This is a genomic window from Haloferax gibbonsii (genome assembly GCF_001190965.1).
GTDB lineage: Archaea > Halobacteriota > Halobacteria > Halobacteriales > Haloferacaceae > Haloferax > Haloferax gibbonsii.
In genome coordinates, this window is the sequence record NZ_CP011947.1 from 111,656 (window position 1) to 163,414 (window position 51,759).

General features: G+C 68.2%; 68 protein-coding genes and 2 tRNA genes (2 of these 70 only partly in view). 40 read left to right on the forward strand and 30 right to left on the reverse strand.

Features of this window, described 5'->3' with window-relative positions; translation table 11 throughout:
* Positions 1–648: the 5' portion of a tetratricopeptide repeat protein gene (locus ABY42_RS00535; RefSeq protein ID WP_004973935.1), read on the reverse strand. 93 nt of this gene lie to the left of the window's left edge; the window shows 648 of its 741 coding nt (coding positions 1–648); its start codon is at positions 646–648; its stop codon lies beyond the left edge, outside the window.
* Positions 649–739: 91 nt separating this feature from the next.
* Between ABY42_RS00535 and ABY42_RS00540 the strand changes: the two genes are divergently transcribed.
* The gene (locus tag ABY42_RS00540; RefSeq protein WP_004973934.1) at positions 740–1,357 is read left to right on the forward strand and encodes a histidine phosphatase family protein; all 618 of its coding nucleotides are present in this window, start codon (positions 740–742) and stop codon (positions 1,355–1,357) included.
* 26 nt (positions 1,358–1,383) lie between these two features.
* Positions 1,384–1,938, forward strand: a complete 555-nt coding sequence (thpR, locus tag ABY42_RS00545; RefSeq protein WP_004973933.1) for an RNA 2',3'-cyclic phosphodiesterase — start codon at positions 1,384–1,386, stop codon at positions 1,936–1,938.
* A gap of 6 nt (positions 1,939–1,944) precedes the next feature.
* On the opposite strand, the gene ABY42_RS00550 is transcribed toward thpR, so the two are convergent.
* Positions 1,945–2,886: a DMT family transporter gene (locus ABY42_RS00550; RefSeq protein ID WP_050458447.1), complete on the reverse strand. Its 942-nt coding sequence runs from the start codon at positions 2,884–2,886 to the stop codon at positions 1,945–1,947.
* Between the two features lie 172 nt (positions 2,887–3,058).
* Between ABY42_RS00550 and ABY42_RS00555 the strand changes: the two genes are divergently transcribed.
* The 6 genes from ABY42_RS00555 (at position 3,059) to ftsY (ending at position 6,272) form a co-directional block, all read left to right on the forward strand.
* Positions 3,059–3,211, forward strand: coding sequence for a 50S ribosomal protein L39e (locus tag ABY42_RS00555; RefSeq protein ID WP_004045214.1), 153 nt, complete (start codon positions 3,059–3,061; stop codon positions 3,209–3,211).
* A gap of 3 nt (positions 3,212–3,214) precedes the next feature.
* On the forward strand, positions 3,215–3,493 hold the full coding sequence (locus ABY42_RS00560) for a 50S ribosomal protein L31e (protein ID WP_004973931.1): 279 nt from the start codon (positions 3,215–3,217) through the stop codon (positions 3,491–3,493).
* A 3-nt stretch (positions 3,494–3,496) separates the two neighbouring features.
* The gene (locus ABY42_RS00565; RefSeq protein ID WP_004973930.1) at positions 3,497–4,162 is read left to right on the forward strand and encodes a translation initiation factor IF-6; all 666 of its coding nucleotides are present in this window, start codon (positions 3,497–3,499) and stop codon (positions 4,160–4,162) included.
* An 81-nt stretch (positions 4,163–4,243) separates the two neighbouring features.
* Positions 4,244–4,420: a 50S ribosomal protein L18Ae gene (gene rpl18a, locus ABY42_RS00570; protein ID WP_004973929.1), complete on the forward strand. Its 177-nt coding sequence runs from the start codon at positions 4,244–4,246 to the stop codon at positions 4,418–4,420.
* Complete coding sequence (gene pfdA, locus ABY42_RS00575; RefSeq protein WP_008091152.1) at positions 4,420–4,890, forward strand: prefoldin subunit alpha; 471 nt, start codon at positions 4,420–4,422, stop codon at positions 4,888–4,890. Before rpl18a ends, pfdA begins: the two co-directional genes overlap by 1 nt.
* Before the next feature lie 26 nt (positions 4,891–4,916).
* Positions 4,917–6,272 (forward strand): signal recognition particle-docking protein FtsY, encoded by a 1,356-nt coding sequence (ftsY, locus tag ABY42_RS00580; protein WP_050458448.1) that lies wholly within the window; start codon positions 4,917–4,919, stop codon positions 6,270–6,272.
* 21 nt (positions 6,273–6,293) lie between these two features.
* Here the strand turns inward: ftsY and ABY42_RS00585 are convergent, their stop codons facing one another.
* On the reverse strand, positions 6,294–6,911 hold the full coding sequence (locus ABY42_RS00585; RefSeq protein WP_004973925.1) for a LysE family translocator: 618 nt from the start codon (positions 6,909–6,911) through the stop codon (positions 6,294–6,296).
* A gap of 33 nt (positions 6,912–6,944) precedes the next feature.
* Positions 6,945–7,961 carry a D-2-hydroxyacid dehydrogenase gene (locus ABY42_RS00590; protein WP_050458449.1) on the reverse strand — a complete coding sequence of 339 codons (1,017 nt, stop codon included), beginning with the start codon at positions 7,959–7,961 and terminating at the stop codon, positions 6,945–6,947.
* A gap of 99 nt (positions 7,962–8,060) precedes the next feature.
* Here ABY42_RS00590 and ABY42_RS00595 point away from each other — a divergent pair, with 99 nt between their 5' ends.
* From ABY42_RS00595 to ABY42_RS00610, 4 genes are all read left to right on the forward strand, one after another.
* Complete coding sequence (locus ABY42_RS00595) at positions 8,061–9,452, forward strand: signal recognition particle protein Srp54 (protein ID WP_004973923.1); 1,392 nt, start codon at positions 8,061–8,063, stop codon at positions 9,450–9,452.
* 124 nt (positions 9,453–9,576) lie between these two features.
* Entirely contained in the window at positions 9,577–10,158 is a 582-nt protein-coding gene (locus ABY42_RS00600; RefSeq protein WP_004973922.1) for a magnesium transporter, read from the forward strand.
* Positions 10,159–10,719 (forward strand): magnesium transporter, encoded by a 561-nt coding sequence (locus tag ABY42_RS00605; RefSeq protein ID WP_004973921.1) that lies wholly within the window; start codon positions 10,159–10,161, stop codon positions 10,717–10,719.
* A 66-nt stretch (positions 10,720–10,785) separates the two neighbouring features.
* Positions 10,786–11,832 carry a nucleoside recognition protein gene (locus tag ABY42_RS00610; RefSeq protein WP_050458450.1) on the forward strand — a complete coding sequence of 349 codons (1,047 nt, stop codon included), beginning with the start codon at positions 10,786–10,788 and terminating at the stop codon, positions 11,830–11,832.
* A gap of 26 nt (positions 11,833–11,858) precedes the next feature.
* Here the strand turns inward: ABY42_RS00610 and ABY42_RS00615 are convergent, their stop codons facing one another.
* Together ABY42_RS00615 and ABY42_RS00620 are read right to left on the reverse strand one after the other, a co-directional pair.
* Positions 11,859–12,275, reverse strand: coding sequence for an RNA-binding domain-containing protein (locus ABY42_RS00615; RefSeq protein ID WP_004973919.1), 417 nt, complete (start codon positions 12,273–12,275; stop codon positions 11,859–11,861).
* A gap of 2 nt (positions 12,276–12,277) precedes the next feature.
* On the reverse strand, positions 12,278–12,847 hold the full coding sequence (locus ABY42_RS00620) for an AAA family ATPase (RefSeq protein WP_050458451.1): 570 nt from the start codon (positions 12,845–12,847) through the stop codon (positions 12,278–12,280).
* Positions 12,848–12,984: 137 nt separating this feature from the next.
* Here ABY42_RS00620 and ABY42_RS00625 point away from each other — a divergent pair, with 137 nt between their 5' ends.
* The 6 genes from ABY42_RS00625 (at position 12,985) to ABY42_RS00645 (ending at position 14,809) form a co-directional block, all read left to right on the forward strand.
* Positions 12,985–13,362: a YccF domain-containing protein gene (locus tag ABY42_RS00625; RefSeq protein ID WP_004973917.1), complete on the forward strand. Its 378-nt coding sequence runs from the start codon at positions 12,985–12,987 to the stop codon at positions 13,360–13,362.
* 57 nt (positions 13,363–13,419) lie between these two features.
* Positions 13,420–13,493: transfer RNA gene (locus ABY42_RS00630), tRNA-Arg, on the forward strand.
* A complete protein-coding gene (locus tag ABY42_RS19310) occupies positions 13,463–13,612 on the forward strand; it encodes a hypothetical protein (protein ID WP_394325138.1) in 150 nt (49 codons plus the stop codon). Before ABY42_RS00630 ends, ABY42_RS19310 begins: the two co-directional genes overlap by 31 nt.
* 57 nt (positions 13,613–13,669) lie before the next feature.
* Positions 13,670–13,743, forward strand: a tRNA-Arg gene (locus ABY42_RS00635).
* A 535-nt stretch (positions 13,744–14,278) separates the two neighbouring features.
* Positions 14,279–14,554: a hypothetical protein gene (locus tag ABY42_RS00640; RefSeq protein WP_050458452.1), complete on the forward strand. Its 276-nt coding sequence runs from the start codon at positions 14,279–14,281 to the stop codon at positions 14,552–14,554.
* 51 nt (positions 14,555–14,605) lie between these two features.
* Positions 14,606–14,809, forward strand: coding sequence for a hypothetical protein (locus ABY42_RS00645; protein ID WP_004973915.1), 204 nt, complete (start codon positions 14,606–14,608; stop codon positions 14,807–14,809).
* A 192-nt stretch (positions 14,810–15,001) separates the two neighbouring features.
* On the opposite strand, the gene ABY42_RS00650 is transcribed toward ABY42_RS00645, so the two are convergent.
* From ABY42_RS00650 to eif1A, 5 genes are all read right to left on the reverse strand, one after another.
* A complete protein-coding gene (locus ABY42_RS00650) occupies positions 15,002–15,415 on the reverse strand; it encodes an ABC transporter ATP-binding protein/permease (protein ID WP_004973914.1) in 414 nt (137 codons plus the stop codon).
* 306 nt (positions 15,416–15,721) lie between these two features.
* The gene (gene thsA, locus ABY42_RS00655; RefSeq protein WP_004973912.1) at positions 15,722–17,374 is read right to left on the reverse strand and encodes a thermosome subunit alpha; all 1,653 of its coding nucleotides are present in this window, start codon (positions 17,372–17,374) and stop codon (positions 15,722–15,724) included.
* Between the two features lie 248 nt (positions 17,375–17,622).
* Entirely contained in the window at positions 17,623–18,165 is a 543-nt protein-coding gene (locus tag ABY42_RS00660; protein ID WP_004973911.1) for a KH domain-containing protein, read from the reverse strand.
* Positions 18,166–18,259: 94 nt separating this feature from the next.
* The gene (rio1, locus tag ABY42_RS00665) at positions 18,260–19,120 is read right to left on the reverse strand and encodes a serine/threonine-protein kinase Rio1 (protein WP_004973909.1); all 861 of its coding nucleotides are present in this window, start codon (positions 19,118–19,120) and stop codon (positions 18,260–18,262) included.
* An 89-nt stretch (positions 19,121–19,209) separates the two neighbouring features.
* Positions 19,210–19,500, reverse strand: a complete 291-nt coding sequence (gene eif1A / locus ABY42_RS00670; RefSeq protein WP_004045248.1) for a translation initiation factor eIF-1A — start codon at positions 19,498–19,500, stop codon at positions 19,210–19,212.
* A gap of 105 nt (positions 19,501–19,605) precedes the next feature.
* Here eif1A and ABY42_RS00675 point away from each other — a divergent pair, with 105 nt between their 5' ends.
* The gene (locus ABY42_RS00675) at positions 19,606–19,785 is read left to right on the forward strand and encodes a DUF7470 family protein (RefSeq protein ID WP_004973908.1); all 180 of its coding nucleotides are present in this window, start codon (positions 19,606–19,608) and stop codon (positions 19,783–19,785) included.
* 22 nt (positions 19,786–19,807) lie between these two features.
* Here the strand turns inward: ABY42_RS00675 and ABY42_RS00680 are convergent, their stop codons facing one another.
* On the reverse strand, positions 19,808–20,656 hold the full coding sequence (locus tag ABY42_RS00680) for an alpha/beta hydrolase (protein WP_050458453.1): 849 nt from the start codon (positions 20,654–20,656) through the stop codon (positions 19,808–19,810).
* Between the two features lie 91 nt (positions 20,657–20,747).
* Entirely contained in the window at positions 20,748–21,734 is a 987-nt protein-coding gene (locus ABY42_RS00685) for a tyrosine--tRNA ligase (protein WP_004973906.1), read from the reverse strand.
* Between the two features lie 162 nt (positions 21,735–21,896).
* Between ABY42_RS00685 and ABY42_RS00690 the strand changes: the two genes are divergently transcribed.
* On the forward strand, positions 21,897–22,205 hold the full coding sequence (locus tag ABY42_RS00690; protein ID WP_050458454.1) for a hypothetical protein: 309 nt from the start codon (positions 21,897–21,899) through the stop codon (positions 22,203–22,205).
* Positions 22,206–22,220: 15 nt separating this feature from the next.
* Here the strand turns inward: ABY42_RS00690 and ABY42_RS00695 are convergent, their stop codons facing one another.
* Entirely contained in the window at positions 22,221–24,224 is a 2,004-nt protein-coding gene (locus ABY42_RS00695; protein ID WP_050459871.1) for a DUF460 domain-containing protein, read from the reverse strand.
* Positions 24,225–24,416: 192 nt separating this feature from the next.
* Here ABY42_RS00695 and ABY42_RS00700 point away from each other — a divergent pair, with 192 nt between their 5' ends.
* Both ABY42_RS00700 and ABY42_RS00705 read left to right on the forward strand, forming a co-directional pair.
* On the forward strand, positions 24,417–25,406 hold the full coding sequence (locus tag ABY42_RS00700; RefSeq protein ID WP_004973902.1) for a prohibitin family protein: 990 nt from the start codon (positions 24,417–24,419) through the stop codon (positions 25,404–25,406).
* 8 nt (positions 25,407–25,414) lie between these two features.
* Positions 25,415–25,759 (forward strand): hypothetical protein, encoded by a 345-nt coding sequence (locus tag ABY42_RS00705; protein WP_050458455.1) that lies wholly within the window; start codon positions 25,415–25,417, stop codon positions 25,757–25,759.
* A gap of 41 nt (positions 25,760–25,800) precedes the next feature.
* Here the strand turns inward: ABY42_RS00705 and ABY42_RS00710 are convergent, their stop codons facing one another.
* Positions 25,801–26,679 (reverse strand): PhzF family phenazine biosynthesis protein, encoded by an 879-nt coding sequence (locus ABY42_RS00710; RefSeq protein WP_050458456.1) that lies wholly within the window; start codon positions 26,677–26,679, stop codon positions 25,801–25,803.
* 48 nt (positions 26,680–26,727) lie between these two features.
* A complete protein-coding gene (gene rnz, locus ABY42_RS00715; protein WP_193363454.1) occupies positions 26,728–27,675 on the reverse strand; it encodes a ribonuclease Z in 948 nt (315 codons plus the stop codon).
* A 141-nt stretch (positions 27,676–27,816) separates the two neighbouring features.
* Here rnz and ABY42_RS00720 point away from each other — a divergent pair, with 141 nt between their 5' ends.
* The 3 genes from ABY42_RS00720 to ABY42_RS00730 all read left to right on the forward strand — a co-directional run bounded on the left by ABY42_RS00720 (position 27,817) and on the right by ABY42_RS00730 (position 29,963).
* Entirely contained in the window at positions 27,817–28,842 is a 1,026-nt protein-coding gene (locus ABY42_RS00720; RefSeq protein WP_050458457.1) for an AAA family ATPase, read from the forward strand.
* Complete coding sequence (locus tag ABY42_RS00725) at positions 28,842–29,444, forward strand: protein sorting system archaetidylserine decarboxylase (protein ID WP_050458458.1); 603 nt, start codon at positions 28,842–28,844, stop codon at positions 29,442–29,444. Before ABY42_RS00720 ends, ABY42_RS00725 begins: the two co-directional genes overlap by 1 nt.
* A 66-nt stretch (positions 29,445–29,510) precedes the next feature.
* Positions 29,511–29,963, forward strand: coding sequence for a hypothetical protein (locus ABY42_RS00730; RefSeq protein WP_050458459.1), 453 nt, complete (start codon positions 29,511–29,513; stop codon positions 29,961–29,963).
* Between the two features lie 18 nt (positions 29,964–29,981).
* On the opposite strand, the gene ABY42_RS00735 is transcribed toward ABY42_RS00730, so the two are convergent.
* On the reverse strand, positions 29,982–30,191 hold the full coding sequence (locus tag ABY42_RS00735) for a hypothetical protein (RefSeq protein WP_050458460.1): 210 nt from the start codon (positions 30,189–30,191) through the stop codon (positions 29,982–29,984).
* A 94-nt stretch (positions 30,192–30,285) separates the two neighbouring features.
* Positions 30,286–31,242 (reverse strand): methyltransferase domain-containing protein, encoded by a 957-nt coding sequence (locus tag ABY42_RS00740; protein ID WP_050458461.1) that lies wholly within the window; start codon positions 31,240–31,242, stop codon positions 30,286–30,288.
* 158 nt (positions 31,243–31,400) lie between these two features.
* Between ABY42_RS00740 and ABY42_RS00745 the strand changes: the two genes are divergently transcribed.
* The 4 genes from ABY42_RS00745 to ABY42_RS00760 all read left to right on the forward strand — a co-directional run bounded on the left by ABY42_RS00745 (position 31,401) and on the right by ABY42_RS00760 (position 33,801).
* Positions 31,401–31,712 (forward strand): DUF5658 family protein, encoded by a 312-nt coding sequence (locus tag ABY42_RS00745; RefSeq protein WP_004973892.1) that lies wholly within the window; start codon positions 31,401–31,403, stop codon positions 31,710–31,712.
* Between the two features lie 58 nt (positions 31,713–31,770).
* Positions 31,771–32,340 (forward strand): TATA-box-binding protein, encoded by a 570-nt coding sequence (locus ABY42_RS00750; RefSeq protein ID WP_004973891.1) that lies wholly within the window; start codon positions 31,771–31,773, stop codon positions 32,338–32,340.
* Between the two features lie 81 nt (positions 32,341–32,421).
* Entirely contained in the window at positions 32,422–32,799 is a 378-nt protein-coding gene (locus ABY42_RS00755) for a DUF7473 family protein (protein WP_004973890.1), read from the forward strand.
* 33 nt (positions 32,800–32,832) lie between these two features.
* A complete protein-coding gene (locus ABY42_RS00760; RefSeq protein WP_050458462.1) occupies positions 32,833–33,801 on the forward strand; it encodes a CPBP family intramembrane glutamic endopeptidase in 969 nt (322 codons plus the stop codon).
* Between the two features lie 29 nt (positions 33,802–33,830).
* Here the strand turns inward: ABY42_RS00760 and hisG are convergent, their stop codons facing one another.
* The 3 genes from hisG to ABY42_RS00775 form a co-directional block, all read right to left on the reverse strand.
* Positions 33,831–34,676: an ATP phosphoribosyltransferase gene (gene hisG, locus ABY42_RS00765; RefSeq protein ID WP_004045274.1), complete on the reverse strand. Its 846-nt coding sequence runs from the start codon at positions 34,674–34,676 to the stop codon at positions 33,831–33,833.
* A 180-nt stretch (positions 34,677–34,856) separates the two neighbouring features.
* Entirely contained in the window at positions 34,857–35,369 is a 513-nt protein-coding gene (locus ABY42_RS00770) for a winged helix-turn-helix transcriptional regulator (protein ID WP_004045277.1), read from the reverse strand.
* Positions 35,366–35,710, reverse strand: a complete 345-nt coding sequence (locus tag ABY42_RS00775) for a DUF7471 family protein (protein ID WP_004973888.1) — start codon at positions 35,708–35,710, stop codon at positions 35,366–35,368. The genes ABY42_RS00770 and ABY42_RS00775 overlap by 4 nt, the downstream gene beginning before the upstream one ends.
* 163 nt (positions 35,711–35,873) lie before the next feature.
* On the opposite strand from ABY42_RS00775, the gene ABY42_RS00780 reads away from it, so the two are divergent.
* Positions 35,874–37,166, forward strand: a complete 1,293-nt coding sequence (locus ABY42_RS00780; protein WP_050458463.1) for an amidohydrolase — start codon at positions 35,874–35,876, stop codon at positions 37,164–37,166.
* Positions 37,167–37,206: 40 nt separating this feature from the next.
* On the opposite strand, the gene ABY42_RS00785 is transcribed toward ABY42_RS00780, so the two are convergent.
* A complete protein-coding gene (locus ABY42_RS00785) occupies positions 37,207–37,518 on the reverse strand; it encodes a helix-turn-helix domain-containing protein (protein WP_004973886.1) in 312 nt (103 codons plus the stop codon).
* A gap of 98 nt (positions 37,519–37,616) precedes the next feature.
* Between ABY42_RS00785 and ABY42_RS00790 the strand changes: the two genes are divergently transcribed.
* Positions 37,617–38,903, forward strand: coding sequence for an adenosylhomocysteinase (locus tag ABY42_RS00790; protein WP_050458464.1), 1,287 nt, complete (start codon positions 37,617–37,619; stop codon positions 38,901–38,903).
* Between the two features lie 39 nt (positions 38,904–38,942).
* On the opposite strand, the gene ABY42_RS00795 is transcribed toward ABY42_RS00790, so the two are convergent.
* Complete coding sequence (locus tag ABY42_RS00795) at positions 38,943–39,632, reverse strand: hypothetical protein (RefSeq protein WP_050458465.1); 690 nt, start codon at positions 39,630–39,632, stop codon at positions 38,943–38,945.
* Positions 39,633–39,693: 61 nt separating this feature from the next.
* Complete coding sequence (locus tag ABY42_RS00800) at positions 39,694–40,026, reverse strand: DMT family transporter (RefSeq protein ID WP_004973876.1); 333 nt, start codon at positions 40,024–40,026, stop codon at positions 39,694–39,696.
* Between the two features lie 121 nt (positions 40,027–40,147).
* On the opposite strand from ABY42_RS00800, the gene ABY42_RS00805 reads away from it, so the two are divergent.
* Both ABY42_RS00805 and hjc read left to right on the forward strand, forming a co-directional pair.
* Entirely contained in the window at positions 40,148–40,936 is a 789-nt protein-coding gene (locus ABY42_RS00805) for a TrmB family transcriptional regulator (protein ID WP_050458466.1), read from the forward strand.
* A gap of 71 nt (positions 40,937–41,007) precedes the next feature.
* Complete coding sequence (hjc, locus tag ABY42_RS00810) at positions 41,008–41,430, forward strand: Holliday junction resolvase Hjc (protein WP_004973874.1); 423 nt, start codon at positions 41,008–41,010, stop codon at positions 41,428–41,430.
* 34 nt (positions 41,431–41,464) lie between these two features.
* Here the strand turns inward: hjc and ABY42_RS00815 are convergent, their stop codons facing one another.
* Entirely contained in the window at positions 41,465–42,112 is a 648-nt protein-coding gene (locus tag ABY42_RS00815; RefSeq protein ID WP_050459872.1) for an SWIM zinc finger family protein, read from the reverse strand.
* 219 nt (positions 42,113–42,331) lie between these two features.
* On the opposite strand from ABY42_RS00815, the gene ABY42_RS00820 reads away from it, so the two are divergent.
* Positions 42,332–42,535: a DUF7472 family protein gene (locus tag ABY42_RS00820; RefSeq protein ID WP_004973872.1), complete on the forward strand. Its 204-nt coding sequence runs from the start codon at positions 42,332–42,334 to the stop codon at positions 42,533–42,535.
* A 99-nt stretch (positions 42,536–42,634) separates the two neighbouring features.
* Here ABY42_RS00820 and ABY42_RS00825 read toward each other — a convergent pair whose 3' ends face one another.
* Complete coding sequence (locus ABY42_RS00825; protein ID WP_050459873.1) at positions 42,635–43,735, reverse strand: DNA primase; 1,101 nt, start codon at positions 43,733–43,735, stop codon at positions 42,635–42,637.
* Positions 43,736–43,885: 150 nt separating this feature from the next.
* On the opposite strand from ABY42_RS00825, the gene ABY42_RS00830 reads away from it, so the two are divergent.
* The 3 genes from ABY42_RS00830 (at position 43,886) to ABY42_RS00840 (ending at position 47,794) form a co-directional block, all read left to right on the forward strand.
* Positions 43,886–44,479, forward strand: a complete 594-nt coding sequence (locus ABY42_RS00830) for a DUF7474 family protein (protein WP_004973869.1) — start codon at positions 43,886–43,888, stop codon at positions 44,477–44,479.
* Between the two features lie 95 nt (positions 44,480–44,574).
* The gene (locus ABY42_RS00835) at positions 44,575–45,933 is read left to right on the forward strand and encodes an MFS transporter (RefSeq protein WP_050458467.1); all 1,359 of its coding nucleotides are present in this window, start codon (positions 44,575–44,577) and stop codon (positions 45,931–45,933) included.
* 94 nt (positions 45,934–46,027) lie between these two features.
* Positions 46,028–47,794, forward strand: coding sequence for a sensor histidine kinase (locus ABY42_RS00840; RefSeq protein ID WP_050458468.1), 1,767 nt, complete (start codon positions 46,028–46,030; stop codon positions 47,792–47,794).
* A 65-nt stretch (positions 47,795–47,859) separates the two neighbouring features.
* Here ABY42_RS00840 and ABY42_RS00845 read toward each other — a convergent pair whose 3' ends face one another.
* Entirely contained in the window at positions 47,860–48,603 is a 744-nt protein-coding gene (locus tag ABY42_RS00845; RefSeq protein ID WP_004065599.1) for a DNA polymerase sliding clamp, read from the reverse strand.
* 273 nt (positions 48,604–48,876) lie between these two features.
* Here ABY42_RS00845 and ABY42_RS00850 point away from each other — a divergent pair, with 273 nt between their 5' ends.
* From ABY42_RS00850 to ABY42_RS00860, 3 genes are all read left to right on the forward strand, one after another.
* Positions 48,877–49,326, forward strand: a complete 450-nt coding sequence (locus tag ABY42_RS00850) for an arsenate-mycothiol transferase ArsC (RefSeq protein WP_004973866.1) — start codon at positions 48,877–48,879, stop codon at positions 49,324–49,326.
* A 107-nt stretch (positions 49,327–49,433) separates the two neighbouring features.
* Positions 49,434–50,207 carry a 23S rRNA (uridine(2552)-2'-O)-methyltransferase gene (locus ABY42_RS00855; protein WP_004973864.1) on the forward strand — a complete coding sequence of 258 codons (774 nt, stop codon included), beginning with the start codon at positions 49,434–49,436 and terminating at the stop codon, positions 50,205–50,207.
* A 128-nt stretch (positions 50,208–50,335) separates the two neighbouring features.
* Positions 50,336–50,737 carry a DUF7475 family protein gene (locus ABY42_RS00860; RefSeq protein ID WP_004973859.1) on the forward strand — a complete coding sequence of 134 codons (402 nt, stop codon included), beginning with the start codon at positions 50,336–50,338 and terminating at the stop codon, positions 50,735–50,737.
* Positions 50,738–50,797: 60 nt separating this feature from the next.
* On the opposite strand, the gene ABY42_RS19660 is transcribed toward ABY42_RS00860, so the two are convergent.
* The 3 genes in view from ABY42_RS19660 to ABY42_RS00870 are tightly spaced (at most 55 nt apart) and all read right to left on the reverse strand, a layout consistent with a single transcriptional unit that may run on beyond the window.
* Entirely contained in the window at positions 50,798–50,974 is a 177-nt protein-coding gene (locus ABY42_RS19660) for a hypothetical protein (protein ID WP_004968931.1), read from the reverse strand.
* Between the two features lie 55 nt (positions 50,975–51,029).
* A complete protein-coding gene (locus ABY42_RS00865; protein ID WP_004973857.1) occupies positions 51,030–51,749 on the reverse strand; it encodes a queuosine precursor transporter in 720 nt (239 codons plus the stop codon).
* Positions 51,742–51,759 carry the final stretch of a ribbon-helix-helix domain-containing protein gene (locus ABY42_RS00870; RefSeq protein WP_004045298.1) on the reverse strand. It continues 159 nt past the right edge of the window, so 18 of the gene's 177 nt are visible here — the last part of the coding sequence; the start codon falls outside the window, past its right edge; its stop codon occupies positions 51,742–51,744. The genes ABY42_RS00865 and ABY42_RS00870 overlap by 8 nt, the downstream gene beginning before the upstream one ends.

Genomic DNA, 51,759 nt, shown 5'->3' on the forward strand with positions numbered 1-51,759 from the left:
TTCGAGCGCGCGCGCCTTCTCCTCGTGGACGCCCGGAGTGCGCATCCCGAGGCGGATGGCGTTGTCGAAGGCGTTGACGGCGTCCTCGTTGAGGCCGCGCTCGTGGAGGAAGAAGCCGCGGTTGTACCACGCCTGCGGGAAGCGCGGGTCGAGTTCGACGGCGCGCTCCGCGTGGTCGAGCGCGTCGGCCGTCTGGCCGGCCTCCCAGAGCGCGTACGCGAGGTTGGTGTGAGCCGTCGCGGCGTGCTCGCTGTCGTCGTCGAGTTTGAGCGCCTCTCGGTAGGAGCCGATTGCCTCGTCCCACTCTTCGAGTTGGCCGTGCGCCGCGCCCTTGTTGACCCACGCCTCCTGGGCGATGTTGTCGTCGTCGCCGGCGAACCGGGCGACGCGCTCGAACGCCTCCGTGGCCTCCTCGAAGCGGTTTATCTGCATGTACGAGAGCGCCACGTCGAGCAGTTTCTCGATGTCGACGTCCTCGGGGTCGATGTTCCGCTGGTCGAGGATGTCGGTCAGGACGCGCGAGTCGACCGGGTCGACCTTCGTCGGGTCCACCGAGAGTTCGGGCGGGTCGAGCGAGAAGTCGGAGTAGTCCTCGTCGAACCCCTGCCCTTCCGAGAAGCGGTGGGGTCGCTTGCCGTCGTCGGTCATATAGCCGCGCTTGGGCGTCACGGCGGTTAAACGCTGCGTCAGCGGGACGACACCGACCGCTTTTTAGCCTCCCGCGGGCGAGCGTCTCCGAATGTCCGCGCCCCCGACGACGGTCGTGTCGTTCGTCCGGCACGCCCACGCACCGTACGTCCCCGACGCCGAGCGCACCCGCGGCCTCTCGCGTCGCGGCCGCCGCGACGCCGCTCGCGTCACGGCCCGCCTCGCCGACCTCGCGGACGTGGTCGCGACCAGCCCGTACGAGCGCGCCCGCGCCACGGTCGAGGGCGTCGCCGACGCGGCGGACGCCCCGCTCATCGTCGACGAGGACCTCAGAGAGCGCGAACTCGCGGGGTCGCACGTCGACGACTTCGAACAGGCGGTCGAACACCTCTGGGCGAACCCGAACGCGTCGCATCCCGGCGGCGAGTCCCACGCCGAGGCGCAGGCGCGGGGCGTCGCCGCCGTGGACCGACTCGTCGAGGCCTACCCCGACCGCCACGTCGTCGTCGGCACCCACGGGACGCTCATGGCGCTCGTGTTCAACGCCTACGACCCGCGCTACGGGCGCGAGTTCTGGTCGGGCCTGACGATGCCCGACGTGTACGAGGTGACGTTCGTCGACGGCGAGGCGTTCAGCATCGCCCGGACGTGGACGCCCGAGGAGGACGACCGCGCGGGCGACGCCGACCGCGACCCGGCGGAACGTTAACGTCCGACTCGGGTCAACTATCTGCCATGCGTTGTTTTCTCGCGGTCGACCTCCCGGACTCGCTCGCGGCGGGCGTCGCCGCGGTGCAGGACCGGCTTTCGGACGCGGACGGGCTTCGATTCACCGACCCCGCGGGGGCGCACGTCACCCTGAAGTTCCTCGGAGAGCTGCCGCCGGACCGCGTCGACGAGGTGGGAGACGCGGTCGAATCGGCCGTCGACGCCGCCGGGGTCGCCCCCTTCGACGCCTCGGTCGGCGGACTCGGCGTCTTTCCCTCGCTGGACTACATTCGGGTCGTCTGGGTCGGCGTCGACGACGGCGCGGCCGAGCTGACGCGACTGCACGAGGCTATCGAGCGCGAGACGACGGCAATCGGCTTCGACCCCGAAGGCCACGACTTCACGCCGCACGTCACGCTCGCCCGCATGGACGACGCCCGCGGGAAGGACCTCGTCCGGCGCGTCGTCGAGGACGAGTCGCCGACGGTCGGAACGTTTCGGGTGCGCGAGGTGCGACTGAAGAAGAGCGAACGCGGCCCCGACGGTCCCGAGTACGAGACGGTGACGCGGTTCTCGCTGTGAGGCGCGTCAGTCGTCGGTCGACCGCCGCCCGCGACGGCGGTCCACGATACGCCGGAGTTCGCCCCGAATCACCTCGCGTTTGAACAGCAGGAAGCCGGCGAAGATGAGCGCGAAGCCGGCGACGGTGGCGCGCGTCGGCACGCGCCCGAGGACGGTCCAGTCGGCGAGGGCGGCGAAAATCGGGATGACGTATTCGAGGAGGCTCACCTCGATTGGGCCGACCCGGTCGAGGAGCCAGAAGTACAGCAGGAAGCCGCCCGCGCCGGCGACGACCGCGAGGTAGCCGGTGGCGACGAGCGTCGTCTGGGTCCACGCCGCGTCGGCGGCGGACTCCCACGGGAGGGCGACGCTCGTGACGTGCAGCGTGACCGCGCCGACGAGCATCATCCACGCCTGCACGGAGAGCAGCGACATCTCCGTCTCGCTGTCGTGGGTCAGCACCGCGCCGAGGGCGAAGGCGACGGCCGACCCGAACACGAGCGCCGCGCCGACGAGATTCGACGACAGCAGGTTCTCCGGGTCCGGGTTGGCGATGACGACGAGTCCCAGAAAGCCGAGGACGAGCCCGACGATTCGGTGCGCCGAGAGCCGCTCGCGGGCGGCCGTCAGGCGGGTGAGCGTCGGCGTCGCGAGCGGGATGATGCCGAGGAGGACCGACGCGACCGACCCGGGGACGTACACCTGCCCCGAAAACAGGAGGGCGTGGTGCGCGCCGATGCTGAACGCGCCGCCGGCGAGAATCGGTCGCCACTCGTCGCAGGCGGCGGGGAGGACCCGGTCGCCGCGGGCGACGGCGACGACGAACAACAGGAGCGCGGCCACGTCGAAGCGGACCGCGCCGAGGAACGCCGGCGGGACCGTCCGGAGGGCGATGTCGGTGGCGAGGAAGGCGCTCCCCCAGACGGCGGAGAGCGCGAGGAAGGCGACGGCGGTTCTGGCCCGACTCATTCGATTCGGATTTCGCGCCGCCGGTACTGAATGAGTCGGTTCGGTCGCCCGCCCGCGTCGTCGCCCCGGGAGAACGCCGGGTTATCGCCGATTCGGGCGTGCGGACGCCCCTCACACGCCTGAAACGCGAAGGAACAAGATTTTATGCGGAGGATGGAAAGTGTAGCCCACTATGGGTAAGAAGTCGAAGTCTAAGAAGAAGCGTCTGGCGAAGCTCGAACGCCAGAACAGTCGCGTCCCCGCGTGGGTCATGCTCAAGACGGACATGGAAGTCACGCGAAACCCCAAGCGTCGCAACTGGCGGCGAAGCAACACGGACGAGTAAGCAATGAGCGCAAACGACTTCGAGGAGCGCGTCGTCACCGTCCCGCTCCGAGACGTGAAGGCGGTCCCGGCACACGAACGCGCGGGCCGCTCGATGACGCTCATCCGCGAGCACCTCGCGAAGCACTTCAAGGTCGACGCCGAGAACGTGCGTCTCGACACGCAGATCAACGAGGACATCTGGGCGCACGGTCGGCAGAGCCCGCCGAGCAAGTTCCGCGTCCGCGCCGCGCGTTTCGACGAGGACGGCGAGTCAGTCGTCGAAGCCGAACCGGCCGAGTAAACGGTGCTTCGCGCCTCCTTCGCCGGTTCGTCCTACATCGGCGTCTTCGCTCGCGCGACCGACGACGCGCTGTTGGTCCGCCCGGACGCCGACGACTCGCTCGCCGAGCAGATGGCCGAAGAACTCGACGTGCCGCTGGTCAAGACGACCGTCGGCGGGTCGGGCACGGTCGGTGCGTTAGCGACGGGTAACGAGAACGGACTTCTCGTGTCGAGCCGCGCGACGTCCCGTGAGAAGGAGGCCCTCACCGACGCCGTGGACCTCCCGGTCTACGAGCTTCCCGGTCGCATCAACGCCGCCGGCAACGTCGTTCTCGCGAACGACTACGGCGCGTACGTCCACGCGGACCTCTCCGACGAGGCCGTCTCGGCCGTCGAGGAGGCCCTCGAGGTCCCCGTCGAACGCGGCGACCTCGCGGACGTTCGAACCGTCGGCATGGCGGCCGTCGCCAACAACCGCGGCGTCCTCTGCCACCCGAAGTCGCGCGAACCCGAACTCGAAGCGCTCGAAGCGCTCCTCGACGTTCGCGCCGACATCGGGACGATAAACTACGGTGGACCGCTCGTCGGCTCCGGTCTCGTCGCCAACGAGGAAGGATACATCGTCGGCGAGGACACGACCGGCCCCGAACTGGGTCGCATCGAAGACGCCCTCGACTACATCGACTGAGGGCCTCGCGTCCCCCCGTTTCTCGCTTCAGTTTCGCTCCGAGTAGGAAGACCTTTCCCGCTCGCCACCCGACCGACGTGCATGAGCCAGTTCATTATCGCGGGCAGCTTCACGAGCCGTGGCGTCGTCCACGAGTTCACGAAGACTGTGGAAGCACCGAACGAGAACGTCGCACAGGAACGCGCCTTTTCGCTCATCGGGAGCGAGCACGGAATCAAGCGTACGAAGGTCGAACTCAACGAGGTGTCCGCGGCATGATGGGTGGCGGTCAGCAGCAACTTCAGCAGCTCTCCCAGGAACTGCAGGCCCTCGACGAGGAAATCGAATCCCTCGAAGGCGAGGTCTCGGACCTGAACGACGAGAAGGACGAGATCGACGAGGCCGTCGAGGCCATCGAGACGCTCGAGACGGGTTCGACGGTGCAGGTCCCCCTCGGCGGCGACGCGTATCTCCGCGCCGAAGTCCAGGACATCGACGAAATCGTCGTCTCCCTCGGCGCGAGCTACGCCGCCGAACAGGAACAGGGCACGGCCATCGAGACCCTGCGACGCAAGCAGGACGCGCTCGACGAGGAAATCGCGAGCATCCGCGGCCAGATCGAAGAGCTCGAAGAGGAGAGCGACGAGATCGAAGAGCAGGCGATGCAGGCCCAACAGCAGATGCAGCAACAGCAGATGCAGCAGATGCAGCAGATGCAGGGCGAGGGCGGCGACGGCGACGACGAGTAAGGTAACCCCCACCTCCTACTATTCAGATGTTCGACGGACTGAAGAAGAAACTCAACCGCTTCCGTAACGACGTTGAAGAGACCGCCGAAGAGAAGGCCGAAGCGGCGGCCGACGAGGCCGAGACCGAGGCCGACGCGGAAGCGGAATCAGCACCAGCAGACGCGGCGGTCGAACCCGAGGCGTCCGAACCCGCTGACACCGACTCCGTCGGCGACGCGGACGTCGATTCCGAAGCCGACGCGGTCGACGACGCTCCCGCGGACGCCGAGTCGGTGACCGACGCGGACTCCGCGCCCGAACAGGCCGCGGCGACCGCGGAGGGAGAACCCGAGCCCGAACCGGCGACGGCGGCGGCCGACGAGCAGATGGCCGACGAACCTGCGGCCGACGTGGACGAACCCGCGCCCGACGAGGCCGGGCCGCGCGAGTCGCTCGCCTCCGACGCCGCGAAAGCCGCGCTGGCGGAGGAAGACGAAGACGGGTCGTCCGGTCCGGGTCGGCTCCGACGCGCCGCCGCGTTCGCCACGGGGAAGGTCGTCATCGAGGAAGAAGACCTCGAAGACCCCCTCTGGGAACTCGAGATGGCGCTCCTCCAGAGCGACGTCGAGATGCAGGTCGCAGAGGAGATTCTCGAAACTATCCGCGAGAAGCTCATCGGCGAGACGCGAAAGCAGGTCCAGAGCACGGGGCAACTCGTCTCCGAGGCGCTCCACGACGCGCTCTACGAGGTCATCAGCGTCGGGCAGTTCGACTTCGACCAGCGCATCGCCGAGGCGGACAAGCCGGTCACGCTCATCTTCACCGGCATCAACGGCGTCGGGAAGACGACGACCATCGCCAAACTCGCCCGCTACTTCGAAAAGCAGGGCTACTCGACGGTGCTCGCCAACGGCGACACCTACCGCGCCGGCGCGAACGAGCAAATCCGCGAGCACGCGGAGGCGCTCGGTAAGAAGCTCATCGCCCACGAGCAGGGCGGCGACCCGGCGGCGGTCATCTACGACGGCGTCGAGTACGCCGAGGCTCACGACATCGACATCGTCCTCGGCGACACGGCGGGTCGGCTCCACACCTCGAACGACCTGATGGCGCAGTTGGAGAAGATAGACCGCGTCGTCGGCCCCGACCTCACCCTCTTCGTGGACGAGGCCGTCGCCGGGCAGGACGCGGTCGAACGCGCCCGGCAGTTCAACGACGCGGCCGCCATCGACGGCGCGATTCTGACGAAGGCCGACGCCGACTCCAACGGCGGCGCGGCCATCTCCATCGCGTACGTGACGGGCAAGCCCATCCTGTTCCTCGGTGTGGGACAGGGCTACGACCACATCGAGAAGTTCGACCCCGAACGGATGGTCGAGCGCCTGCTCGGCGAAGACGAGTAATCGGTCCGTCGTTCTTTTCCGTCACTCCAGTACGAGGACGACCCCGAGCAGCAGCATCGTCCCCGCGCCGACGTAGTTCAGCGCGCTCGCGACCCGCGTCTCCGCGAGCCTCGACCCGAGTCGGTTCGCGCCGAGCGCGACGACCGAGAGGTACAGCGCCGTGAGGACGGCGTAGGTCGCGCCCAGACTCGCCATCCGTATCCCGGTTCCCGCGCCGCGTCCGGCGAAGCCGGGGAGGAACGCGAGGAAGAACAGCGCGACTTTCGGATTGAGCGCGTTGACGAGGACGCCCCGCCGAAAGCTCGCCCCGGCGTCGGTCTCGACCGAGGGGTCGAACTCGTCGTTCCGGAGGGCGGTGACGCCGAGGTACACGAGGTACGCCGCGCCGACGTACTTGAGCGCCGCGGCGGCCTCGGGGACGGTTCGAAAGAGCGCCGCCGCGCCGACCGTCGCGAGGAGCGTGTGAAAGAGGACGCCCGTGGCGATGCCGAACGCCGACCGGACGCCCGGCCCGCGCCCGTCGAGTCCGCGAGCGAGGACGTACATCGTGTCGGGTCCGGGCGCGAGGATGAGCGCGACCGCCGCGCCGCAGAAGGCGAGATAGGTCGCGGCGTCGAGGCCGAACGCGAGCGTCGTCATCGCCCGGGCCTACGGTTCGTCGCGGGAAGTAGCTCAGGGGTTCGCGTCGGGGTTCGACGGCGAGTCCGGTCCGGGGCCCGATTCCGGACTCGGAAGCACCTGATTGCGGAGCGTTGGCGTTTCGCCTTCCGACGCCGACGCCAGTCGCTCGACGTTCTCGGCGAGGATGTCGGCGACCCGCGTCCAGTAGTGCGGCGTGTGGCCGGAGACGTGCGGGGTGATGTAGACGTTCTCGAAGCCCCAAAGCGGGTGGTCTTCGGGCAACGGCTCCGGGTCGGTCACGTCGAGGGCGGCGGCGCGGAGCCGGTTGCTTCGGAGGTGCGAGACGAGGGCGTCGGTGTCGACGATACCGCCGCGCGCGACGTTGACGAGGACGGCGTGTTCGGGGAGCGCGCTCAGCGCCCGTCGGTCGATGAGGTCGCGCGTCTCGTCGGTCAGCGGGCACGCGACCACGAGGAAGTCGGTGCGGACGAGCGCCGATTCGAGGTCGTCGAACCCGAGTACCTCGTCGGCCGGGCCGCCCTTCTCCGGCGTGTAGCGGACGCCGACGGTCTCGACGCCGAACGCGTCGAGTCGCTCGACGACCGCCTGTCCGATGGCACCGAGGCCGACCACGGTGGCCGTCGAGCCGTGCAATTCGCCATACGACTGGAAGTGTCGCCACTCGCGGCGTCGCTGGCGGCGGCGCCCCTCGTCGAGTCGGCGGGTAATCATGAGCAGGGAGCCGAGGACGTGTTCGGCGATGTTGGGGCCGTGGACGCCGGAGGCGTTGGTGACGAGGACGCCGCGCTCGCGGAGTGTCTCCAGCGGGAGGTGGTCGTAGCCGGCGGCCGCGCCGGCGAACAGTCGGAGTTCGTCGGCGGCGGCGAGCACGTCGTCGGGGAGCGACGTGCTGGTGATAACGGTCGCGTCGCGCGCGGCGTCGAGCGTCTCCGCGGTCGTCTTCGGATGGCGGACGGTCGCGTCGGGCAGGCGCTCGCGGAGGGCCGCGGCGTACTCCGACGCCGGGATTCCGTGCGTGGGGCGGTCGAGGACGAGAATCGTGGTCATCGAGTGCGTTGTCGGTGCCTCGCGCGAAAGGTCTTCGGCCCGCTCGCGCTCAACGCGACGGATAAAGCCTTTACCGACGCGACGGCGTAGGAAGGGACAATGGTACTCGACAATCTCGGGAGTTCCCTCCGCGGCAGTCTCGATAAACTGCGAGGGAAGTCCCGCCTCGACGAGGACGACGTTCAGGAGATCGTCAAGGAGATACAGCGCTCCTTGCTCTCCGCCGACGTCGACGTCAGCCTCGTCATGGACCTCTCGGACTCTATCAAGACCCGCGCGCTGGAAGAAGAGCCGCCGGGCGGCACGAGCGCGCGCGACCACGTCCTGAAAATCGTCTACGAGGAGCTCGTCGGCCTCATCGGCGAATCGACGGAGATTCCGCTCGAATCGCAGACCATCATGCTCGCCGGTCTCCAGGGGTCGGGGAAGACGACCACCTCAGCCAAGATGGCGTGGTGGTTCTCGAAGAAGGGGCTTCGCCCCGCGGTCATCCAGACCGACACCTTCCGCCCCGGCGCGTACGACCAGGCCAAGCAGATGTGCGAGCGCGCCGAGGTCGACTTCTACGGCGACCCCGACTGCGACGACCCGGTCCAAATCGCCCGCGACGGTCTCGAAGCGACCGAGGACGCCGACGTGCACATCGTCGACACGGCCGGTCGCCACGCGCTCGAAGACGACCTCATCGCCGAAATCGAGGAGATAGAGGGCGTCGTTCAGCCCGACCTGAACCTGCTCGTCCTCGACGCGGCAATCGGGCAGGGCGCGAAAGAACAGGCCCAGCAGTTCGACGAGTCCATCGGCATCGGTGGCGTCGTCATCACCAAACTCGACGGGACGGCGAAGGGCGGCGGCGCGCTGACCGCCGTCAACGAGACCGACTCGTCTATCGCCTTCCTCGGCATGGGCGAGACGGTTCAGGACATCGAGCGCTTCGAGCCGAACGGCTTCATCTCCCGCCTGCTCGGCATGGGTGACCTGAAACAGCTCTCCGAGCGCGTCGAACGCGCCATGTCCGAGACCCAGGCCGAAGACGAGGACTGGGACCCCGAGGAGATGATGAAGGGGAACTTCACCCTCAAGGACATGCAAAAGCAGATGGAGGCGATGAACAAGATGGGGCCGCTCGACCAGGTGCTCGACATGATTCCGGGCTTCGGCGGCGGCATCAAAGACCAGCTACCGGACGACGCGATGGACGTGACGAAAGACCGGATGCGCGCGTTCGAGGTCGTCATGGACTCGATGACCGAAGAGGAACTGGAGAACCCGCGTAAGGTCGGTGCCTCCCGCGTCAAGCGCATCGCGCAGGGGTCGGGACAGGACGAGGAGACGATTCAGGAGCTCCTCGAACAGCACCGCATGATGGAACAGACCATCAAGCAGTTCCAGAACATGGGCGACGGCGACATGCAGCGCATGATGAAGAAGCTCCAGAATCAGGACGGCGGCGGCGGCATGGGCGGCCTCGGCGGCATGGGTCCGTTCTAACTTCGCAGTTCCCGTTCTATTCCTCGTTTTCTGCGCTTCTACTTCCACGACGCCACAGCCCGCAGTTCTCGCGGTTCGCCGGGATACCGCCGACTTTTAACGCTCGGGGCCGTCGCACCCCACAATGACCGTGCGAGACGTGGCGGTCGAGGCCTACAAGGAAGCCTTGCCCGCGCTCGCGGCCAGCCTCGTCGGCGGCCTCATCGCCGGTGTCGTCCTCGGCGGGATGCGGGCCGAACTCCGGGCCGTGCCGGGGCTTCTCGTGCTCGTCCCCGCGCTCTTGGCGACCCGCGGGAACGTCTACGGCTCGCTCGGCGCTCGCATCGCCACCGCGCTCCACCAGGGGCTCATCGAACCCCGCGTCACCGGCGGCGACGAGCGCCTCCGGGCGGCCGCGACGGCCGCGCTCGCCAACGGCGTGCTCACGAGCACGTTCGCCGCCGTCGTGGCGTACTTCCTCCTCACGTTTCTCGGCAGTCGGGTCGCGCCCCTCCCGATTCTCGTCGGCGTCGCCATCGTCGCCGGGTTGCTCTCCGGCATCGTCCTGACCGTCGTCGTCGTCAGCGTCGTCTTCGCGGGTTATCGCCGCGGGCGCAACCCCGACACCATCGTCGGCCCGGTCGTGACGACCACTGGCGACGTGTTCGGCATCCTCTTTTTGCTCATCGCCGTCAGAACCGTCCTCGCCGTCGCGGGGGTGTTCTGAGTGCCGACGGAGTGGACCGTTCGCGCCATCACGCGGGCGATGCTCCCGGTGCTCCTCGTGCTCACGCTCGTCGAACTCGGCAGCGGTCTCGTCCTCGGGAGCTTCGAGGCGCAGCTACTCCGCTACCCGTCGCTTCTCGTGCTCGTCCCCGTCACCATCGGGACCGCGGGCAACCTCGGGAGCGTCCTCGCGGCGCGACTCTCCACGTCGTTCCACCTCGGGACGCTCTCGTTTTCGCCCCGCGACGACGAACTCGCGGGGAACGCCGTCGCCACGCTCGCCCTCGCGGTGACGGTCTTCCCCGTCATCGGCGCGGGCGCGTGGGTCGCCACGTTCCTCGTCTCCGGCGACACGTCGCTGGCCCTGCGGACGGTCGTCATCGTCGCCCTGTCGAGCGGGATTTCGCTCGCGGTCCTCGCGGTTCTGGTGACGTTTTCGGCGACCTACGTCGCCTACCGGTTCGGCCTCGACCCCGACGACGTGGTCATCCCCGTCGTCACCAACGTCTGCGACGTGCTGGGCGTCGTCGTCCTGTTCGGGGTTGCGCAGGTGCTCGTCTGACCCCGACGCTCGAACCGCCTCCCGCCGACCGACGCCGATTAGTTCGCTCGGAACCGACCCTCGCTCGTGCAGTCGTCGGCCGTCCTCCCGGTGCTGTTCGAGGTGCTCCCGCGAGTCGCGCGCATCGCCGCCTACATCGCCGTGGGCGTCTTCGCCGCGAACCTCGTCGTCGCCTTCGGCCTCGTCGAGCGCATCGCCGGGCTCTCGCGGTATCTGACGAGCCCCGCGAACCTCCCGGACGAGGTCGGGACGGCCATCGTCACCACCGCCGCCTCGACGACGGCGGGCTACGGCATGCTCGCGGAGTTCCGCGAGTCGGGCGTCCTCGACGACCGGGCGACCCTCGTCGCCGTCACCATCAACACGTTCTTCGGCTTCGTCCAGCACATCTTCACCTTCTACTGGCCGGTGCTCATCCCCATTCTCGGCCGCGAGGTCGGCTTCATGTACGTCGGCGCGCGGGCGGCCATCGCGCTCGCCATCACCGCGACCGGCGTCGTCGCCGGCGCGGTGCTCCTTTCTGACCGCAACACGACTCCGGTCGCCGTCGCCGAGACCGATGGCTCGGGCGGCGCGGTCGACGCGGCCGACGCGGCGGCCACTTCGGACGGCGAGACGACCGACTCAGTCGACGCGGACGCCGCAGACGCGGACGACACCGACGACTCCCTCCGAGAGATGCTCGAAGACGCCGCTCGGAGCACGTGGAAGAAACTGCGGCGCATCGTCCCGCGACTCGCGGTCGTCTACGTGGCCGTCACGCTCCTCCTGCGGACGACCGACCTCGAATCGTTCGCGGCGCTCGCCAGCCCGCTGACGAACCTCGTCGGCCTGCCGGGCGCGGCGGTTCCCGTCGTCGTCGCCTTCGCGTTCGACACGACGACGGGCGCGGCGACCATCGCGCCGGCCATCGGCGAGACGTTCACGCCGAAGCAGGCCGTGGCGACGATGCTCATCGGCGGCATCATCTCCTTCGCCGTCTCGACGTTCAAGCGGTCGATTCCCTTCCAGTACGGCATCTGGGGTCCCGAGTTCGGGTCGAAGGTCATCGCCGTCAACACGGGGCTGAAAATCGTCTTCATCGCCGTCGCGGTGGCGCTGCTGGTCGCCTGAGCGGCCGAGAAGACGTCGTCTGCGACTCAGCGGTCGTTCGGGTCGACCGGCCGTCCGTCTTCGGTCGGCGGCGCGATGTAGTCGATGACCTCGTCGACGGAGGGGTCGCGGACGGTCACGTGGACCTCGATGTCGCCGAGTTCGTCGGGGTTGCCGACGGAGAAGTTGACGACGCCCTTGAACGCGGCCTGCTTTTTCAGCGCGAACGAAAAGCCGTCGTCGTCGCGGCGCTTCGCGAACTCGCGGCGGGCGGTGTCGAGGATGGCCTGCTCGTGGAGGCGCTCCGAGAAGCGCTCCAGTTCGTGGGTCTCTCCGACGAGCGTTCCGGGTTCGTGTTCGAGTTCGACGCCGGGGAAGATGTTCTCGACGGCGTCGCCGACGCGGTCGGTGACCTCGGTGTCGCGGACGGGCACCTCGATGCGAACGTCGACGCTGTAAATCATGCTCACGCGTCGGCCTCCGCGACCGCCTCGGGCCCCTCTTCGAACAGTTTCGCGATGGTCTCGCGGTATTCCGCCAGCGTGCCGGTGTTCTGAATGACCACGTCGGCGCGGTCCATCGCGTCGCCCATGCCGAAGTCGAGTTCGCGGCGCTCGCGCTGTTTCAGCGCCTCCACGTCGGTGTCGCTGTCGTCGCGGTCGCGGTCGAGCAGGCGCGCGGCGCGCGTCTCGAACGGCGCTTCGACGCTCACGAGGACGAACTCGTCGCCGAACGCTTCCCGGAAGCGGTCGAGTTCGACGCCCGACCGGAGCCCGTCGACGAGCACCACGTCGTTCGATTCGAGGTGCTCTTCGACCATCGGCAGGGACCGCGCGGCGATGGCGTCGTCGCCCTCTTCCTCGCGGAGCGCGGTCGCTATCTTCCCGTGGTCCGTCGCGGGGTCGAGCCCGCGGCGGCGACACTCCTCGCGGATGACGTCGCCCATCGTCACCACGGGCACGCCCGCTTCGCGGGCCACCTCGGCGAGTTCGCCCTTGCCGCTTCCCGGCAGGCCGACCGTCCCGATGACTCTCATAGCCGGTGTTACCGCGTTGGCGCTGTTAAAGCCTCCCTTCACGTCGCTCCGGGTGGCGGGTTTCGCCGCTCTCTCGTCGCCGGCCCGGCGGACTCCGCCACCCCGTCGCTTTTCGCCTCGGCCCGCGTACTACGCGTATGTCTCAGCGCTCGTTCGTCGTCCGCGCCATCTGGTTCGTCTTCGTCGGCTGGTGGGCGACGCCCGCCGTCGTCAACGTCGCGTGGTTCCTGAACGCGACCGTCATCGGTATCCCGCTCGGCGTCGCGCTCATCAACCTCGTGCCGACGGTGCTGTCGTTGAAAGAGCCGAAAACCCGACTCGACCCCGACTCGGGCCGTGGCCAGCGGTCGGTCGTCGTTCGAGCCGTCTACTTCGTCTTCGTCGGCTGGTGGCTGAGTTGGGTCTGGGCGAACGTGGCGGTGCTGTTCACGCTCACCATCATCGGCCTCCCGGTCGGCATCTGGATGCTCAACCGGCTCCCTGCGGTCACGTCGCTGTACCGGTTCGACGGGTAGGTCGGGACGGGTAGAACCCGATTCGTTTTTCTTGCAGGGCCGGTTTGTGGGCATCGAGGGCGCGTAGCTCAGTCGGACAGAGCGTCGGACTTCTAATCCGATGGTCGCGGGTTCGAATCCCGTCGCGCTCTGTTGGGTCTGGGCGAACGTGGCGGTGCTGTTCACGCTCACCATCATCGGCCTCCCGGTCGGCATCTGGATGCTCAACCGGCTCCCTGCGGTCACGTCGCTGTACCGGTTCGACGGGTAGGTCGGGACGGGTAGAACCCGATTCGTTTTTCTTGCAGGGCCGGTTTGTGGGCATCGAGGGCGCGTAGCTCAGTCGGACAGAGCGTCGGACTTCTAATCCGATGGTCGCGGGTTCGAATCCCGTCGCGCTCGCTCGTCGCCTTCGGCTCCTCGCTCGCGCGACGGACATCGCAAACGCTTCGCGTTTGCTCAATCCCGTCGCGCTCTTTTGGTTGGTCGTCGCGCTCTTTTGCTGTCTGCTCCGTCGCGCTCTGTTGCTGTGACTGTCTGCCGAGCGACAGCGTCGGCAGTCTCGCCTTCTCCAGCCCTAAACTGTCTCTGTTCTCGACGACTATCGGAGCCTGCTCCCGGGTAGTCGTTAGCCAGTCGAGTTAGAAAGACAACACTTTCTTGGTCGGGAGGTACGATACACTTCCCATGGACGTTCTCGGCATCGTCGCGAATCCCGTCGCGCTCTTTTGGTTGGTCGTCGCGCTCTTTTGCTGTCTGCTCCGTCGCGCTCTGTTGCTGTGACTGTCTGCCGAGCGACAGCGTCGGCAGTCTCGCCTTCTCCAGCCCTAAACTGTCTCTGTTCTCGACGACTATCGGAGCCTGCTCCCGGGTAGTCGTTAGCCAGTCGAGTTAGAAAGACAACACTTTCTTGGTCGGGAGGTACGATACACTTCCCATGGACGTTCTCGGCATCGTCGCCGCGGCGGTCGTCTTCGGCGTCGCCGCCTACAATTTCGCGACGAGCCTCGACGGCCGATTCGCGAGACCCCTGTTCGGTAGTCTGGGACTCGTCGCCGCGACGCTCTACGTCATCGACAGATTCGGCATCGCGGCGTCGCTCGGACTGGACGTCTCCCGCGGCCTCCAACTCGTCGCGGCCCTGCTCGTGGTGTCGGCGCTAGTCGATTTCCTCGCTCGTCGCGCGGGTGCAGACGCTTCCGAATCGTCGTGAACGCCGCGATTCGCCGTTATTCTCAATACGTGACGGCGAGTTGTCTCTTGTATGGTTTTCGCGTCCGACTCCCCGTTCGGAGGTCGGTTCGAACAGACGATAGACGACGCGGTCGTCTACGGCGACGCCGAGATGGAGTCCGTGCTGCACGAAGGGCCGGTTCGCGTGCTCGTCAACGGCTGGGTCGAGGTCCCGGGCGGCCGGTATCTCTCTCCGCACGCGGTCCACCACATCGACGCGCGAGTGTCCGAGTGACGCCGCCGCCGTCTCTCAGACGAGCGCCAGTTCCCGCCCGCACTCGGGACACTCGTCGTCGACGATAGTCACCGGCGCGTCGCAGTCCGGACAGAACTCGCGGTAACACGCCCTGTCTCCCATACGTACCGCTACCACGGGAACGGTGGTGAACGTTGGGGCGAACCGGCGGAACGAGCGTCGGCCCGACGGTCACTCGTCGTCGACGTCTTTTCCCGGTCCGGCGAAGTTCGCGCCGAGTTCGGTACCGTAGCGCCGGGCGTAGACGCCGGGGACCGCGAGGAGGTCGTCCGGCGCGCCAGACTCCACGACGACGCCGCCGTCGGCGACGTGGACGCGGTCGGCGTCGCGGACGGCGGCCGCGCTGTCTGTCGCCACGACGAGCGGGGCGTCGGCCCGCCGCATCGCGGCGAGGGTAGCGCGGAGGTTCGACGGGGAGGCACTACGGGGCGCGCGGACTACGAGGCCGACACCGGGCAGGAGCGTCGTCGCGAGCGCCGTCGCCTCGGAGATGCGGGGCGCGACGACGGCCAGAAACGGCGGTCGACTCGCGGGCGTGGTCGCGTCCGAGGCGGCGGCGTCCGCCGAGGGCTCGGGAGGGGACATACATCCTGACAGATGCTGCCACGGGAGATAAGTATAGAGACGAACACCGACGGTTCACGAATCGTACCGGACGTTTTATAGGGATTTGTCAACTTCCGCAACGGATCAGTTGCCGATACACCGACCGTTTCGTGGTGTCGGATGACGATGCGATGCGGGCGCTCGATTAACGGCGTCCCAACCGACGCGCGAGCGGACAAAGCAGACGCTAACGGGCGTGAATCCGCAAAAAACGGGATGAATTCGGCCGACGATTCGAGTCGATGCGAGGTCAGGGGGTGGGTGTGTGGTGGCCTACTGGGGCGCTCACATTGCGCCGCCCATGCCGCCCATGCCGCCCATGCCACCCATGCCGCCGCCCATACCGCCGGGCGCGCCGCCCTCGTCGTCGTCGCCGCCCGTCTGGCCACCGGAGAGGTCGCCAGCGGCGATGACGTCGTCGATGCGGAGAATCATGACGGCGGCTTCGGTCGCGGACTCGATAGCCTGGGTCTTGACGCGGAGGGGCTCCACGACGCCCTCTTCTTCCATGTCGATGACCTCGCCCGTGTAGGCGTCGAGGCCGGCTGCGAACTCGCCGCCGTCGTGGCGCGAGCGCAGGTCGACGAGGGAGTCGATGGGGTCGAGACCGGCGTTCTCGGCGAGGGTGCGCGGGATGATGTCCAGCGCCTCGGCGAACGCCTCGACGGCGAGCTGCTCGCGGCCGCCGACGGAGTCGGCGAACTCGCGGAGCTGCAGGGAGAGCTCCGTCTCGGGAGCGCCGCCGCCGGGGAGGACCTTACCGTCTTCGAGCGTCGTGCGGACGACGCCGAGGGAGTCCTCGATGGCGCGCTCGAGCTCGTCGACGACGTGTTCCGTGCCGCCGCGGAGGATGAGCGTGACGGACTTCGCGTCCTCGACGTCCTCGACGAAGATGCGCTCGTCGCCGCCGACGTCCTTCTGTCCGACGGAGCCGGCGAAGCCGAGGTCGTCGGCCTCGATGTCGTCGAGGCTGCTGACGACGCGGCCGCCCGTCGCGCGGGCGAGACGCTTGAGGTCGGAGGACTTCGTGCGGCGGACCGCGAGGATGCCCTCCTTCGCGAGGTAGTGCTGCGCCATGTCGTCGATGCCGTCACCGACGAAGACGGCGTCGGCGCCGACCTCGACGAGCTGGTCGACCATCTCTTTCAGCTGCTTTTCTTCCTGGTCGAGGAACTGCTGAAGCTGGTCGGGGTCAGTGACGTTGACTTCCGCGTCGATTTCGGTCTCGCGGACTTCCAGCGCGTCGTCGAGGATGGCGATGTTCGCGTCTTCGACGGCGTAGGGCATGTTCTCGTCGACGCGCTCCTTGTCGACGATGACGCCCTCGACGAGTTCGGAGTTGTCGATGGTGCCGCCGACGACCTTCTCGATGGAGACGTTGTTCGTGTCGATGCCGTCGTCGTCCTTGACGGCCAGCACGGCGTCGACGACGAGTTCGGAGAGCAGGTCCTTCGCGGACTCCGCGCCCTTACCGGTCATCGCCGTCGCGGCGATCTTCGTGAGGGTCTCGCGGTCGTCCTCGGTGACCTCGATGGCGTTGTCCTCGAGGACTTCCTTGGCCTTCTCGGCGGCCTGGCGGTAACCCTGCGCGATGGTCGTCGCGTGGACGTCCGATTCGAGGAGTTCCTCGGCCTGGTCGAGGAGTTCGCCGGCGATGATGACGGCCGTCGTCGTGCCGTCTCCGACCTCGTCCTCCTGGGTCTCGGAGACTTCGACGATCATGTTGGCCGCGGGGTGGTCGATGTCCATCTCCTTGAGGATGGTGACGCCGTCGTTCGTGACGACGACCTGCCCGCCGGAGTCGACGAGCATCTTGTCCATCCCTTTGGGGCCGAGCGTGGTGCGTACGGCCTCTGCGACGGCCTTTCCGGCCGTGATGTTCATCGACTGCGCATCCTGACCGGATGTGCGCTGCGAGTCTTCGCCCAGAATGATCATGGGCTGACCCTGCTGCATTCGCTGGCTCATAGTCATCGCCTGATTGTTTGTGATTCTATAAAAAAGCTTCGTTTATTGGTATGCCAAAACGCAACACGGTGGGGTGGTCGAGACCCGGTGACGGCGGTCGATTACGCGGGTTTATCCGTGGTTCTCGGCGGGCGGTCTCGCCACTCTCGGAGCGAGTGCGGTGAAAAGACGATGCGGGCGAGTGCCGTGTCGGCGGTGGACTCGTCGGCGGTGGCGTCTCAGTTGTTCTGCCGGACGTTGAAGCCCTGGGTCAGGTCGTTGTGCTTCCGTTCGAGGAAGGAGTACACCGCGCCGTGGGGCGCGCCGTCGAGAATCATCTCGACGGCCCGGCGGACGACTTCGACCTCCTCGGGTTGGCCGATGATGCCGAGCGTCGAGCCGTAGATGACCACGTCCGCGCCGGTCAGCTCTTCCATGAGTTCGCGGGTGCGGCCGTTCTCGCCGATGAGGCGGCCCTTCTGCCGCCGCATGTCGTTTTTGTTTCGGGTGTGCCGGTCTATCTCGATGAGTTCGAACATCATCATGTCGTCGTCGAGGAGCGCCATCGCGTCCTCCGGGGCGAAGCCGCGGCCGACCGCTCGAACCACGTCGGGGGCGACCATGCCGAGTACGGGGTCGCCGACGCTGTCGATGGCGACGCTGCCGTTCTCCGAGTCAACGTCGAGTCGGACTTCCGCGCGACTCTCTATCTCTCGGAGCGTCGAGCCACCTTCGCCGATGAGAACACCGATACGGTCCTGCGGCACCTTGACGTGCTGCATATCTCCCGATACCCGTCGGAGTGGTTTAAGCGTTCGCTCGCCGGGTCGCCGCGTGTCTCGGTCGCACACCCCGCCTCGCGGCGGGTCTACGTTTCTACTCGTCTTCGCTCTCGTCGGCCGTGACGAACTCGAACAGCGAGTCGCCGTCGGCGTCGGCACCCTGTCGGCGGAAGAAGTTGGCCACGTTGCGGCAGTCCCGCCGGAGGAACTCCTCGGCGTTGGGGTGGTGGACCGTGACGGCCTGCCCGAGGTCGATGACGACGAGTTCGCCCTCGTGGATGATGAGGTTGTACTCCGAGAGGTCGCCGTGGACGAGGCCGGCGCGGTGGAGTCGGCGCATGTACTCGCGGACGACCTCGTAGGCGGTCTGGGGGTTCTCGACGCGAACCTCCGAGAGCCGCCGCGCCCGGTCGTCGACGACGCCGACGAGTTCCATGACGAGGACGTTCCGCTGGACCGCGATGGGCTTCGGCACCCGGACGCCGGCGCGCTGGGCGCGTTCGAGGTTGGCGAACTCCTTTCTGACCCACGCGCGGACGACCTGCCCCTTGTCGTGGCCGATGTTCTCGAAGCGCGGGTCGCCTTCGAGGTAGTCGCGCATGTGCCGGAAGTCGGAGGCGTTGATGCGGTATATCTTGACCGCCACGTCCGAGTCGTCGCCGCCGAGCGCCTCGAAGACGTTGGCCTCCTTCCCGGTCGAAATCGGCCCGCCGAACGCGTCGATGTACCCGTCTTGGACGAGTTTGTAGATGGCGGCGAAGGTCGCGTCGTCGAACACCGACTGCTCGACTTTGAACTGGTCGGCGTCCTTCAACCGCATCCGGAACTCGTCGAAGTCGCGGTCCTTGCGGCGCGCGATGCGGTCCGCCTCGTCGTCGGAGACGTCTATCTCCTCCCACTCGTCGCCGAACGCCTCGCCCTCCTGGGGTTCGACCATGCCGAACTCGTCAGTCATTGGACTAGGGCTACGAGAGGCGAGATGAAAAGGGCACAGGCTCCGGCTTCGGTGTCGCTCGGCGAACAGTCGGCGCTGTCTCGAACGCGTTACTGGATGTGGCCTTCGCGGCGGAGTTGGTCGGCTTCGGACTTCTCGTAGCGCCAGCTCACGTCGGCCTTCTCGTCCTGCCAGTCCCACGGTTCGACGAGCACCACGTCGTCCTCTCGAATCCAGATTCGCTTCTGCATCCGTCCGGGAATGCGAGCGGTCCGCTCGACGCCGTCGGCACAGCGGACGCGAATACGATTGGCCCCGAGCATGTTCGTCACGACGGCGAACACTTCGTCGTCGTTCGGCATTCGAAGGTCTCGGCGGCTCTCGTTCTCGTCGTCGCTCATGCGCGAGCGTTCGACGTGGGCATGGTTAAATCCGCCGACGTTCGGCCGGTAGGAAGCGTCGGACGGAACGACGCGTTTAGGGCGGTCCCGAAACGCCGTCGTGGTATGCTCGACAAACTCGGCACGAAGGGTATCGCCGGCGTCGTCTCCTTGCTCTTGGGTATCGGTATCGTCGCCTATCAGGCTCCCGTCGTCGCGGCGGGGCTCGCGTTCGTCGTCGCCGGCCTCGGCCTCGTCGCCAGCGGCCTCGCCGAGGGCGTCATGAAGATGTTCGGCATGGCCTGAGAACCGCCGGTACCGCGCCGTCTCACAGGCGCTCGCGGAGGAACGAGAACACCCGCTTTCGGACCGCAGGATAGTGGTACGACGAGTGCAAGAAGACGTGGTCGGCCGCGCCGACGGCGTCGTACTCGACTTCGTTTCCGGCCGCGTCGAGGGCGTCCGCCAACCGGGCGCTCTGGTCCGGCGCGACGACCGAGTCATCGCTCCCGTGGAGCAACAGCGTCGGCGGCGCGTCGGCGTCGGGGCCGTTTCCCGAGTTGGCGTCAGCGTCGCCGCCGACGCGGGTAATCGGCGAACACCGACGCAACTCGGCGGCCGACGGCGGGCTATCGAACAGCGGCAGCGACTCCCCGGCGCGCTCGTGGTCGTCGGCTCGCAGGTCGTAGACGCCGGAGACGCCGACCGCGGCGTCGATTCCGGTCCGCCGCCCGAACTCGTCACCGTCCGAAAGCGCCGCCAACAACGCGAGGTGCGCCCCCGCGGAGTGGCCGACGACGGCGACGGCCTCGGAGTCGATACCGAACTCGTCGGCGCGGTCGACGACCCAGTCGATACCCTCGCACACGTCCTCGATTTGCGCGGGGAACGGCGCTTCGTGACCCAGTCGGTACGACACCTCGGCCGCGACGAACCCCTCGTCGGCGGCGTCGAGCGCCCAGCGGGCGAACTGGCCGGTCGAGCCGGTCTCCCACGCGCCGCCGTAGACGAAGACGACGAGCGGCCGGGACGCTTCGGCCGCCGGCGACGCTGTCGTTTCGGCTATCTCGGTCGCTGCGGGCGATTCGGGGCGGTACACGTCCGCGGTCAGCGTGCGCTCCTCGCGGTCTGCGACGGTTCGGTTTCGATGAACGAGAACGTCGGAAGAGCGGGGCATACCGACCCGTCGGGTCGGCGGCTTCTATCGGTTTGGGAGACGGCGAGTCACGAACCGTCGAAAAGGGTATAGTTCCGGCGAGGCGCGGCGATTACTCGGCTATCTTCGCGCGACCCGGTTCGATGAGTTCGTCGAGGTAGTTCGCGAGCGCGCCCTTCGCGTCGGCGGGGTGGAGTTCGCCGGATTCGAGGTCGGCCTCCAGCGTCTCGTAGTCGTCGTATTCGAGGTTCCCGCCGTACTGCTCGGGGCGCTCGACGACGACCCGCTGGAAGCGCGGGAAGACGTGGTACTCGAAGATTTGGAGGACGGGGTTCTCGCGTTCGTCGCCCTCGTCGGTCGGGTCGGGGTCGGCCGTCGGCGGGCAGAACGCGCCGTTGACCTTGTCTTCGATGTCCTCGGTGGTGTCCTCCATCGAGATGGTGACGCCCTCGGAGGAGGACATCTTGCCGATGCCCGTCCCGAGGTCCGCGATGAGCGGCGTGTGCATGCAGGTCGGCGACTCCTCGCCGATGCTCGGGAGCGTGTCGCGGGCGAGCATGTGGACCTTGCGCTGTTCCATCCCGCCGATGGCGAGGTCCACGTCGAGGTAGACGATGTCGAGCGCCTGCATGATGGGGTAGACCGCCTGCGCGACGGTGACGCCCTCGCCGCTCTTGATTTCGGCCATGGCGCGCTCGGCGCGCGAGAGGGTCGTCTCCAGTTCGAGCGCGTGCAGGTCGAGGACGTAGCTCTCGTCGAGTTGGTACTCCGAGCCGAGGACGAACTCCGTCTGGCTCTCGTCGAGGCCGTAGGCGATGAACTGCGCTTTCATCCGCTCGGCCGTCTCGCGAATCTCCTCGAAGGTGCCCTTGCCGTTGAGGTAGGCGTGTACGTCGGCCAGAAGCACGACTACCTCGAAGCCCGCCTCTTGGAGGTCGATGAGCTTGTTGGCGGTGAGCATGTGACCGATGTGGAGGACGCCGGAGGGCTCGTAGCCCACGTACGCTCGCTTGCCCTCGGGGTCGTCGGCCAGCGCGCGCACTTCGTCCTCCGTGACCACTTCGGAGGCGTTCCGAGTGATCAGGTCGTATGCGTCCATACCTGTTCGGTGTCGGGGACGTGGCATATGACTTCTGATAGGGATTATCGTGAACCGCCTCGGGGTCAAGCCCCGAGACACTCGCCTTGCCTATCTGTAGACGCTTGTGTCCCACCGCGCGCGGGCGAAACGGACAACACGCACCGGTCCCAACTCCGGGTGATGTCCGACTCAGGAAACACGACGCGTGCGCCCGTCATCATCTTCGCCGCGCTCATCCTCGTCGTCTTCGGTCTGCTCGCGGCCATGTGGGCGTCGGTCCGCGGCGGCGACCTCCTCCCGTACATCCTCGGCTTCGCGGTCTACTTCCTCGCGTTCCACATCTACCTCCCCTATCGGGTCCACAAGGACGCGACGTTCAAGGGGCGAAACGCGACGTTCTGGGCCGCCTTGGCCTTCTTCGTGCCGCTCGTCGGCGCGGCGCTGTACTTCGTGGTCGCCGTCGTCGTCGGCCACGACGCGACCGACTGAAAACCGAACCCGGCGCTATCCGCGCCGGTTCTCCGCGCGGTGTTCGGAGATAATCTGGTCCACCATCTCCTTTTGCTGTTCTTTCTGTCGTTCTTCCGCCCGCGACTCCCAGTCTGCGATGGCTGATTCGACTTCGGACTCCTTCGCCACGGCGAGTTCGTCTATCTCCTGAATCGTCACGCCGTCGGCGGGCGCGACCGGAATCTCGGCCTCGAACAGCACCTCGTCCGCGACCTCCGAGAGATTGCCCGACCGGAGGACGACCTTGGGGTCGAACTCGGCGAGTCGCTCGGCGGTTGTCCGCCCGGCCCCGCTGGCGTCGCGGAGGTAGACCACGTCGCCCGCGGCGATGCCGTACTCCTCGACGGTGTGGTCGAGCGCACCGTTGGTGAACTGCTCGACGATTTTGACGGGCACGAGGCTTCCGTCGGTGTTCACGTCCGCGAAGTTCGAGTGGTCGAGCTTCCACAGCGACTTCAGTTGGTCGAGCTTGTCTGCGAGTTCCGCCTTGTCGGATTCGAGCGATTCGACGTTCCGCTCTAACCGGCCGTTCTCGCGTTCCAGTCGGGTGACTTCGCGGCGCTCGCGGGCCTCGCGGCGCTCCTCGCGGCGGGCGTCGGAGAGTTCCTGCTTGTACTCCTCGATGGTCTCGTCTTTCTCCTCGATGGTCGACTTCAGGTCCTCGACGTGCGATTCGAGGCGCTCGACCCGCGACCGCAACTCCCGAATCTCGCGTTCTTCGGGCGTGAGTTCGGGCTCCTCGTGAGCCTCCTCGTCGGCGTCGTCGGGGTCGCCCCCGTCGCCGTCGTCGGCCATCTCGCGGAGAGCGGCCTCGACCGACTCCTCGCTGGCGAGGACGCGGGCGATGACCTCTTCTCTGTCCACGTCGGCGGGCACCTTCCGGGAGATGCGCTCGAACTGGTCTTCGTGGGCGTCGAAGGCGAACAGCGCCGCCGCGAGGGCGTCGCGCTCGTGGTCGTTGTCGTAGTCGATGTCGCGGGTCCGGTGGAGCTTTTCGTCGACGGGAATGTCGCTCGCGGGGGCCCAGCCGGCGGCGTCGAAGCTCCGCCGGAACTTCTCGACCGTCTCGGGCATCGGCTGCACGTCGGCGGCGACGAGACTCGGTCGCCCGCGCTCGATGAGCCACTCGATGACGGCGGCGGTGTCTGCGGTCCGCGTCGAGTGCACGTCGAGGACGCGCCCGTCGAGGCCGACGACGGCGACGGCCGTGGTCGTGCCGGGGTCGATGCCGACGATGACGCGGTCGCGGCGCTTCACGAGCGGTTCGAACTCGATGCCGTCGCGGCGCTCGCGCTCGATTTCGACGCGGGTGTCGCCCGAGCGGTGGGTCGATACGGGGATGTCCTCGGGGCGCGCTTCGACGGTGAAAAGCGCCTGCGAGTAGCCGCCGTACTTCTCGGTCACGTCCCGCTCGTAGTCGAGATTGGCCTCCTTCAGCGAGGACTCGACCTCGCGGGACTGCTGTTTGACCGACCCGTGGATGCGGCGCGTGTAGCGGTCCTGACTCCACCCGCCCTTGCCGGTCGAGCGGCCGCGAGAGACCTTCACGGTCGTCGTGTTCTCGAAGGCGGCGACCTCGTAGCCGACGTTGGCGAGGGCGAGTCGGGCCGCGGCCTCGGCCTCCTTCATCGGGTCTTTGCCGTAGGGGACGCCGTGACGCGAGGCGACCCGCGAGAGCGGTTCCGGTCGCTCCGCGCCGGTCACTTGCACCAACTGCGTCCCGTGGGGGAGCCACCGCAGGAAGCGGACCAAATCGTCCTTGTCGGTCGCCAACTCGTACATGTTGTCCGTGGCGACGACGCGCGGTTCGTCGCGCTCGATGAGGCGGCGTAACTTGCGGAAGGAGACCACGTCTCGTTCGATTCGGACCTCGTCTGACTCGGTGTCTCGGGTGTCCAACACGACCAGCGCGTACGACGGCGAGTCGCCGCGGATATCGCCGCTCTGGATGTCGACGCCGAAGACGACCGAGTCGAGCGCACTCGTCCGGTCGTTCACGACGGCGACTAGGGTCGCGCCGGATATATACTCCACGCCGGTTTCGAGCGTCGACTCGTCTCGGGTGTCGCGGTTGCGCGACTCGGCCGACGAGGCCGCTGGCACCGACAACGCCGGTGCCGCCGCGGATATGCCGCCGCGACCCGCGATTGACACGAAACAAACAAGTCTCGGCTATTTGAAAGTAGAGTGATGAGTTCTGATATCCCCGACCCGCCGTCGGTGACCTCCCGGTCGCTGACGCGCATCGCCCTCATCGGTGTCGTCGCCCTCCTCCTTATCGCCGCCCCCATCGCCGGCCTCCTCGCGTGGGAACCCGTCGAGGAAGGGAACGTCAAGGTCGTCAAGAAGTGGGGCGCGACCACCGGCACCGTCTTCGAACCCGGTGCGCACTTCATCAACCCCGTCTCGCAGTCGACCTCGTCGCTGTCGGTGCGACCGCAGTCGTACACGATGTCGTCGTCGACGAGCGAAGGCGACAGGCGCGGCGACGACGCCATCACCGTCCTGACCGAGGACGGCCTCCGGACGGACATCGACGTGACCGTCCGCTACCGCATCGACGCCGGCCAGGCGGTCGAGTTCTACCGCAACTACCGGACGCTCGCCACCGCCGAAGAGCGCCTGATTCGCCCGTCGATTCGGTCGGTGCTCCGGACCGAAGCGGGTCGACTGCCCGTCACCGTCATCTACACCGGCGAGGGCCAGACCCAGTTGAAGGCCGCCGCCGAGCGGGAACTCGCAGAGGAGTTCGCCGACGACGGCCTCATCCTCGAAGCGGTGCAGGTCCGCAACGTCGAACTCCCCGCCGAGTACGCGCAGGCGGTCGAACAGAAGGAAATCACCGAACAGCGCCGCCAGCAGAAGCAGGACGAACTCGCCGTTGAGGAGTTGGAGGCCGAGCGCAAGCGCATCGAGGCGCAGGGACAGGCCGACGCCAACCGCATCCTCGCGGAGTCGCTGTCCGACGAGGTGCTGGCCCAGAAGTACATCGAGAAACTCGACGAGACGGACACCGTCTACATCCCGGTCGGCGACGGCGGCTACCCGCAGTTCGTCCGGTCGCTCGATAGCGACGGGTCGTCCTCGTCGGGTTCGTCCGCCGGTTCGTCGTCGGGTGATACCTCGGCGTCGTCGAGGTCGTCGACCTCGTCCGGCTCCGAAAACGAGACGAGCAACTGACGCCGTCGATGCGTCTCCTCCGTGAACTGGCCGTCGCGGTCATGTTGCTCGTCATCGTCGGCGTGCTCGCGCGCTCCGGCGCCGGCCGGTTCGTCCTGCCGGTCGTCGCCCTCGCGGTCGCCGCGGCGCTCGTCGCGCTCCTGTCCAAGCGCCCGGCGTATCCACGGACGGCCGTCGGCCCGCGGACGAGAATCATCGAGTCGGCCGTCGAGTCCGCGGACGTCGCCTGCGTCGAGTGCGGGTCGCCCGCGACGACGCGCCGGCGCTACGTCCGCGAGTGGGTCGTCCTCGGGGTCCCCGTCGTCCTCCTCGACGACGGCGAGAACCCGGTCTGCGACGCCCACCGGGACTGAATCGGTCCCTTTTTCGACTCTGTTCCCCGCTCAGCGGCCGCTCAGACGAGTCTCCCCTTCGAGACGAACTCGACGCGCCCGCCGACGCGGACCGCCACCTCGCCGCCTCGGTCCTCGGCTTCGAGGTAGAGCTGCGACGGACGGCCCATCTCGTAGCCCTGCTCGACCGTGACCTCGATTTCGTCGTCGTCGAAGTAGCGATGACGGGCGAGATAGCCCGCCAAACAGCCGTTCGCGCTACCAGTCGCGGGGTCCTCGGCGACGCCGTGGCCGGGGGCGTACATCCGCGCCGCGAAGTCGTTCGCGTCGTCGCGGGGGTCCGGACAGAACAGAAAGAGGTTCTCGACGCCCACGTCGTCGAAGAACGAGCGGTACGCCGGAACGAACACCTCGCTCCGGGCGAGGGCGTCGCGGTCGCAGAGCGGAATCATCACCGCTGGCAGGCCGGTCGAGACGACCTGTATCGGCCAGTCCGCGTCGAAGTCGGCCGCATCGAGCGACAGCACCTCCGCGAGCGTCTCGCGGTCGAGTTCCGCGCCGAACTCCGGGGCGTTTTGCGTCATCCAGTACTGCTCGTCGTCGCTGCCGTCGGACCGAACTTCGACCGAGATGGGACCGACGCCGAGGTTCAGCGTCACCTCGTCGCCCGCCCCGAAGTGCTCGCGGAGGACGGCGGCCGTCCCGAGCGTCGGGTGTCCGGCGAACGGAATCTCGCCGTCCGGCGTGAAGATGCGAACGTCGTAGCAGTCGTCGGGCGACCCTCCCTCGATGAACGTCGTCTCCGAGTAGTTCATCTCGTTGGCGAGCGCGGCCATCTGCTCGGAACTGAGCGCGTCCGCTCCCTCGAAGACGGCGAGCTGGTTCCCGGCGTACCTCGCCGTGGCGAACACGTCGACGGTGTGGAAGGCGTTCTGCGGCACACCGACGGATGCGCCCGGCCGGGAGAAAAGCGTACCGCGGTCCGCGGGCTACTCGCCGGTCTCGGCTCCGCCGCCGTCGCTGTCGGCGTACGGAACCTCCAGTTTCTGGCCGTCTTCGGCGACGAACGCCTCGCCGTCGTAGACCTCGCGGGCCTGTTCGAGAAGCGGGCTCGGGTCGGCGGCGTACCGGGCGGAGATGTGCGTCAGCGCGAACCGGCGAACGTCGGCGTCGCGGGCGATTCGGGCGGCCTCGCGGGCGGTCGAGTGCGCGGTCTGTTTCGCCCGCTCCGCCTCCTCGTCGGTGAACGTCGCGTCGTGGACGAGCAGGTCGGCGTCGCGGGCGACTTCGACGGTCGAATCGAGCGGGCGGGTGTCGCCGGTGTAGACGACGGTTCGCCCGGGTCGGGGGTCGCCGACGACCTGCTCGGAGCGCACGACCGTGCCGTCTTCGAGTTCCACGTCCTCGCCGGCGTGGAGGCGACCGAACGCCGGGCCGACGGGAACGCCGAGTTCCTCGGCCTTCTCGCGGTCGAACCGCCCGGGGCGGTCGTCTTCGACGAGTGCGTAGCCGACCGAGGCGGTCCGGTGTTCGGTGTCGAACGCGCGGACCTCGTAGTCGTCGGCGCGGTAGGCGACGTTGCCGGGGCGGACCTCGTGGACGGAGACGTGGAAGCCGGGTTGATAGCCGCCCGCGTGGACGAGCTTTTCGAGGTGGCGCTTGCTCCCCGGCGGGCCGTGGATGGCCAGCGAGGCGTCGCGGTCGTTGAAGTCGAGCGTCTGAATCAGGCCGGGGATGCCGAGGATGTGGTCGCCGTGGAGGTGGGTGACGAACAGGTGGCTGACGCCGAACCCGGTCCCGTAGCGCATCATCTGGCGTTGGGTGCCCTCCCCGCAATCGAACAACAGGCGCTCGCCGTCGCGGTTCACGAGGAACGCGCTCGGCGCACGCGCCGTGGTGGGGACGGCCCCGCCGGTCCCGAGGAAGGTCGCGCGCATGGACATGCACCACAATGATAGCGGCGGGACTAAACGTGCGTCGAATCGGTCGCGGCTTCGGGGCTCGCCCGCAGGAAGCCCGAGTCCGTCCGACGGTCCGGACCGACCGATTCTTACCCGACCGTCTGCTACCGGAGTCCAATGGACGCGCCGCTGTGGACCGAGACGCACGCGCCGGGGCTCGAAGACCTCCCACAGCCGGAGGTCCGCGAACGCCTCCGACGCGCCGTGGACGAACCGATGAACCTCGTCGTGCAGGGCCCGCCGGGCGTCGGCAAGACCGCCGCCGTTCGCGCGCTGGCTCGCGAGGCGCATTCGGACCCCGAAAACGACCTCATCGAACTCAACGTCGCGGACTTCTTCAACCGGACGAAAAAGCAGATTCGCGCCGACCCGCGGTTCGAGCAGTTCCTCGACGGCCGCAGTCGCATGGCGAAACGCGACATGATAAACCGCGTGCTGAAGGAGTCCGCCAGCTACGCCCCGATGTCCGGCGAGTACAAGACCATCGTCCTCGACAACGCCGAATCCATCCGCGAGGACTTCCAGCAGGCGCTCCGCCGCGTGATGGAACAGCACCACCGGACCACGCAGTTCGTCATCACCACCCGCCAGCCCTCGAAGCTCATCCCGCCGATTCGCTCGCGGTGTTTCCCGGTTCCCATGCCCGCGCCGGACGACGACACCCTCGAAACCCTCCTCGCCGACATCCTCGACGCCGAGGGCGTCGACTACGACGACGGCGGCCTCCAGTTCCTCACCGACGCCTCTAACGGGAACGTCCGCAAGGCCATCCTCTCGGCCCAGCGGACGGCCACCGAAGCCGACGAGGTCACGATGTCCACGGTCCACGCCGCCCTCGGCGACGTGGGCTTCGACGACGAGCTGAAGACGCTCCTCATCAACGCCCGCGAGGGCGACATCAAGGACGCCCGCGAGACCCTCACGACGCTCCTCGACGACGAGGGCTACGAGGGACAGGAGCTCCTCCGCGACATCCTCCGCGTCGCCGACTCGACTCCCGAGCGCTTCGCAGACGGCGAACTCGCCCGCCTGCACGTCCTCGCCGGGCAGGTCGACCTCGACATCTCGACGGGTATCGACGACCGCCTGCACATCACCCACCTCCTCACGAGTTGGGGCGCGGACGTCCGCGGCGAGGCATAATGAAGTTCGCACCAGGCTACCGACGGTTCGCGCTCCCCGCCTTCGTCGGCGCGGCGCTCGCGGCGTTCGTCTTCCCGCCGCTCGGGGCCGTTCTCCTCGCTGTGGGCGCGTTCGTCCTCTGGTTCTTCCGCGACCCCGAGCGCTCGCCGCCCGACGACTCGGGCGTCGTCTCCCCCGCCGACGGGCGCGTCTCCGTGATTCGCGTCGAGGACGGCCGCGTCCGCGTGGGCGTGTTCATGAACGTCACCGACGTGCACGTCAACCGCGCGCCCGTCTCCGGCGCGGTCCGAACCGTCACCCACCGCCCCGGCGCGCACAAACCGGCGTTCTCGAAGGACTCCGACCGCAACGAGCGCGTCGATATCGAACTCGACACCGACGAGGGCGACCACGAAGTGTCGCTCATCGCCGGGGCGTTCGCCCGCCGGATTCACTCGTACGTCGCACCCGGCGACGAACTCGTCCGCGGGCAGAGACTCGGCCACATCGACTTCGGCTCGCGGGCCGACGTGCTGTTGCCGCCGGAGTACGGCTCTGACGACGTGGTCGTCGAGAAGGGCGAGTCGGTGCGGGCGGGCGAGACGGTGTTGGCGCAGCGATAGTCGGACACGCGGCCCGGGCCGTCCCGCCGACACAAGACATTTGCTCTGACATCGAAACTACATCTCATGCAGCGTAGACGGGTCCTCGTGTCGCTCGGTTCGCTCGCTCTCCTCTCCGGGTGTCTCGGTAGTCCCTCCATATCTTCGTCTGAGACGACGACCGAAACGACGACCACAACCGCCCCCGACCCAGAGACGACCGAATCCGGACAGACCGCAACCACCACGGACGAGTGTGGCTGGCCGCAGTTCTGCGAGGGTTCGGAACTCGTTCGAGTGCGGGTCAGCGGCGACTTCTCCGGCGAAGTCGTGCTGAAACCCGCGTGCCGCGAGGGCGATATCGGACTCTCGCCGGGCGAGACGAAGACGCTCACCCGGGAGGTCGACGCCGAGACCTGCGACGTGACGCTCCTCGTCGACGGCGAGGTGGCGTACGACGAACGGATTCAGGACTACGAGTACGTGATGTTGCGCGTCGGCTCGGACGGGGAACTCACGCTTCAGAAGGAAGTGCTGTAGCGGCCTCGTCCACCACGACTACCGGAGCCCCTCGACGGCGAGCATCGCCACCGAGCCGAGGAGCGAGAGGACCGCAACCACGAGCGCGAACAGGTAGTACGGACTCGACCCGTCCGGGTACGACAGGAGCGACAGCAGCAGGAACGACGACCCCATGGCGACGACGACCATCGCTCGCGGGTCGGGGTCGTACGCCTCCGCGAGGGCTTTTCGAACCGTACGCAACATGCGTTCGCTTCGACGTACTCGCTGATAGTCCTGTCGAGCGATTGACCGGAGAACCGCCGGCCGCGACCGAACCCATCGACGCCGCCGATTCCGACTACCGGTGCAGCAGATGCACGTACCGCACCAGCGACCGGTGGACTCGGCGCTCGAACACGCGTTCGACCTCCCAGCCGGCGTCTTCCGCTTCCTCGGTCCACGACCGGTCGGCGACCATCACGCACTCGGGGGCGACTCGGCGGACCTCCGCCAGCGCGCCGCCGACGAGGTCCGAAAGCGAGTGGCGGGCAATTTTCGACTGCCGGCCGTAAGGAGCGTCGAACACCGCGCCGTCCATCGAGTCGTCGCGGAGGGGGAGCGCGGTGGCGTCGCCACGGATTACGTCGCCGTCGCCGACGTAGTGACGCAGGTTCTCGCGCGCGCCGCCGACCATCTTCGCTTGGGCGTCGACGCCGACCACGTCGGCGCCGACGAGGCCCGCTTCGAGGAGGACGCCGCCGGTGCCGCACATCGGGTCCAGAACCCGGGCGCCGGGCTCCGCGCCGGCCATGTTGACGAAGGCGCGGGCGTCCACGGGGGCCATGCTCCCCGGCTGGAAGAACGGTCGGTCGGTCGGCTTTCGGTCGGCGAAGTCGCGGACGGCCTCGACTGCGGTCCAGCCGACGAGACAGGCGTCCTCGGAGAAGTAGACCCGAAGCTCGTGGTCGGGGTCGTCCAAATCGACGCCGAAGCCGCGGTCGACGAGCGCCGAGCCGAGTTCGCGCTCGGCGTCGGTCGTGCTGATATCCGTGAGACCCCGCACGTCTCGGGCGCGGACGGCGACGGTCCCCTCGCGGTCGACGTTCGCGGCCGCGACGACGGCGCGCGCGGCGTCGATATCGGGTTCGCAGCGACCGACCAGTTCGACGACGCGCCGGGTGTAGGCGAGTCGCCTCGCGCGCTCCGGTTCGACGCCGCGGGCGGTGGCGAGGCCGGGGGCGACGACCGTCACGCCCGTCGCGGCCGACTCGGCCTCGCGGGCGGCGAAGTCGTCTTCCTCGCCGGCGAGTTCCAATCCGTACACGCTCGGACCTGACGGGCCGCGGAAATGAGGGTATCGGTCGTCGTCGCTCCCGCGAGCGCGGTGACGCGCACCCCGACCGATGGCGACGCCGCCGAACGTGACAATCCGGCGACGGCGAGACTTATAGTGGCCGCTCCGAATCCACCCGCATGGCCTCTCTCGACGCCATCCTCTGGGGCGCGGCGGCGCTCGCCTACGGCCTCGGCGACTACGTCACGACCGTCCTCGGTGTCAGGATGGCCGGCGTGCAGGAAGGGAATCCAGTCGTGCGACTCATCTCGGGTGGCGACCCCGGACCCGGCTCGTTCGCGGTGTTAAAACTCGTCTCGGTCGCCCTGTTCTTCGCCACCTACTGGGTGCTCAGACCGGCGGTCGCACGACTCGCGGTTCCCATTTCCTTGACACTTCTCGGTGCGGTCGTCACCGTTCGGAACGTCCGGATTATTCGTCGCCGCGCGTAAGCTGTCAATTCCTTGCACCAATCTTTTTAAACCTTAAATACGTGCCTTAAATCGTTGCATGACCGACCCCAAGGACACAATCAACATCGAAAACGTCGTCGCCTCCACGGGAATCGGCCAAGAGCTCGACCTCCAGAGCGTGGCGATGGACCTCGAGGGCGCCGACTACGACCCCGAGCAGTTCCCGGGACTCGTCTACCGCACCCAAGAGCCGAAGTCCGCGGCGCTCATCTTCCGGTCCGGAAAAATCGTCTGTACCGGCGCGAAGTCGACGGATGACGTGCACGAGAGCCTCGAAATCGTCTTCGACAAGCTCCGCGAGCTTCAGATACCGGTCGACGACGACCCCGAAATCACCGTCCAGAACATCGTCACGAGCGCGGACCTCGGCGAGAACCTGAACCTCAACGCCATCGCCATCGGTCTCGGTCTCGAGAACATCGAGTACGAGCCCGAACAGTTCCCTGGACTCGTCTATCGCCTCGACGAACCGAGCGTCGTCGCGCTTCTCTTCGGGTCGGGCAAGCTCGTCATCACGGGCGGGAAGAAGCCGGAAGACGCCGAAGCGGCGGTCGACGTCATCATCTCGCGCCTCTCCGAACTCGGTCTCCTGAACGGGTCGTTCTAACCTCTTCGAGTCCCGCGACCGCGCCGCGTAACCGGGACCCGAATCGACCGAACCTAAGTCAGTCGCGTCCCTCGGACCGGTATGGACGCGCTCACTTTGCAGACGGCCGCCGGTGCGCCGGTCACGGCCGTCGCCGGAACGTTCGCGCTGTTCGCGCTGTTCCTTTCTCTCACCGCCCACATCGCCGCGCGGAACGTCCTCGGCGACGTGGAACTCAAGAAGGCGTTCGCCGTCGGGCCGGTTCCCGCGGCCATCGCCGTCGTCTTCACCACCTTCGGCTGGAACTCCTTCGTCGCGCTCGCGCTCGCAATCGGGCTCGACTTCGGCTTCGTCAAGTACCTCTACGGCCGGTCGAACCGCCTGTCGGCGTACGTGGTGACCATCCACTTCGTCGTCTCGGTGCTCCTCGGCCTCGTCCTGTTCGGTCTCACCGTCATCCTGACGAGCGCGCCCATCTGAGGCTGCGCTCGCGTCCCTTCTCGCCGTACTTTCTTGCCCGCGGCCGCTGAATCACCCGTCGTGTCTCCCCGTCGCCTCCTCTGGAACGACATGGAACGCCGGCCGCGAGCCCCGTTTCGACTGCTCGCGACGCCCGTCGTCTTCGTCCTCGTCTCGCTCGTGGTCGCCGTCTCGCTCTCGGCCGCCCTCGGCGGTCTCGCCGAATCAAGTCGACTCGTCGCGCTCGTCGTCTCGCTCGTCTCTGTCGGGGCGAGCGGTCTCGCCGCCCTCGTCGTCGCGCGGTACGTCGACCGGCGGACCGTCGCGGACCTCGGTCTCCGGTTCGACCGCGAGTGGGCGGTCGACCTCGCGTTCGGCCTCGCGCTCGGAACGGGGTTGATGACCGCCGTCTTCGTCGTCGGCGTCGCGGCCGACTGGATTGCGGTCTCCTCCGTCCCGCTCGGCGTCGACCGACTACTCGGCGTCGGCTCGCTCCTCGCGTTCTTCGTCGTCGTCGGCATCGCCGAAGAACTCCTGCTCCGGGGCGTCGTCCTCACCGACGTCGCCGAGGGCCTCCGCTGGCGATTCGGCCCGGACGCGGCGGTCGCCGGCGGCCTCGCGGTCTCGTCGGCGGTGTTCGGCGTCGCTCACTACACGAACCCGAACGCGGGGTTCGCCAGCACGACCAGCATCACCCTCGCGGGCGTCATGCTCGGCCTCGGCTACGCGCTCACCGGCGACCTCGCCATCCCGACGGGAATCCACATCTCGTGGAACTTCGTGCAGGGTGGCGTCTTCGGCTTCGCGGTCAGCGGTCTCGACTTCGGCACGTCGCTCGTCGAGACGACGGAACGGGGCCCCGACGTGATTACCGGCGGTGCGTTCGGCCCCGAGGCCGGCCTGCTCGGCATCGGCGCGATAGTGCTCGGCGCGGTCTGTATCGCGGCCTACGTCCGGGCGCGCCGCGGAGAACTCGGGTTCGAGCCGTCGGTCACGGTGCCGGACCTGCGCTGGAAGAAATAACACGCACGACGGGCACGCGGCCGCGTCGCTTACTCGACTAACCGCTCGATTTCGGTGACGAGGATGCCGCTCGCGCCGACGTTCTTCAGGTCGCTGACGACCTCGAACACGTCGCGTTCGTTCACGACGGCGTGGACGGCGACCGTCGAGTCGCCGGCGACGTCCATCACGGTCGGACCGCCGAGGCCGGGGATGACCTCCTTCACCTCGTCGAGTTTCTCGCGCGGCGCGTTCATCATCAGGTAGCGCTTGCCCTCCGCGGAGCGGACCGATTCGAGCGCCATGAGCAACTGCTGGACCTTCGGGTCGTCGACCACGTCGGGGCGGGCGAACAGCCGGACCGACGACGACAGCACCTCGTCGATGACCGCGAGGCGGTTCACCCGCAGGGTCGTCCCGGTCGAGGTGATGTCGATGATGGCGTCGGCCATCTCGACGTGTGGCGTCAGTTCGGTCGCGCCCGTGACCTCCACGACCTCGGCGTCGATGCCCTCTTCCTCGAAGTAGGTCCGCGCGATGTGCGGGAACTCGGTGGCGACGACTTTGCCCGACACGTCGGCGACGGTCTCGATGTCGCCGTCCTCGGGCGCGGCGAGGACGAGCCGACACTTGCCGTACTCCAAATCGAGCAGGTCTTCGAGCTCGTGGCCCGACTCGCGGACCTGGTCGAGGCCCGTGATGCCGACCTCGGCGGCCCCGTCGCGGACGTACTCGGGGATGTCGGCGGCGCGGGCGAACAGCACGGTCACGTCGGGGTCGACGGTCCCGGCGTAGAGTTTGCGCTCGGCACCGTTGTCGAGGTGCAGCCCCGCACGCTCCAGGAGTTCAATCGTCGGTTCGTGCAGGCGGCCCTTGTTGGGCACGGCGATTCGCATACCTCTCCGTCACGTCCCGGAGGTAATTGACTTTCGCAAGCCGGAACGGTTTTTGACACGTCTTCGAAGTGTCACGTATGGCTCCCGTCACGTTCGCCGGCGCGGACGAGGTGTAGAACCGTCGGTCTGGTGACTGGGGATAAAACTAACCGACGAAGAGTGTCGGCAGACGACCCGCGGCTATCCTTCGACGAGGTGGTCGAGCAGGCGGTCGAACCGGTCGACGAACCGCTCGGGGAGCGACGGCGACACGTCGTCCAACAGTCGGGTCGTCCGCTCGGGGTGGGTGAGGACGAGCGTCACGCGGTTGTGGAGGTCGCGTTCCTTCCGGACCACGTCGCGTTCGACGAGGTGGTCGAGGTGCCACTCCAGCGTGCTTCGGGCGACGCCGATGTCGTCGGCCACGTCGTCGGGGCGGGCGTCGCCGTGTTCGAGGAGGTGGCCGAGGATGTCGCGGGCGGTCTCCCGGCGGACGAGCGCGAGCGCGCCGCGCTCCCACGCGTCGAACTCCGGGGGGAAGTAGTGCGTCCGACCGTAGAACTCGGAGCGGCGGACCGTCTCGTCGGAGAGCAGTCTGCGGACGTGGTGTTGTACCTGGCCGGGAGCGAGGTCGAGCGCGCGAACGAGCTCGTTGAAGTGGACTCCCGGGTTGTGCTTGATGTGGTCGGCGACGCGGGTTCGTGTCTCACTCATGGGTCGTTGACCCCCGCCTCGCGCTCGATGCTCCGGGCGTAGTAGATGGCCGCGAGGACGAGCCCGGCCATCACGAGGTCCAAGAGGTGTTCGACCACGTGGTGGTCGAAGTCCGAGAGGACGCCGCCGAGCGTCAACGCGGCGACGGCCGCCCGCGACGCGAACGCCAAGAGCGCCAGCGCGACGAGCAGGTGCGACCGCGTCCGCCGCCGGAGGAAGACGGCGACGCCGAGCGCGGCCAGCGTCACCGACGAGACTCCCGCCAGGACGACGACCGCGGTCATCCACGGACTGCCTTGGACGTGCCCCGGAACGAGCGCGAGGTTCCACGGGGGCTCCATATCCCCCCATACTGGGGGTCCGAACCTAAGGGGGCGTGCTCGTTCTCGATTTTCGGGAATCGGACTACCGCCGGTATTCGGCCCGCTCACCGGCGAAACCGACGGTCGGCTCTCGCGGCCGCGAGACGGTGGATTCACCACCCCGCCGACCCGAACGAGCGACATGAACACGCTCCGAATCGCGGGCGGACAGGTGCTCCGCCCCGACGCGACGGTCGAGGACGCGGACGTACTCGTGGACCGAGACGAGGGGACCATCCTCGACATCGGCGCGGACCTCGACGCCGACGCCGACGAGACGCTCGACGCCGAGGGCTGTCTCGTCACGCCCGGTCTGGTGAACGCCCACTGCCACGTGGCGATGACGCTCCTGCGCGGCTACGCCGACGACAAGCCGCTCGACGCGTGGCTCCGCGAGGACATCTGGCCCGCCGAGGCCGCGCTCACGCCCGAGGACGTGCGCGTCGGCGCGGAACTCGGCCTCGTGGAGATGATTAAGTCGGGGACCACCGCGTTCGCGGACATGTACTTCCACGTCCCCGAGGTCGCCGCCGCGGTCGACGAGGCCGGCCTCCGCGCCCGCCTCGGCCACGGCGTCGTCACGCTCGGGAAAGACGACGAGGACGCGCGGGCCGACATCGACGAGAGCCTCGACGTGGCCCGCGAGTTCGACGGCGCGGCCGACGGCCGGATTCGGACCGCCGCGATGCCGCACTCGCTGACGACGGTCGCGGAGGACTTCCTCCGCGAGTTCGTCGCCGACGCGCACGCCGAGGACATCCCGGTCCACTACCACGCCAACGAGACGACGGACGAGGTCGACCCCATCGTCGACGAGCGCGGCGAGCGCCCGCTGTCGTACGCGAAGGAACTCGGCATGCTCACCGCCGACGACTTCCTCGCCCACGGCGTCCACGTCGACGACGCGGAAATCGACCTCCTCGCCGACGCGGGCACCGGCGTCGTCCACTGCCCGGCGTCGAACATGAAACTCGCCTCCGGCATGGCTCCCGTCCAGAAACTGCTCGACGCGGGCGTCACGGTCGGCCTCGGCACCGACGGCGCGGCCTCGAACAACGACCTCGACATGTTCGACGAGATGCGCGACGCCGCGATGCTCGGGAAACTCGCCGCCGACGACGCGAGCGCCGTCGCGGCCGGCGACGTGGTGCGGATGGCGACCGCCGACTCGGCCGACGCCATCGACCTCCCCGGCGGCGCGCTCGAAGTCGGCGGCGCGGCCGACCTCGCCGTCGTCGACCTCGACGCCCCGCACCTCACGCCCGCCAACGACCTCGTGAGTCACCTCGCGTACGCCGCCCGCGGCTCCGACGTTCGCCACACGGTCTGCGACGGCCGGGTGCTGATGCGGGACCGCGAGGTGCTGACGCTCGACGAGGACGCCGTGATGGCCCGCGCCGGCGAGGCGGTCGCGTCGCTCCGCGAGCGCGTCTGAATCGCCGCCGTCCGGTCCGCCGCACTGACCTCCGACCCCGCTACCCGGCCAACTCGATGCGCAGTCCGTCGTCGGTCACGCTGACCTCCATGCGCTCGAACGTCCGGTGGTACTGCGCGACGTGTCGTCCGTCGCTGTGGTCGACCATGATGGATTTCTCGAACAGCGACGCCTCGTGGAGCCGCTTGACCTCCCGGTAGGCGGTCGACAGCGGCACGTCGGCCCGACAGCTCAGCTCCTTGACCGTCAGCGGCTCGTCGGCGACGCGCAAGAGGTCGGGAACCGCGGGGGCGCTCATCAGGGCGAACAGCTCCTGTTCGGCGACCGTCTTGCCGTTATCTATGACGAGCATCGGCCCTCGGCGATACAATCTCCCCGTTGACACTTGTAGATTCGGGGGCGGCGACCGCCTTCGGTAGGGTTTTCGGACCCCTCTCCGAACCCACGGGTATGAGCGAACACTACGCTCCCGTCTCCGAGCACCTCGACGACGTCGAGGCCGCCCGGACCGAGGGACGACGCAAGATGGACTGGGCGCTCCAGCACATGCCCATCCTGCAGGAACTCCGCGAGCAGTTCGAGTCGGAACAGCCGCTCGACGGCGAGGTCGTCGGCATGGCGATGCACGTCGAGGCGAAGACGGCGAACCTCGTCGAACTGCTGGCGCTCGGCGGCGCGGAAGTCGCCATCACCGGCTGCAACCCGCTTTCGACCCACGACGACGTGTCCGCGGCGCTCGACGCCAACGACGACATCACCTCCTACGCCGTCCGCGGCGTCGACGAGGAGGACTACTACGCGGCCATCGACGCCGTCATCGCCCACGAGCCGACCGTCACGGTCGACGACGGCATGGACATGGTCTTCACCATCCACGAGGAGTACCCCGAACTCATCGAGACCATCGTCGGCGGGGCCGAAGAGACCACGACCGGCGTCCACCGCCTCCGCGCGATGGACGAAGACGGCGAACTGAACTACCCCGTCTTCGCCGTCAACGACACGCCGATGAAGCGCCTGTTCGACAACGTCCACGGCACGGGCGAGTCGTCGCTGGCGACCATCGCCATGACGACGAACCTCTCGTACGCCGGCAAGAACGTCGTCGTCGGCGGCTACGGCTACTGCGGCAAGGGCGTCGCCAAGAAGGCGTCCGGCCAGAACGCGAACGTCATCGTCACCGAGGTCGACCCCCGCCGCGCGCTCGAAGCCCACATGGAGGGCTACGACGTGATGCCGATGGAGGAGGCCGCGACGGTCGGCGACGTGTTCATCACGACCACCGGCAACCGCGACGTCATCACCCGCGAGGACTTCGAGAACATGAAAGACGGCGTCTTGCTGGCGAACGCCGGGCACTTCGACATCGAAATCGACCTCGACGCGCTGTCGGACCTCGCGGTCGACGAGTACGAGGCCCGCGACGGCGTCGACGCCTACGAACTCGAAGACGGCCGCCGGCTGAACGTCCTCGCCGAGGGCCGCCTCGTCAACCTCGCGTCGCCCATCGCGCTCGGCCACCCGGTCGAGGTCATGGACCAGTCGTTCGGCGTGCAGGCCGTCGTCGTCCGCGAACTCGTCGAGAACGGCGACGACTACGACGCCGGCGTCCACGACGTGCCCGACGAACTGGACCGCGAGGTCGCCGAAATCAAGCTCGAAGCCGAGGGTATCGAGTTCGACTCGATGACCGACGAACAGCGCGAGTACATGGGTAGCTGGGCCCACGGAACGTAAGCCGACTCGCTCGCTCACCCCCCGCACACTGACCGCTTTTTACTCTTCTCGACCGCGCTCGGTCCACTCGCCGGCCCGCCAGACGCACGCGACGCCGCCTATCCACGCCGCGAGCCGCATCGCGTCGATAGCCGCGTCGGACGGCGCTTTCCACCCCCAGCCGGTCGGGACGCGCTCGCTTTCGACCGGTTCGACGACGTAGTACTGGCCGTCGTGTCTGACGTAGTGAGACCGCGCCTCGTACGCGTGCTCTTCGGTCACGGTGCTACTGCCGTTCCGGACGGCCTCGCGGACGTGGTGTGGAACCTCGTCGAGGTCCTCCGAGAGGTCGCGTTTCACCGTCTCGGTCGAAACCGGGTGGAGCGAGAGCGTGAGGGTGCGCCCGTCGAGCGTCGCGTTGGGTTCGAAGTAGCGGCCGTCGGTCCGGACGTAGTCGAACGACCAGAACTCCGAGTAGACGTCGCGGTCCGGGTTCAACTCGAGTTCCACCGGGTCGCCGCGGGCCATGTCGATGATGCCGGCGCACTCCGCCGACTGGAGGGGGTTCCACCCGCACGATTTGACCCGATAGAACGCGTCCGCGGTGTGCGGGGGGTAGTCTACCGCCGACGCCTCGTAGGTGTACGTCTTCTCGTAGGAGACGCCGTCGGGATAGAGGTACAGCGGGTTCGCGAGGAGGGCGACCCCGAGGACGAGGAGGACGACGGCGCGCCGGTTCTCGCGGTTCATACGGTGAACTGTCCGTCAGCCGACTCAAAGCTCTGGTGGCGCGTCCGCTTCGACGCCGGCGTCAGTGCGCGGCCATCTCCGAGAGGACGTTGACGCAGTAGACGCCCGCGAGGATGAGAAGCAGGCCGACGACGCCAGTCAGGTCGACCGGTTCGTCGAACACGACGACGCCGATGGCCGCGACGCCGACGATGCCCAGCGCGGCCCACGTCCCGTACACCACGCCGATGGGGAGCTCTTCAAGCGTCAGCGAGACGAGGTAGAACGCGAGCCCGTAGCCGACCACCACGCCGAGGCTCGGGAGGGGCTTGGAAAAGCCCGCGGACAGTTTGAGCGCGGTCGTTCCGACCAGCTCCGACGCGATTGCGCCGGCGAGTAACGCGTACGGGTTCATGCCCGTCGGTCCCGCCACGACCCCGATGAGCGTTCCGCAATCGCCCGCCACTTGCGGTCCGTTGCTCGCCGCCGAACAAGAAATATCAAACTACTAACTCGTGGGCGAGAGAGTCCCGACCATGACCGAACTCGGGGAACTCGGCCTGTCGAACTACGAGGAGAAGGCGTACCGGACGCTCCTCGTCACGGGTGCCGCGACGGCTGCGACCGTCTCGGACGCGAGCGGCGTCCCGAACGGCCGGGTTTACGACGTACTCAACGGGCTTCGGGCGCGCCGGTTGGTCCGAGCGCAGTCGACCCAGCCGACGCGGTACGCCGCCGTCGCCCCGGCCGCGGCGGTCGAGCGACTGCTGGCCGAGCGCGCCGCGGAACTGCGCGAGGAGTGGACGCGGTACCGCGACGTGGCCGACGCGGTCCGGTCGAACCTCCTGCCGACGCCACCGGCCGACGGGAGCGTCTGGCTCGGCCGTCTCGGCGGCGACGAGATGCGGACGGCGATGCACGAGCACGTGCGGGCGGCGACCGAGTCCGTCTCGGCCGCGGTCGGCCCGCCGTACGAGCGGGCCTCGTGGGAGACGCTCCGCACGGAGTTCGACGCGTTCTTCGAGGGCGCTCGCGACGACCTCGACGTGTCGCTGCTCCTCAGCGACCCCGTGCTCGACTCGCTCCCCGACGAGTTTCGGGAACTCGTGGCGTCGAAGCCGCAGACGGTACGAGTCCGGTGCTTGCCGAGCCTGCCGGTCTCGTTCGACGTCGTCGACGGGACGGTCGCGTCGGTCGACATTCCGCACCCACAGTCCGCCGCCGACCGCCTCGGCGTCGTCGTGGTGACGGACGCGGGGGTCGTCGACGAGTTCGCTCGCCAGTTCCGAGCGCTGTGGCCCGACGCCGTCCCGCTTTTCGAGTGACGCCGGCGGTCCGGCGGCGCTCTCGGACGACGTTCGCCCCATTTATCACCGCCCGCGGCCGACTCCCGACCATGTCTTCGAACAGAAAGGGAGACCGACGCGAGCGCGAACTCGTCAACCGCCTCGACGAGGCCGGCTTCGCGGTCATGCGCGCGCCCGCCTCCGGGAGCGCGACGACGCGCGAACTCCCCGACGTGCTCGCGGGCAACGGCGAGGTGTTCTACGCCATCGAGGCGAAGGCCTCCAGCGGTCGCCCCATCTACCTCGACGGCGAGGAGGTCGAAGCGCTCATCTACTTCTCGCAGAACTTCGGCGCGAAGGCCCGCATCGCCGTCCGATTCGACCGCGAGGACTGGTACTTCTTCCACCCCGGCGACCTCTACGTGACCGACGGCGGGAACTACCGCGTCAAAAAGGAGACGGCGCTGGCGGAGGGCGAGGACTTCGAGTCCTTTACCGGCGGACCGACGCAGACCAAACTCGGCGACGACTGAGGTCGCGGCGCGGCGTCTCGTTCTCCGCGTTCGCTCACGCCCGAGCGAGTCGCTCGCCGAGCGTGCGAGCGCCGACGAAGCCGCGCTCGACGCGGCTGAGCCGCGAGGCGGGGAACCGATAGGCGTGCAGTCCGCCGAGGTCCGAGAGGCCGGCGTTCACCGGCAGCGAGTCCAGATAGACCGCCTCGAACACCGGTTCGTGGTCGCCGTAGTCGCGGTTGCTCTCGAACGCGGCGACGAGTTTCCCCGTCTCGGTCGGCGTCTCGTCGGCTCGGGTGCCGAGCGCCCGCGTGACGACGAGGAGGCCGCCGCTCTCGCGGTCGCGGACGAGGTCGCCGGCGCGGTGTTCGTGGTCGCGGCAGAGCTGGGGCCCCGTCGCGTCCATCGGGACGAACGTCTCGTCGCCGCAGACGGCGCAGGTGGCGCTCCGGCGGCCCGGCGGCGGGACCTCGCCGCGGGTGATTTCGATGGCGACCCGGCGGAGGTGCTTGCAGCGGGCGTGTCGGATGGCGTTGTCGGGGCAGGTGCAGGTGCGAGCCTCCACGTCGACGACGTAGGTGCCGCCGTCGGTCTCGACGACGTAGCGCCCGTCGCGGAGCGGCCGGACGGCCATCGGCTCGACGCGGGCGCGGCGGGCGCGACCGGCCAGTCCGTCGGACGGGAGCGTGGTCTTGCGGCGCACCGGGCGGCGAGTCGACGCGGGTGTGTGTGCGATGTGCGTCATGGTGGTGCGGGATTCCGACCCTACCAGCGGCTGTTCGGGGTCAGTTTCCGTCACCTGCGTATAGGTTCTCGAACGACCTAAACCCTCGTTTCACGTGGAAAATCGGGCGCGTGAGTGGCTCTCGTCGGGCATCCGCCCATCGAAGACCTTTTAGAACGGCCGCGGATACGTCGTCGCATGGCTATCGAAGCGGAGATGCGGCGGAAGATTGCCGTCTCCATCGTCGCGGTCGGGGTGTTTATCGCCCTCATCGTCGGCATCGGTGCGACCTACAACCAGAGTGGACTCATCTCCACCGGCGGGTTCGCACTCGTCGGCGCTATCACGGCGTTCGTGCTCGTGATGGCTGGTATCGGCGTTTGGCTGTCGCGTTCTTCCTAATCCTCTCGGTCGGTTTCGGCGACTCGGTCGCCACTACCCTACCGCCCGACGCACAGCCGCAGCGCTCACGGGTTGGGTACGCCGTCAGCACGGACTCCGTCAGTCGGCGGTCTCGTCCGCGGCGACCGCGTCCGCGTCGTTCGTCGCCGTCTCGAAGTACTTCATCGGGTGCTTGATGGTGTCACAGCGGTCGTCGCGGTTCACACAGAGGTCGTACGCCTGCATCGTCTCGCAGGTCGGAGGCGCGTACTGCGACCCGCTGGAGTCCGCGAGGACGGTCGCCCGCTTTTGTAACTCCTCGGCGTTCGCGTCGCCGACGACGCCGCCGACCTCCTCGGGTTCGAGGCCGACGCCGACGAGGAACGCCGCGAGCGCGAACGCCGCCTCGTTCGGGAGGTCCTCGTCGTCCTGCGCCCGCGCCAACAGCGCCTCGACGCAGGGCGGGAAGTGGTCCGGGTCGACCGAGTCGACGTAGACGACGTTGACCGCGCCGCGGTCCGAAAGCAGGTTCCGCAGGCGCTCGACATGGGGTTTGAGCGCGTCGGCGAGTCGGTCGCCCGCGTCGCTCCCGCGGACGGCGAAGGGAAGCCCCTCTGCCACCCGGCGGCGGACCGCCTCGCGGAGCAGTTCCGAGAGCTCCTCGCGGGTGACGCGGACCGCGCCGTCGGCCAGCGAGCGGTTGACGAGTCGCCAGTCCGCGCCCCAGTCGGTGTCGGAGTAGGTGAGGTACGGTCCCACGTCGACCCAGTAGTGGTCGGGCGCGCGGCGGCTGTTCCGGTTCCGGTTCGACTCGGCCCGCACCGCGCCGTCGAGGTCGAACTCGCGGCGGAAGTCGTCGAGGCTCGCGCGGGCCTCGCCGTGGACGTCGTCGTCGCCGGCGTCGAAGTCGGCGAGCATGCGCTCGTAGGCCGTGTCGGCCTCGGCGCGGGCGTACTTGTCCACCGCCGCGGGCGTCTCGACGAGCGAGACGATGATGCGCGAGATGGGGTACGAAAGCAGTTCCGTCTGGGTGTCCCACCCGTAGGTCTCGTCGGGGTCGGGCTCGACGGTGCCCTCCATGAGGGCGCGTTCGACGCGCTCGACGCCACGCTCGACGGCCGGGGCGTCCTCGGCGACGAGCGTCGCGATGGCGACGTCGGCCGATTCGACCGCCTCTCTGGCCGCGGCGAAGAACGGGTATCGGGCGTGGAGCGGGCGCATCCGCATACCGCCACGTTCCGGGTGCCCACCGATAAACGCGACGGATTCGGCGGTGGCGGGCATGGGCCGTGCGGCCGAGTCTCGCGGCGGGGTGTCGCCGGCGACGGCGCATCACACAACCTATTACCGACCACTTCCTCAGGCTCTCACGTGCCGCACTTCGACTACCCGTGTCCGGACTGCCGCGCCACCACCAGTCTCCACGACGCCGACTGTCGCTTCGAGGGGACCCCGTGGGTCGAAGTCGAGCGCGCCTACGTCGACATCGTCTCGGTCCTCGCTGGCGGGCCGTGCGACGAGGAGACGCTTCGCCGCGAAGCGCCGGGCGAGTGGGGGCCGCTCCAGCAGGCCGCGCTCCGGCGACTCAAGCGCGACGAGCGGGTGTCGGAGGCGAACTCGGGCGTCCTCCGCCTTCTCACCGCCGAGGAGTTCAGAGAGGAGGTCTCCGAGCCGACCCGGGAGCCGATGCGGACGCTCCACCAGTACGGGAGCGTCCCCGGCTGTCACGACAACGCCGTCTTCGCCATGATCGCGTGGTACGAGATGGTCGGCCTGTCGTGGCCCGAGACGCGCGAGAACGTCGTCAACTGGCTCCGCGACACCGGCGCGTGGGACCGCGGCGGCTTCGAGGAGGCGACGCCCGCCGAACTCGTCGAGAAGAAGCGCCACGTCTACGACGCGGGCTACGGCTGGAAGGAAAAGGCCGTCTCGGCCAAGCGCGTCATCGACAGATACCGTTCCTGAGCGCCGACCCGGTTCGCCCTTCGACCCAACGTTCCCTTCGATTCTCCCGCGAACTCGGCGCAACCGTTAGGCGTTTCTCGCGCGTTTGTGGTGTCGTGAGTGCCCCCGAGTCCGCCGTCTCTTCCGACGCCGAGTTCCCCGAGGAGTCGCGCGGAACGCGACGCGCCCTCGCGGTCGTCATCGCCGTCGTCTTCATCGACCTCCTCGGGTTCGGCGTCGTCATCCCCATCCTCCCGTTCTACGTCCGAAGCTTCGGCGTCAGCGACGTGTACATCGGGTTCTTGGCGGCGTCGTACTCGCTCATGCAGTTCCTCTTCGCGCCCGTCCTCGGCCGCATCTCCGACCAGCGGGGCCGCCGGCCGGTCATCATGCTGTCGCTCGTCGGGAGCGTCCTCGCGTGGACGGTCTTCGGCGTCGCCGGCGAAATCGACCTGCTGTTCGGCACGACGCTCGCGGTGGCGACGCTGTTCGCCTCGCGGATGCTCGCGGGCGCGATGGGCGGCAACATCGCCACCGCGCAGGCGTACATCGCCGACATCACGCCCCCGGCGCGGCGGGCCGGCGCGCTCGGCCTCGTCGGCGCGTCGTTCAGCCTCGGGTTCATTTTCGGGCCGGCTCTGGGCGGTCTGATGGCCTCCGAGCCGGTCGTCACCATCGCCCGCGACCTGCTCCCGTCGTTCGTGCCCGCGACGCGGTTCTCGCTGCCGAGTTTCACCGCGGCGGCGTTGAGCCTCGTCAGCCTCGGCTTCGCGTTCGTCTTCCTGCGCGAACCCGAGCGCACCCGCGCGCCGGCCGGCACGCCCGCGACGACGCTCGTCTCGCAGTTCCGCACCGCCCTCGCCGACGACGACCTCCGGGGACTCGTCGTCTCCTTTTTCGTCGTCTCGGTCGCCTTCTCGGGGATTCAGGTCATGTTCATCCCCTTCGCGGCCGACGTGTACGGCTACGGCGAGACCGAGACGGCGCTGTTTCTGACCTACATCGGCCTGCTCGGCACGCTGAATCAGGGGGTCGTCGTCGGCCGACTCGCCCGGCGGTACTCGGAGGCGAAACTGGCGGTCGTCGGCGCGGTCGGACTCCTGCTCTCGCTCGCGTTGCTCCCCTTTTCGCCCGACATCGGGGCGGTGCTCCCCGCGGTCGGCGGCCCGCCGTGGCTCACCCGCGAACTCGTGGCGCTCCTCCTCGTCGGGGCGCTCCTGTCGTTCGGAAACGGGATGTTGAACGTCTCGCTGTCGACGCTCGTCTCCACGTCGGCGTCGGCCGACCAGCAGGGCAACGCCTTCGGGGTCACGCAGGGCGCGGGAAGCCTCGGCCGAACGCTCGGCCCGCCGTCGATGGCGGCGCTGTACGTCCTCGCGTACTGGTCGCCGTTCGTCGTCGGGGCCGCGCTCATCGTGCCCGTGGTCTACGTCCTCGCGTCCGTGGCGCGCCGGCCGCGGGCGGAAGCGCCTTGAGTGCCTGAGTGTCGCGGCCGAGACGCGGCTGACCCGTCGCTCGAATTTCGCCGCGGCCCGCAAGTGTTACGAGCGCCGAGTCTGAGGTTTATGCGTGCCTTCGGTCGCCGCCGTCTCGCCGCTGGTCGTCCTCTGCCTCGTCGCGGCGCTCGTCTCCGTCTCCATCGCGGTCGTCGCCTGGCGCGAGGGCACCGAACCCGGTTCGAAATCGCTGTCGGTCCTCCTGTTTTCGGCGGCGCTCTGGGCCGGCTCCTACGGCGTCGCGCTCACGGTGTTCGACCCCTCGCTCCGATTCTGGTTCCAAATCCCCATCGACGTCGCGCAGGCCGTCATCGCGCCCGCGTGGTTCGCGTTCGCGCTTTCCTACACCGGCCGCGGCGAACTCCTCTCGCGGCGGCTCATCGCCGGGCTCCTCGTGTTTCCGGCCGTCACCGTCGTCGCGCTCGCCACGAACCCGAGCCACGGCTTGCTGTGGACGAACTACCACATCGACCCGGTGTTCGGCGCGGCCACGGTGCGGTTCGACCCGAACCTCTGGTACTACCTCCACGCGGTGTACGGCTACGTCATCATCGGCTCCGGGCTCGTCCTCATCATCGAGATGCTGGTCGAACGGCTCTCGCACTACCGCGAGCAGGCGGTCACCCTCGCCATCGGCTCGACCGCGCCGACGGTCGCCCACGTCGCCCACACCTTCGGCATCGGCCCGCTTCAGATGGTGAACTTCACGCCCATCGCCCTCGCGGTGACGGGCGCGACGTTCGGCCACGCGCTCTACCGGTTCCAGCTGTTCGGGCTCTCGCCGGCGACCGGTCGGCTCGGCCGCCGGGCCGCCATCGACGACGTGGCCGTCGGCATTCTCGTCCTCGACCGCGAGCACCGCGTGGTCGACGCCAACGAGACCGCCTCGTCGCTCCTCGACCTCGATCCGGCCTCGGCGTTCGACCCGCTGTCGTCGGTGCTTCCGGGCGTCGACCTCGACGAGGACCGACAGCTCGTGGACGTGACGGTCGACCGTCGCCGTCGGACCTACGAGGTGACGCTCTCGCCGGTGACGGACCAGCACGGCCGCCGCCTCGGCCGGACCGTCACCGTCTCCGACGTGACGGGGCGGGTCCGCCGCCGCCAGCGCCTCGAAGTCCTCAACCGCGTCCTCCGGCACAACCTCAGAAACGACATGACGGTCGTCATCGGCTACGCCGACATGCTCGCAGAGCGGCTCCCGGCGGACCAGCGCGACCCCACCGACACGATACGAGCGCGGTCGAACAAGCTCCTCTCGCTCGGCGAGAAGGCCCGGACCGTCGAGCGGGTCATGGCCGGCATCGACGGCGGCAGCCGCTTCGACGTCGCCGCGACGGTGCGAACCTGCGTCGCCGAGGTCCGCGCGGAGTTCGACGCCGGCTCGGTCGACGTGGACGCCCCCGAGTCGCTGTCGGTCTCCGGGAGCGAATCGGCGGCGAAGCTCCTCGTCAGCGAACTCGTCGAGAACGCGCTCGAACACGGCGGCGACGACCCGACCGTCTCCGTGTCGGTCCGGGCCGCCGACGCCGACCTCGTCCTCGTCGTCGAAGACGACGGCCCGGGCGTCCCGGACTACGAGCGCTCCGTGGTCGAGACCGGCGGCGAGTCGCCGCTCCAACACGGCAGCGGCCTCGGTCTCTGGGCGGTCCGGTGGACGGTCGACGCGCTCGGCGGCGACCTCACGTTCGACGTTCGGGGCGGGCGAGACGGGGCGGCCGACGGGGCCGGAGACGCGCCCGACGAGTCAGCGGGCCGCGGCGACACCGGCACGACGGCGACGGTTCGACTGCCGTACTGGTGTCGGGACGAGACGGCCGACGCCGTCGCTGACCGGTAGGAGTCGGGAGAAACGAGTGGGACGGCTCGGTGGTCGGTGAACGACGCGGTGGCCGAAACGTCCGCTCAGTCGCTCTGGATGCGCGGGGCGAGCATGTACGTGATGGTGCCCATCCCTTCCGCGATCTGGTAGTGAAGCTTGACCGGGAACTCCTCGCCGAGTTCGACGGTGACCTCGGCGTCGGTCGGAATCGCCTTGTTCATGTCCTTCAGGTAGTCCAGCGAGAACAGCGAGTCGGCCGCGCCGGCTTCGATGCTGATGAGGTCCGCGGGGGGAAGCGACAGGTCAACGTCGTCGGTGTCGCCTTCGGCCTCGATGTGGAACGTCTCTTCCGCGCCGTCGACGCGGAGGCGGATGTGGTCGGAGACCATGTCGGCCGCCTTGATACCGCGGTCGAGGTGCGTCCCTTCGAGGACGATGTTCGCGGCGAGGTCGAGGTCCGGAATGTCGGGTTCCTGGCGAATCGAGTCGGGGTCGATGAGCGCGAGCGTGTACGACAGCCCGTCGATGCGGATGTTGAGCTTGCGCGTCTCCTCGTCGAGCGTGAGGTGGATGAGGTCGCCCGAGCCCGCCATCCCGGCGACCTCTTCGAGGCGAGAGAGGTTGACGCCGATGACGCCGCCGTCGGCTTCGTAGGATTCGAACGCCGCCGCGTCGAGCGTGAGGTCCACCATGCCGACGTTCGCGGGGTCGACGGCGCGGATGGAGAGACTCTCCTCGTTGAGTCGAATCTTACACTCGTCGACGAGGACGCTCACGGAGTCGAGCGCGTCCCGGAGCGTCGCGGCGCTCACGATGGCCTTGAACATATGTGCCGTCGTACGACAGCGGTCTTAAAAATACTCCTGATTTGGACTCACCGCAATATGATGTTCGCACGCTCTCCCGCGTGCGCGCTCCCGCGAGCACCCCATCGCTCCCGTCGGCTCCCCATGGGTGTTGTTGTCACTGTTCGGCTATGCAGCTAACCTGCCGATTTCTGGGGTCTCGGGCTTCAAAGCACTCAAATAGCTGATTGTGTAACTCCCGGCTATGGCGAACGACGACACGAAGACAGCCGCCCGCCGACGAGGTGCCGAGAGATGAGCGACGCCGCCGACGCCGACGCGACTTCCACCCGCGTCGCCTTCGTCTGCGTCCAGAACGCCGGCCGGAGCCAGATGGCGACGGCCTTCGCCCGCCGGGAGCGCGACGAGCGCGGCGTCGGCGACCGAATCGAGGTCGTCACCGGCGGCACCGACCCCGCCGACCACGTCCACGACGAGGTCGTCGAGGTCATGGGCGAGCGGGGGTTCGACCTCGCAGACGAGACGCCGCGCGCAATCGAGCAGGACGAGATTATGGGCGTCGACATCGTCGTCACGATGGGCTGTTCGGCCGAGGGTATCTGTCCGATGACGTGGCGCGGCGACGCCCGCGACTGGGCCCTCGACGACCCCGACGGGCGGGACCTCGACGCGGTCCGGGCGATTCGCGACGACATCGAGGGGCGCGTCGCGGCGCTGTTCGACGAACTCGTCGGCGACGACTGAGCCAGACCGCCTCGACGCCGACGCCGTCGGATGTGGGACTGTTCCGCACGCTTCACGGCGCAAGCCGAAGCCGGTATACGGCCTGATACGCTACTGCTGTCAAGACCATGGCGCGCAAGGACCACTACTACAACAAGGCCAAACAGGAGGGCTACCGCGCCCGCTCGGCCTACAAGCTGAAACAACTCGACGGGGACGCGGGGCTGTTCGGCCCCGGCAACACTGTCGTCGACCTCGGTGCCGCCCCGGGCGGGTGGCTGCAGGTCGCCTCCGAGGCGGTCGGCGACCACGGCAAGGTCGTCGGCGTCGACCTCCAGCGAATCCGCGGCATCGACCGCGACAACGTTCAGACGATTCGCGGCGACATGACCGAAGACGAGACGAAAGAGGAGCTGACGGCCGTCATCGGCGAGCGCGGGGCCGACGCCGTCGTCTCCGACATGGCGCCGAACATGACCGGCGAGTACTCGCTGGACCACGCTCGCTCCGTCTACCTCGCCCGGCAGGCGTTCGAGGTCGCACAGGAACTGCTGGCGACCGGCGGCGACTTCGCCGTGAAGGTGTTCGACGGGCCGGACGTCGCGGACCTCCGCGCCGACATGGAACGGGAGTTCCAGTACGTCCGGTCGATGCGCCCCGACGCCTCCCGCGACAGCTCCTCCGAGCAGTACCTCGTCGGCAAGCACTTCCTCACCGCCCCGGTCCGCAAGGGCGACGAGCTCGAGGTCGAAATCGTCGACGTGGGCAGCGAGGGCGACGGCATCGCCAAGGTCGAGGACTTCACGCTCTTCGTCTCCGGCACGGAGGCGGGCGACACCCCGACGGTCCGCGTCACCGACGTGAAGCCCCGGTTCGCCTTCGCCGAGCCGATAGACGACTGAGCGCGCCGATTTCACGCTCACCGCGCCTGCGCGCCCCCGCATCGACGGCTCCGCGTGTTCCCTTCGATTTGTGCCTCACTCCGGGCAAAAATTATTATCCATTGACACGACTCTGTTCGTGAGTCCTCATGTCAACAGACACCACGACCGCTGAATCGCGACCGCTGTTCACCGGCCTCCCGTCGGGCATCGTCCCGTACGTCGCCATCGTCGGGGCGCTGACCTCGACGTACGTCCACCTGTCGATGGCCCCGATGTTGCTCCAGTTCGACCAGACGCAGGCGGTGCTGTTCGTCCTCGCGGGCGTCGGCTTCCTCGCGGGCATCGCCGTCTACCTGAGCAAGTTCTGGCGGCGCGAGTTCTACCTCGTCGCCATCGCGTTCGCGCTCGCCCAAATCGTCGCCTGGGTCGTCATGAGCGGGCGAGTCAGCGACATGGCGATTCTCTCGAAGGGCGGCGAGGCCGTCTTCGCCGTCGCGGCGGCGTACCTCTACCTGAACGACTCGCCGGACGCGTCCGCGGCGGCCTGAGCGCGCGCTGTCGCTCTCGCCGGCCCCGCGTCCCAGCGTCCCGTCGCCCCGCCGTCTTTCTCAGTCGTACACCACGAGGTCGAGTCGAAGCCCCGTCCGGCACCCCTTCCAGCCGCCGCGGCAGGCTCCGGTGGCGAGGATGTCGCCGAACGACGTGTACGTCCCGCAGTTCGGACAGCGAACCCCCATCTCCATCCCGTCTCGCTCGGTGAGCCTGTGGCGGTGCTCGTCGGCCATACGTCGTGTGGTATGCTACCAAAAGAGATAAGCCGTCCGTCGTCCCGAGAACGCCTCAGTCCGCGACCCAGCCGTCGGTCGAGGACTCGTCGTCGTCGCGCAGGAGCGCGACGGTCCCGTAGACGAACGGCGTGTCCACGACTGCGATGAGGAGCTTCAGGAGGTACTGGCCGATAGCGAGGCCGACGAGGACGTTCCACGGTAGCGCGTCGCCGATGCCGAGGACCGTCGGCGCGACGTAGAACGCGACGCCGACGAAGATGACCGTGTCGATGGCCTGACTCGTCGCCGTCGAGACGATGTTGCGGAGCCAGAGGAACGCGCCGTCGGTCATGTCGCGGATGCCGTGGAAGACGACGACGTCCCAGTTCTGGCTCACGAGGTACGCCAGCAGGCTCCCGGCGACGACGTTCGTCCCCGACGACAGCACCGTGGCGAACTGCCCGGCGAACTCGGGGTTCGCGGCGGGCGCGGCGATGGTGCTCCAGACGAGTCCGAGGAGGACGAAGTTCATGACGAAGCCGACGTTCACCATGACCTGCGCCGCCCGGCGACCGTACAGTTCGGAGTAGCAGTCGGACGCGAAGAAGGTGAGCGCGTACGCCAGCGCCGCCCCCGGCATCAGGATGGCCGCGCCGACGTACGGGAGTTCGCCTATCGCGGCCGGCAGGGGAATCGCGAGCAGTTTCGACGCCGTCAACTGCGCCGTCGTCAGCGCGGTGACGAACAGGCCGACGAGCGCGACCTGCCCGACGGCCGACCGCCCCTCACTCATCTTCGACGAG

What these genes read in the sequence shown, in the direction of transcription:
- ABY42_RS00540 (WP_004973934.1), top strand. Translation starts at nt 740, where the DNA reads ATGTCCGCGCCCCCGACGACGGTCGTGTCGTTCGTCCGGCACGCCCAC.
- thpR (WP_004973933.1), top strand. Translation starts at nt 1,384, where the DNA reads ATGCGTTGTTTTCTCGCGGTCGACCTCCCGGACTCGCTCGCGGCGGGC.
- ABY42_RS00550 (WP_050458447.1), bottom strand. Translation starts at nt 2,886, where the DNA reads ATGAGTCGGGCCAGAACCGCCGTCGCCTTCCTCGCGCTCTCCGCCGTC.
- ABY42_RS00555 (WP_004045214.1), top strand. Translation starts at nt 3,059, where the DNA reads ATGGGTAAGAAGTCGAAGTCTAAGAAGAAGCGTCTGGCGAAGCTCGAA.
- ABY42_RS00560 (WP_004973931.1), top strand. Translation starts at nt 3,215, where the DNA reads ATGAGCGCAAACGACTTCGAGGAGCGCGTCGTCACCGTCCCGCTCCGA.
- rpl18a (WP_004973929.1), top strand. Translation starts at nt 4,244, where the DNA reads ATGAGCCAGTTCATTATCGCGGGCAGCTTCACGAGCCGTGGCGTCGTC.
- pfdA (WP_008091152.1), top strand. Translation starts at nt 4,420, where the DNA reads ATGGGTGGCGGTCAGCAGCAACTTCAGCAGCTCTCCCAGGAACTGCAG.
- ftsY (WP_050458448.1), top strand. Translation starts at nt 4,917, where the DNA reads ATGTTCGACGGACTGAAGAAGAAACTCAACCGCTTCCGTAACGACGTT.
- ABY42_RS00585 (WP_004973925.1), bottom strand. Translation starts at nt 6,911, where the DNA reads ATGACGACGCTCGCGTTCGGCCTCGACGCCGCGACCTATCTCGCCTTC.
- ABY42_RS00590 (WP_050458449.1), bottom strand. Translation starts at nt 7,961, where the DNA reads ATGACCACGATTCTCGTCCTCGACCGCCCCACGCACGGAATCCCGGCG.
- ABY42_RS00595 (WP_004973923.1), top strand. Translation starts at nt 8,061, where the DNA reads ATGGTACTCGACAATCTCGGGAGTTCCCTCCGCGGCAGTCTCGATAAA.
- ABY42_RS00600 (WP_004973922.1), top strand. Translation starts at nt 9,577, where the DNA reads ATGACCGTGCGAGACGTGGCGGTCGAGGCCTACAAGGAAGCCTTGCCC.
- ABY42_RS00615 (WP_004973919.1), bottom strand. Translation starts at nt 12,275, where the DNA reads ATGATTTACAGCGTCGACGTTCGCATCGAGGTGCCCGTCCGCGACACC.
- ABY42_RS00620 (WP_050458451.1), bottom strand. Translation starts at nt 12,847, where the DNA reads ATGAGAGTCATCGGGACGGTCGGCCTGCCGGGAAGCGGCAAGGGCGAA.
- ABY42_RS00625 (WP_004973917.1), top strand. Translation starts at nt 12,985, where the DNA reads ATGTCTCAGCGCTCGTTCGTCGTCCGCGCCATCTGGTTCGTCTTCGTC.
- ABY42_RS19310 (WP_394325138.1), top strand. Translation starts at nt 13,463, where the DNA reads ATGGTCGCGGGTTCGAATCCCGTCGCGCTCTGTTGGGTCTGGGCGAAC.
- ABY42_RS00640 (WP_050458452.1), top strand. Translation starts at nt 14,279, where the DNA reads ATGGACGTTCTCGGCATCGTCGCCGCGGCGGTCGTCTTCGGCGTCGCC.
- ABY42_RS00645 (WP_004973915.1), top strand. Translation starts at nt 14,606, where the DNA reads ATGGTTTTCGCGTCCGACTCCCCGTTCGGAGGTCGGTTCGAACAGACG.
- ABY42_RS00650 (WP_004973914.1), bottom strand. Translation starts at nt 15,415, where the DNA reads ATGTCCCCTCCCGAGCCCTCGGCGGACGCCGCCGCCTCGGACGCGACC.
- thsA (WP_004973912.1), bottom strand. Translation starts at nt 17,374, where the DNA reads ATGATCATTCTGGGCGAAGACTCGCAGCGCACATCCGGTCAGGATGCG.
- ABY42_RS00660 (WP_004973911.1), bottom strand. Translation starts at nt 18,165, where the DNA reads ATGCAGCACGTCAAGGTGCCGCAGGACCGTATCGGTGTTCTCATCGGC.
- rio1 (WP_004973909.1), bottom strand. Translation starts at nt 19,120, where the DNA reads ATGACTGACGAGTTCGGCATGGTCGAACCCCAGGAGGGCGAGGCGTTC.
- eif1A (WP_004045248.1), bottom strand. Translation starts at nt 19,500, where the DNA reads ATGAGCGACGACGAGAACGAGAGCCGCCGAGACCTTCGAATGCCGAAC.
- ABY42_RS00675 (WP_004973908.1), top strand. Translation starts at nt 19,606, where the DNA reads ATGCTCGACAAACTCGGCACGAAGGGTATCGCCGGCGTCGTCTCCTTG.
- ABY42_RS00680 (WP_050458453.1), bottom strand. Translation starts at nt 20,656, where the DNA reads ATGCCCCGCTCTTCCGACGTTCTCGTTCATCGAAACCGAACCGTCGCA.
- ABY42_RS00685 (WP_004973906.1), bottom strand. Translation starts at nt 21,734, where the DNA reads ATGGACGCATACGACCTGATCACTCGGAACGCCTCCGAAGTGGTCACG.
- ABY42_RS00690 (WP_050458454.1), top strand. Translation starts at nt 21,897, where the DNA reads ATGTCCGACTCAGGAAACACGACGCGTGCGCCCGTCATCATCTTCGCC.
- ABY42_RS00700 (WP_004973902.1), top strand. Translation starts at nt 24,417, where the DNA reads ATGAGTTCTGATATCCCCGACCCGCCGTCGGTGACCTCCCGGTCGCTG.
- ABY42_RS00705 (WP_050458455.1), top strand. Translation starts at nt 25,415, where the DNA reads ATGCGTCTCCTCCGTGAACTGGCCGTCGCGGTCATGTTGCTCGTCATC.
- rnz (WP_193363454.1), bottom strand. Translation starts at nt 27,675, where the DNA reads ATGCGCGCGACCTTCCTCGGGACCGGCGGGGCCGTCCCCACCACGGCG.
- ABY42_RS00720 (WP_050458457.1), top strand. Translation starts at nt 27,817, where the DNA reads ATGGACGCGCCGCTGTGGACCGAGACGCACGCGCCGGGGCTCGAAGAC.
- ABY42_RS00725 (WP_050458458.1), top strand. Translation starts at nt 28,842, where the DNA reads ATGAAGTTCGCACCAGGCTACCGACGGTTCGCGCTCCCCGCCTTCGTC.
- ABY42_RS00730 (WP_050458459.1), top strand. Translation starts at nt 29,511, where the DNA reads ATGCAGCGTAGACGGGTCCTCGTGTCGCTCGGTTCGCTCGCTCTCCTC.
- ABY42_RS00735 (WP_050458460.1), bottom strand. Translation starts at nt 30,191, where the DNA reads ATGTTGCGTACGGTTCGAAAAGCCCTCGCGGAGGCGTACGACCCCGAC.
- ABY42_RS00745 (WP_004973892.1), top strand. Translation starts at nt 31,401, where the DNA reads ATGGCCTCTCTCGACGCCATCCTCTGGGGCGCGGCGGCGCTCGCCTAC.
- ABY42_RS00750 (WP_004973891.1), top strand. Translation starts at nt 31,771, where the DNA reads ATGACCGACCCCAAGGACACAATCAACATCGAAAACGTCGTCGCCTCC.
- ABY42_RS00755 (WP_004973890.1), top strand. Translation starts at nt 32,422, where the DNA reads ATGGACGCGCTCACTTTGCAGACGGCCGCCGGTGCGCCGGTCACGGCC.
- hisG (WP_004045274.1), bottom strand. Translation starts at nt 34,676, where the DNA reads ATGCGAATCGCCGTGCCCAACAAGGGCCGCCTGCACGAACCGACGATT.
- ABY42_RS00770 (WP_004045277.1), bottom strand. Translation starts at nt 35,369, where the DNA reads ATGAGTGAGACACGAACCCGCGTCGCCGACCACATCAAGCACAACCCG.
- ABY42_RS00775 (WP_004973888.1), bottom strand. Translation starts at nt 35,710, where the DNA reads ATGGAGCCCCCGTGGAACCTCGCGCTCGTTCCGGGGCACGTCCAAGGC.
- ABY42_RS00780 (WP_050458463.1), top strand. Translation starts at nt 35,874, where the DNA reads ATGAACACGCTCCGAATCGCGGGCGGACAGGTGCTCCGCCCCGACGCG.
- ABY42_RS00785 (WP_004973886.1), bottom strand. Translation starts at nt 37,518, where the DNA reads ATGCTCGTCATAGATAACGGCAAGACGGTCGCCGAACAGGAGCTGTTC.
- ABY42_RS00790 (WP_050458464.1), top strand. Translation starts at nt 37,617, where the DNA reads ATGAGCGAACACTACGCTCCCGTCTCCGAGCACCTCGACGACGTCGAG.
- ABY42_RS00795 (WP_050458465.1), bottom strand. Translation starts at nt 39,632, where the DNA reads ATGAACCGCGAGAACCGGCGCGCCGTCGTCCTCCTCGTCCTCGGGGTC.
- ABY42_RS00800 (WP_004973876.1), bottom strand. Translation starts at nt 40,026, where the DNA reads ATGAACCCGTACGCGTTACTCGCCGGCGCAATCGCGTCGGAGCTGGTC.
- ABY42_RS00805 (WP_050458466.1), top strand. Translation starts at nt 40,148, where the DNA reads ATGACCGAACTCGGGGAACTCGGCCTGTCGAACTACGAGGAGAAGGCG.
- hjc (WP_004973874.1), top strand. Translation starts at nt 41,008, where the DNA reads ATGTCTTCGAACAGAAAGGGAGACCGACGCGAGCGCGAACTCGTCAAC.
- ABY42_RS00820 (WP_004973872.1), top strand. Translation starts at nt 42,332, where the DNA reads ATGGCTATCGAAGCGGAGATGCGGCGGAAGATTGCCGTCTCCATCGTC.
- ABY42_RS00825 (WP_050459873.1), bottom strand. Translation starts at nt 43,735, where the DNA reads ATGCGCCCGCTCCACGCCCGATACCCGTTCTTCGCCGCGGCCAGAGAG.
- ABY42_RS00845 (WP_004065599.1), bottom strand. Translation starts at nt 48,603, where the DNA reads ATGTTCAAGGCCATCGTGAGCGCCGCGACGCTCCGGGACGCGCTCGAC.
- ABY42_RS00850 (WP_004973866.1), top strand. Translation starts at nt 48,877, where the DNA reads ATGAGCGACGCCGCCGACGCCGACGCGACTTCCACCCGCGTCGCCTTC.
- ABY42_RS00855 (WP_004973864.1), top strand. Translation starts at nt 49,434, where the DNA reads ATGGCGCGCAAGGACCACTACTACAACAAGGCCAAACAGGAGGGCTAC.
- ABY42_RS00860 (WP_004973859.1), top strand. Translation starts at nt 50,336, where the DNA reads ATGTCAACAGACACCACGACCGCTGAATCGCGACCGCTGTTCACCGGC.
- ABY42_RS19660 (WP_004968931.1), bottom strand. Translation starts at nt 50,974, where the DNA reads ATGGCCGACGAGCACCGCCACAGGCTCACCGAGCGAGACGGGATGGAG.
- ABY42_RS00865 (WP_004973857.1), bottom strand. Translation starts at nt 51,749, where the DNA reads ATGAGTGAGGGGCGGTCGGCCGTCGGGCAGGTCGCGCTCGTCGGCCTG.